General features: G+C 36.9%; 42 protein-coding genes (2 of these 42 cut by a window edge). 27 read left to right on the forward strand and 15 right to left on the reverse strand.

Annotated features, from left to right (window positions below; all coding sequences use genetic code 11):
• The 5 genes from ebgR to BTO23_RS13750 form a co-directional block, all read right to left on the reverse strand.
• On the reverse strand, nt 1–939 hold the 5' portion of the coding sequence (gene ebgR / locus BTO23_RS13730; protein WP_105063789.1) for a transcriptional regulator EbgR. It extends 57 nt beyond the left edge of the window; only the first 939 of its 996 coding nucleotides appear in the window; its start codon is at nt 937–939; its stop codon lies off the left edge, out of view.
• 153 nt (nt 940–1,092) lie between these two features.
• On the reverse strand, nt 1,093–1,866 hold the full coding sequence (locus tag BTO23_RS13735; RefSeq protein WP_105063790.1) for a 3'-5' exonuclease: 774 nt from the start codon (nt 1,864–1,866) through the stop codon (nt 1,093–1,095).
• A gap of 1 nt (nt 1,867) precedes the next feature.
• Complete coding sequence (locus BTO23_RS13740) at nt 1,868–3,724, reverse strand: DUF294 nucleotidyltransferase-like domain-containing protein (protein WP_105063791.1); 1,857 nt, start codon at nt 3,722–3,724, stop codon at nt 1,868–1,870.
• Between the two features lie 119 nt (nt 3,725–3,843).
• Nucleotides 3,844–4,857 carry a substrate-binding domain-containing protein gene (locus tag BTO23_RS13745; protein ID WP_105063792.1) on the reverse strand — a complete coding sequence of 338 codons (1,014 nt, stop codon included), beginning with the start codon at nt 4,855–4,857 and terminating at the stop codon, nt 3,844–3,846.
• 172 nt (nt 4,858–5,029) lie between these two features.
• Nucleotides 5,030–8,122, reverse strand: coding sequence for a beta-galactosidase (locus BTO23_RS13750; RefSeq protein ID WP_105063793.1), 3,093 nt, complete (start codon nt 8,120–8,122; stop codon nt 5,030–5,032).
• A 339-nt stretch (nt 8,123–8,461) separates the two neighbouring features.
• Between BTO23_RS13750 and BTO23_RS13755 the strand changes: the two genes are divergently transcribed.
• Nucleotides 8,462–10,576: an alpha-galactosidase gene (locus BTO23_RS13755; protein ID WP_105063794.1), complete on the forward strand. Its 2,115-nt coding sequence runs from the start codon at nt 8,462–8,464 to the stop codon at nt 10,574–10,576.
• Nucleotides 10,577–10,848: 272 nt separating this feature from the next.
• A complete protein-coding gene (gene melB, locus BTO23_RS13760) occupies nt 10,849–12,225 on the forward strand; it encodes a melibiose:sodium transporter MelB (protein ID WP_105063795.1) in 1,377 nt (458 codons plus the stop codon).
• 83 nt (nt 12,226–12,308) lie between these two features.
• On the opposite strand, the gene BTO23_RS13765 is transcribed toward melB, so the two are convergent.
• Genes BTO23_RS13765 through BTO23_RS13775 form a run of 3 tightly spaced genes read right to left on the reverse strand, consistent with a single transcriptional unit; the run spans nt 12,309 to nt 15,955 of the window.
• Nucleotides 12,309–13,025 carry a 3'-5' exonuclease gene (locus BTO23_RS13765; RefSeq protein ID WP_105063796.1) on the reverse strand — a complete coding sequence of 239 codons (717 nt, stop codon included), beginning with the start codon at nt 13,023–13,025 and terminating at the stop codon, nt 12,309–12,311.
• A complete protein-coding gene (locus tag BTO23_RS13770) occupies nt 13,022–14,872 on the reverse strand; it encodes a DUF294 nucleotidyltransferase-like domain-containing protein (protein ID WP_105063797.1) in 1,851 nt (616 codons plus the stop codon). The genes BTO23_RS13765 and BTO23_RS13770 overlap by 4 nt, the downstream gene beginning before the upstream one ends.
• Before the next feature lie 12 nt (nt 14,873–14,884).
• Entirely contained in the window at nt 14,885–15,955 is a 1,071-nt protein-coding gene (locus BTO23_RS13775) for a LacI family DNA-binding transcriptional regulator (protein ID WP_105063798.1), read from the reverse strand.
• A gap of 246 nt (nt 15,956–16,201) precedes the next feature.
• Here BTO23_RS13775 and BTO23_RS13780 point away from each other — a divergent pair, with 246 nt between their 5' ends.
• From BTO23_RS13780 to BTO23_RS13810, 7 genes are all read left to right on the forward strand, one after another.
• Nucleotides 16,202–18,304 (forward strand): alpha-galactosidase, encoded by a 2,103-nt coding sequence (locus BTO23_RS13780; RefSeq protein ID WP_105063799.1) that lies wholly within the window; start codon nt 16,202–16,204, stop codon nt 18,302–18,304.
• A 68-nt stretch (nt 18,305–18,372) separates the two neighbouring features.
• Nucleotides 18,373–20,073 carry a solute:sodium symporter family transporter gene (locus BTO23_RS13785; RefSeq protein WP_105063800.1) on the forward strand — a complete coding sequence of 567 codons (1,701 nt, stop codon included), beginning with the start codon at nt 18,373–18,375 and terminating at the stop codon, nt 20,071–20,073.
• 254 nt (nt 20,074–20,327) lie between these two features.
• Complete coding sequence (galE, locus tag BTO23_RS13790; RefSeq protein WP_105063801.1) at nt 20,328–21,338, forward strand: UDP-glucose 4-epimerase GalE; 1,011 nt, start codon at nt 20,328–20,330, stop codon at nt 21,336–21,338.
• Between the two features lie 92 nt (nt 21,339–21,430).
• Nucleotides 21,431–22,480 (forward strand): UDP-glucose--hexose-1-phosphate uridylyltransferase, encoded by a 1,050-nt coding sequence (locus tag BTO23_RS13795; RefSeq protein ID WP_105063802.1) that lies wholly within the window; start codon nt 21,431–21,433, stop codon nt 22,478–22,480.
• A gap of 128 nt (nt 22,481–22,608) precedes the next feature.
• The gene (gene galK, locus BTO23_RS13800) at nt 22,609–23,769 is read left to right on the forward strand and encodes a galactokinase (RefSeq protein ID WP_061003808.1); all 1,161 of its coding nucleotides are present in this window, start codon (nt 22,609–22,611) and stop codon (nt 23,767–23,769) included.
• Between the two features lie 15 nt (nt 23,770–23,784).
• Nucleotides 23,785–24,846, forward strand: a complete 1,062-nt coding sequence (gene galM / locus BTO23_RS13805; protein ID WP_105063803.1) for a galactose-1-epimerase — start codon at nt 23,785–23,787, stop codon at nt 24,844–24,846.
• A 167-nt stretch (nt 24,847–25,013) separates the two neighbouring features.
• Complete coding sequence (locus BTO23_RS13810; protein WP_105063804.1) at nt 25,014–27,596, forward strand: hybrid sensor histidine kinase/response regulator; 2,583 nt, start codon at nt 25,014–25,016, stop codon at nt 27,594–27,596.
• Between the two features lie 90 nt (nt 27,597–27,686).
• Here the strand turns inward: BTO23_RS13810 and BTO23_RS13815 are convergent, their stop codons facing one another.
• Entirely contained in the window at nt 27,687–28,688 is a 1,002-nt protein-coding gene (locus BTO23_RS13815; protein WP_060992303.1) for a substrate-binding domain-containing protein, read from the reverse strand.
• Between the two features lie 131 nt (nt 28,689–28,819).
• On the opposite strand from BTO23_RS13815, the gene BTO23_RS13820 reads away from it, so the two are divergent.
• The 4 genes from BTO23_RS13820 (at nt 28,820) to BTO23_RS21370 (ending at nt 33,492) form a co-directional block, all read left to right on the forward strand.
• Entirely contained in the window at nt 28,820–29,152 is a 333-nt protein-coding gene (locus tag BTO23_RS13820; RefSeq protein ID WP_061003812.1) for a tRNA-binding protein, read from the forward strand.
• A 375-nt stretch (nt 29,153–29,527) separates the two neighbouring features.
• Entirely contained in the window at nt 29,528–31,036 is a 1,509-nt protein-coding gene (locus BTO23_RS13825; protein ID WP_105063805.1) for an alanine/glycine:cation symporter family protein, read from the forward strand.
• 399 nt (nt 31,037–31,435) lie between these two features.
• Nucleotides 31,436–32,923, forward strand: coding sequence for a serine hydrolase domain-containing protein (locus BTO23_RS13830; protein ID WP_105063806.1), 1,488 nt, complete (start codon nt 31,436–31,438; stop codon nt 32,921–32,923).
• 242 nt (nt 32,924–33,165) lie between these two features.
• Nucleotides 33,166–33,492 (forward strand): hypothetical protein, encoded by a 327-nt coding sequence (locus tag BTO23_RS21370; protein ID WP_105063807.1) that lies wholly within the window; start codon nt 33,166–33,168, stop codon nt 33,490–33,492.
• Between the two features lie 43 nt (nt 33,493–33,535).
• On the opposite strand, the gene BTO23_RS13840 is transcribed toward BTO23_RS21370, so the two are convergent.
• On the reverse strand, nt 33,536–34,009 hold the full coding sequence (locus BTO23_RS13840) for a hypothetical protein (RefSeq protein ID WP_060992309.1): 474 nt from the start codon (nt 34,007–34,009) through the stop codon (nt 33,536–33,538).
• A gap of 12 nt (nt 34,010–34,021) precedes the next feature.
• Nucleotides 34,022–36,133: an LruC domain-containing protein gene (locus tag BTO23_RS13845; RefSeq protein WP_105063808.1), complete on the reverse strand. Its 2,112-nt coding sequence runs from the start codon at nt 36,131–36,133 to the stop codon at nt 34,022–34,024.
• Between the two features lie 485 nt (nt 36,134–36,618).
• Between BTO23_RS13845 and BTO23_RS13850 the strand changes: the two genes are divergently transcribed.
• The 7 genes from BTO23_RS13850 (at nt 36,619) to BTO23_RS13880 (ending at nt 44,209) form a co-directional block, all read left to right on the forward strand.
• On the forward strand, nt 36,619–36,924 hold the full coding sequence (locus tag BTO23_RS13850; protein ID WP_060992311.1) for a hypothetical protein: 306 nt from the start codon (nt 36,619–36,621) through the stop codon (nt 36,922–36,924).
• Between the two features lie 88 nt (nt 36,925–37,012).
• On the forward strand, nt 37,013–37,360 hold the full coding sequence (locus BTO23_RS13855) for a RidA family protein (protein WP_060992312.1): 348 nt from the start codon (nt 37,013–37,015) through the stop codon (nt 37,358–37,360).
• Nucleotides 37,361–37,783: 423 nt separating this feature from the next.
• Entirely contained in the window at nt 37,784–39,100 is a 1,317-nt protein-coding gene (gene brnQ, locus BTO23_RS13860) for a branched-chain amino acid transport system II carrier protein (protein ID WP_081091560.1), read from the forward strand.
• Between the two features lie 97 nt (nt 39,101–39,197).
• Nucleotides 39,198–40,100, forward strand: a complete 903-nt coding sequence (locus tag BTO23_RS13865) for a histone deacetylase family protein (protein WP_061029501.1) — start codon at nt 39,198–39,200, stop codon at nt 40,098–40,100.
• Nucleotides 40,101–40,203: 103 nt separating this feature from the next.
• A complete protein-coding gene (locus BTO23_RS13870; protein WP_060992314.1) occupies nt 40,204–41,889 on the forward strand; it encodes a GGDEF domain-containing protein in 1,686 nt (561 codons plus the stop codon).
• 444 nt (nt 41,890–42,333) lie between these two features.
• Entirely contained in the window at nt 42,334–42,765 is a 432-nt protein-coding gene (locus BTO23_RS13875; RefSeq protein ID WP_060992315.1) for a PTS sugar transporter subunit IIA, read from the forward strand.
• A gap of 37 nt (nt 42,766–42,802) precedes the next feature.
• Nucleotides 42,803–44,209 (forward strand): fructose-specific PTS transporter subunit EIIC, encoded by a 1,407-nt coding sequence (locus BTO23_RS13880; protein WP_105063809.1) that lies wholly within the window; start codon nt 42,803–42,805, stop codon nt 44,207–44,209.
• Between the two features lie 133 nt (nt 44,210–44,342).
• On the opposite strand, the gene BTO23_RS13885 is transcribed toward BTO23_RS13880, so the two are convergent.
• Nucleotides 44,343–44,906, reverse strand: a complete 564-nt coding sequence (locus BTO23_RS13885) for an HdeD family acid-resistance protein (RefSeq protein ID WP_060992317.1) — start codon at nt 44,904–44,906, stop codon at nt 44,343–44,345.
• A 293-nt stretch (nt 44,907–45,199) separates the two neighbouring features.
• Here BTO23_RS13885 and BTO23_RS13890 point away from each other — a divergent pair, with 293 nt between their 5' ends.
• The 3 genes from BTO23_RS13890 (at nt 45,200) to BTO23_RS13900 (ending at nt 48,525) form a co-directional block, all read left to right on the forward strand.
• Entirely contained in the window at nt 45,200–46,456 is a 1,257-nt protein-coding gene (locus tag BTO23_RS13890) for a mechanosensitive ion channel family protein (RefSeq protein ID WP_061011805.1), read from the forward strand.
• 885 nt (nt 46,457–47,341) lie between these two features.
• Nucleotides 47,342–48,100, forward strand: coding sequence for a hypothetical protein (locus BTO23_RS13895; RefSeq protein WP_105063810.1), 759 nt, complete (start codon nt 47,342–47,344; stop codon nt 48,098–48,100).
• A gap of 227 nt (nt 48,101–48,327) precedes the next feature.
• A complete protein-coding gene (locus BTO23_RS13900) occupies nt 48,328–48,525 on the forward strand; it encodes an MbcA/ParS/Xre antitoxin family protein (RefSeq protein WP_105063811.1) in 198 nt (65 codons plus the stop codon).
• Between the two features lie 447 nt (nt 48,526–48,972).
• Here the strand turns inward: BTO23_RS13900 and BTO23_RS13905 are convergent, their stop codons facing one another.
• From BTO23_RS13905 to BTO23_RS13915, 3 genes are all read right to left on the reverse strand, one after another.
• Complete coding sequence (locus BTO23_RS13905; RefSeq protein WP_105063812.1) at nt 48,973–49,917, reverse strand: hypothetical protein; 945 nt, start codon at nt 49,915–49,917, stop codon at nt 48,973–48,975.
• A gap of 109 nt (nt 49,918–50,026) precedes the next feature.
• The gene (locus BTO23_RS13910; protein WP_105063813.1) at nt 50,027–51,505 is read right to left on the reverse strand and encodes a hypothetical protein; all 1,479 of its coding nucleotides are present in this window, start codon (nt 51,503–51,505) and stop codon (nt 50,027–50,029) included.
• Between the two features lie 169 nt (nt 51,506–51,674).
• Nucleotides 51,675–52,769 carry a tyrosine-type recombinase/integrase gene (locus BTO23_RS13915; protein ID WP_105063814.1) on the reverse strand — a complete coding sequence of 365 codons (1,095 nt, stop codon included), beginning with the start codon at nt 52,767–52,769 and terminating at the stop codon, nt 51,675–51,677.
• A gap of 696 nt (nt 52,770–53,465) precedes the next feature.
• Between BTO23_RS13915 and BTO23_RS13920 the strand changes: the two genes are divergently transcribed.
• The 4 genes in view from BTO23_RS13920 to BTO23_RS13935 are tightly spaced (at most 31 nt apart) and all read left to right on the forward strand, a layout consistent with a single transcriptional unit that may run on beyond the window.
• A complete protein-coding gene (locus BTO23_RS13920; RefSeq protein ID WP_105063815.1) occupies nt 53,466–53,660 on the forward strand; it encodes a hypothetical protein in 195 nt (64 codons plus the stop codon).
• Nucleotides 53,661–53,691: 31 nt separating this feature from the next.
• The gene (locus tag BTO23_RS13925; protein ID WP_105063816.1) at nt 53,692–54,843 is read left to right on the forward strand and encodes a ThiF family adenylyltransferase; all 1,152 of its coding nucleotides are present in this window, start codon (nt 53,692–53,694) and stop codon (nt 54,841–54,843) included.
• Nucleotides 54,836–55,927 (forward strand): HesA/MoeB/ThiF family protein, encoded by a 1,092-nt coding sequence (locus BTO23_RS13930; RefSeq protein ID WP_105063817.1) that lies wholly within the window; start codon nt 54,836–54,838, stop codon nt 55,925–55,927. The genes BTO23_RS13925 and BTO23_RS13930 overlap by 8 nt, the downstream gene beginning before the upstream one ends.
• Before the next feature lie 8 nt (nt 55,928–55,935).
• A protein-coding gene (locus tag BTO23_RS13935; protein WP_105063818.1) for an ATP-binding cassette domain-containing protein crosses the window boundary here: on the forward strand, nt 55,936–57,671 show its 5' portion. 460 nt of this gene lie beyond the right edge of the window; only the first 1,736 of its 2,196 coding nucleotides appear in the window; the start codon lies at nt 55,936–55,938; its stop codon lies off the right edge, out of view.

A 57,671-nucleotide genomic window follows, 5' to 3' on the forward strand; every position in this document is an offset into this window, starting at 1 on the left:
GATGACTCGTTCATCACGACGACGCTCTAGTAATAAGTTTACCCCTTGGCTCCCCATGAGTTCTGAATGAATACGAACCGTTGAAAGAGAAGGGAAAGTAAACTTAGCTGTTGGAATATCATTTACACTGATTAACGCAATATCCTCAGGGATGCGTAAGCCTTTTTCATGAATCGCACGTAAGACACCAATAGCGATTGAATCGGAGGCAATAAACCACGCATTAGGATAATCGGTTTCTAACATTTCTTTAGCTAGTTTATAACCTGATGAGCTTGAGAAACTACCGCGATACAAATCAAATTCAGACACTACGCCTTTTAGTTGCCCATATTCAGCAAAGACTTCTTCACGGATATCAGAGCAATCAATATCATCTTGACCACCAATAAAGCCAATGCGTTTATAGCCTTGATTCATAAAGTAATTAATGACTTCTTTACTGATGCGAGCCAGATCGATATCAACCGAATCAAAGTTTTGTTCGTGATCGGTATAATCAATATAAACAATGTTTTTACTGATTTTTTGAATGGCTTTTAATTGTGCTTTACTTTGACGACCAACGAGTAAAATACCATCAACCTTCGGTTTTTTTATCTCAAGGCTGCTTTCGTAGCTGTTGGTTAATGTGATATCAAACTTATCACATTGGGTTTCAATACCGTGTCGGATAGCTAAATAATAAGGGTCATTGACCTCTGTTTCTTGCTTATAATTATACAAGGCAAGGAAGTGAAGTTGTTCTTTTGCCATTTGAGGTAACGCACTGGCCAGCTTACGCGTTGAACTGGTCTTGTATTCTAATTTTTCTGCGATTTCAAAAATACGTCGTCTAGTTTCTTCTTTTACGCTTAGCGTTGGATCTTCATTTAATACACGAGATACCGTCGCCAATGAAACTCCAGCTTCGTTGGCTATTTCCTTTAACGTTGCCATTCATCCTCCAGCCATAACGTTTTTTACTCTGTTATTTCTCATAGTACTGAAAAAATTAAAAATTTGATACTCAAAGTTAGTTTTTAGTAAAACTTTTATTTTCCATTTTTATGATAATAATCCTCGCTTTAAAGCTTGCCTTTATGCGGTGTTTTATTGTGATCTTTGGTATAAAACGCCAATAGGTGCGACTGATTGATTAAATAATCGCTTTCTTTGTGCAAGAAAAAGTTCAGCTGTAGCGATTGAGTCGACTAAAGCATGATGAGCAGGATAGTCAGGTAACTGATATTGACGTCTGAGGGAGAATAAACGGAAATCTTTCTGGTGGAGATTAGTCGACAATGTATTTTGTTCTATTCTAAGAGTATCGAGCCAAATAAGGGGGGGATTAGGAAGTCGTTGTGAAAGAAAGAACTGTTCTAAAAAACGTTTTTCTATGGTTGCGCCATGAACAATTAATACATTGCTTGGTAAGTTTGCAAAGAATAATGTTATTGCTTTTTTAATACTAATGCCCATTTTTTGTTGCTCAGGCAGAATATGGTGCAAGGAGCGTGCGGTATGATCTTGCTCTGTGTCATTGTCAATGGTTAATGCTGGTTCACTGATAATGAAATGTTGAGCAGTATTTAGCTTGATTACACCATTAATGATATGAACCCAACCGATGCTAACAATATGATCGTTATCTGGGTTAAGGCCTGAAGTTTCAAAGTCCAATACGGTAAAAAGCATGTTATTGCTGTCTTCTTTTGGATTTGGATAAGGGGCTTCAATAACACGCTCTAAATAATGAGGTAATGATGAGTTTTGCTCTATAAATTTTTTCCTTTGAGCTTCTAATCGGTTTAGGGGATGGCGATTAGAGAACAGCTCTACCATATGGTTGATTATATTTTTATGCATTAGTGGCTTATTTGGCATTTTATACACCAAACTTCATTTTCATTAGTTCCTGAAAACTGGAAATAATACGGAATGCATCTTTTATATGCTGTCGCTCAAAGCTGCCAAATAAATCAGGTTGTAATTGATTATCAGTGGGCTGATTATTCTGTATTGCTTGCAATTGGTGTTGGAATCTCAAGCGGTTTACGTAGTTATAGGTCTCACTTAGATCTTGATAGGTCGCGTCATTTAACACTTCAATCTGATGTAAAAACTCCATTCGCTCGCTGGTATTTAGTGCCTTACCTTCATGTATTAATGAATAAATGCGAATGAAGTCAACGGTACAAGAAATAGCGGATTTTTTGATGTTCAATACCTTATTATTATTGCCATCTTTCTCTAATACTAAATGTTTGAATATCCCTAGTGGTGGTCGCGTTCTAAGTGCGTTACGAAGAAGTGCTACCGTTAATTGCATATTATTAGTTACAAGCTCACAGCGGCACGCATCTACGCTTTGGAATAATGATTCATCGCCATAAATAGGGCGAATTTCTAAAAATACATTCAAATTTAGTAATAAGTCATATTCAGGGTTGGTGCTCCATTTTCGATAATATTCTTGCCAAATTTGCGATTTTTGACACCATTTAGAAGTGGCAGCCATAAAACGACCTTTGCATAATGTGTATCCTAACTCTGAAAGGGCTTTACACACGTACATTGCAAAATGATTAAAATAAAGTCTATCGGATTCAGTTGCGTTATCTGCAAGTATAATTGCGTTATCTTGATCTGAGGCTAAATGCACTTCGTTACGAGCATGGGAACCCGCAACTATCCAAGTGAATTTACAAGGTGGTTGACCAAATTGTTCGATTGCTAATTCGATTAATCGATAAGTAAACGCATCATAAATCATACTGAGAACTTGGCCCATAATGGTTGGTGAGGAATTACTCTCCATAAGCCCCTGAAAAACCGCATTACGTTGTTTAGATAAATCGATTAACGTTGGAATTGAATCCGAATGACGAATCTTATCGAGTAAGAAAATAGATTGAACGCTGTCATTTTGAATTAAGTGCTGAGGCGTAATAAACCCTGAGACTTGTTTTTGATGATTTAAGACCGGTATATTTTGAATATTATGCTTCATCATTAAATGAACTGAGCTGATGACTAATTCATCCTCATAAACCGTATGGATATCTTGCGTCATAATGGAACTGATGGGGTCATGCACATTTCTGGCTTGAGCAACAACACGCTTAGTCATGTCTTTATCAGTAATCATTCCAATTAATGTTTTGTTTTCATCAACAACGAATGCGCATGAAACCCCAATAACATTACGCATTTGATGAGCAACTTCTTGAATCGTATCATTTGGAGCAACTATCGCTATTTGTGGATCTGCTATTTCGCTATTAGGGCGAAGATAATGTTGATGCGTATGTTGGTCACTGTCTTGCTTAGCATCTTGTGCTCGTAAACGAGTATTTAAACTTAAAGCAAGAGATGAGGCAACCTGAGGGTAAGCATCAACAGAGGCCATCAGTGATGCGTAATCAAAACGATAAAGAAGTGTGTTCTCTAAAGCAAAAATAGAGTAGCCAAATTCTGAGTCATTTTGTTGTAGGTTAAAACCAAAAATATCTTCTTCCCCTAATTTGGCTCGTAGTGTTCCATTAAGGTTATTCTGCTGCACAACGCCAGTTCGAATAATATAAAGATAAGTAGAATTATCATGTTCGATGGTTTCTTCAGGACCAAGTAATAAAATATCTACGGTCTGAGCTATGTCATTGAGCGCAGTGGAGGGCAATAAGTTAAAAGGGTAAATTGTCTGTAAGAAGGAAACAATATTAGGGAGGAGTTCATTATTCATATCGATTGTGCCTTCTTATGTGTTTTTATATTGAACGTTAGCCACTTAATATACTTAAATATTGTAGTTATTCATTTTGCAGTTACTGTTATGCATTAATTTGTTGATATGAAATTATTTTATGTCGATGAAATACAACCAACAGAAGAGCGACGAACTAAAATTGGAATAAATAATTTATGTTCTTTTTGTTCTTCTTCAGCATCGCGACTGGCTAACTTGAGAGATAAGTTTACCGCTTGGTTTGCCATGATTTGGATAGGGTAACGGATAGTCGTTAATCGCGGATAAATATAACGAGCAATATGGCCATCATCAAAACCAATAACAGACATGTCTTCAGGGATCCTAATGCCGTTCTCTTGCAACAATGCCATGCATCCTGCGGCCATATAATCGTTATAAGTAGCGATAGCCGTGATTGGCGTATTCTTAGCAATTAAGTTTATAACTGCTTGCTCTCCGCCTTCTTCATCGGGTTCGCCATACTCAATGTATTCTTCTTTTACGTTAATTCCATTATCTTCTAATGCTTGCAAGTATCCGGTTTTGCGGTCATGGGCATCATCAATGTCATGACTTGAGCAGATATAACCGATGTGCTGATGCCCTTGGCGGATCAAGTGCTCCGTTGCAAGGTAAGATCCTTTGTAATTATCAAGCGCAATACAGCGAGACGCAATTTCAGGAATAAAACGATTAATAAGAACCATTCCTGGAACTTCATCCGCTAATTTAATCAAAACTTCATTACTTAACCCTTTACTGTGCACCACTAATGACTCACAACGGCTATTAATTAGCAAATCAATGGCGTTTTTTTCTTTGGTTGCGTCATGATATCCATTACCAATAAGAACTTGTTTTCCTTGTTCATTAGCAACGGTATCAATAGCTTTTACCATAGAGCCAAAGAAAGGGGCAGAAACGTCATTCACGAGAACGCCAATGGTGTTTGAGGTTTTACTGACAAGTGCACGAGCATTTGAATTTGGGCGATACCCAAGCGTTTCCATGGCTTTTTTGACAGCAACAATCGCTTTCTCACTGGTGTGTGGGGCATTGTTCATTACTCGGGATGTCGTCGCAATCGATACGCCTGCTTCTTTTGCTACGTCTTTAATGGTGGCCATAGAAATCTCTTATTCTTATTTGTGCAGTAGGGAGTATTGGTTTGTTATGAAGTAACTTGTTTAATATAAAGGATTTTATCTTTAAAGAAAGCAATGTAATTAACATAGCGATAAGAAAAACAAAAAAATCCTCAGAACGGCGATTCTGAGGATTTGATTTGAGTTAGTGAGCTTAATGTGTTTTAGGTTTAAAACTTAATTGATAACGGTAAGATTTATCAGTTAACTGATATTCCTTATGGACACTCGGGCTCCATGAATCATCACCACCAACGCCCATGTGCTTATGATCAATTCGTAAATAGACCGTATCTTCTTCATACAAGTCATTGGTGTGTTTGGCTTTTGTTAATTGCTCTAAGCTGTATCGGCTGACATTAAATTGATAGTCGCCCATGATTTCAATATCACCTGCTTGTAGCCATTTAGTATGGCAACGTAACCCACTGTCTGTTGGGAAAATATACGGAGTATGCATACTTTCTAGAGTTTGAGTGTAGTGGCCAAAACGTGCGGCGGCTAAACGGTCAGGATAGTTTTCAAATGGTCCCAATCCTTTCCAAGAAATGTTCGTATTTTCATGCTTTAGTGGCAGTTCAAGCTCTAGGCCAATACGTGGCATTGGTGGTAAGTGATCTGCTAATGTCACTGAAATATCAAGTGACATTTCACCGTCATTGTAGAACGTATAATTCCAAACAGAGAGTGCTTGAACTTCATTATTATGCTGATACGCAAACGTCGAGCTGACCACGATAGAATCAGACGTGGTATTGGTGTGACACTTTATGCACTCTTGCTTCCAGTGACCTATACCGGCTTCTTCCCAACGACATACCCACGCATTTGGGTCGACGAAATCGACTTCACTCACACCAATGTCATTATCTAATGGGGCACGGAAGAAGTTATCTTTTGGTGATGCTAAAAACTGAGGCTCACCGTTGACTTGCCAATCAGTTAGAAGGCCAGTCGTACGATTCAATTGCCATTGATGCACTTCATTATGACTGGTAATAAATACGTGGTTCTCACCTTCTGTTAATAAAGGAGCAACTAGGGTGTTGGTTGCAGGGAGCATTAATCCATTTGAATTGGTGAGTGCAAATTGCTCTGTTGTCACTACATGGCCCGCTGATGCCCAAAGAGTATCATTAAGTAAAGCCACATCAATCGATAAGTGGTACTGCGCTTGTGGTTTTGTGGTGAATGTGAGGTCTAGATTCACGGTTTCTTTATCGTTCGCCTCTGTATTTAATACGTGTTCACCGGTTAACACTGCAACGCCATTTTCTAATAAACTCCATTGCAATACTTCATTATCAGTCGTACGGAAAAGATGTTCATTATGAATACGTAAAGTACATTGATTTGATGTTTGTTTTATCAATTCAATACTGATCATTCGTTGGCTATATTTTGCTTCTTCTAGCGTTGGGTGTGGTGTTCGATCCGGGAACATCAATCCATTAATGCAGAATTGACGATCATTAATGACATCACCAAAATCACCGCCGTAAGCCCAGAAGTGTTGTCCATTTTCATCGTGTTGACTGATCCCTTGATCAACCCAATCCCAAATGAAACCACCTTGAAGGCGAGGATATTCACGGAAGGCTTGCCAGTAGTCATCAAAACTACCTAGGCTATTCCCCATGGCATGTGCGTATTCACATAAGATCAATGGACGTTGTTCGTTTGGTAATGAAACCCATTTTTTAATTGGCCACTTAGGAACGGCGTCATCTTCAATCGTGGTGTCTACACGTGCGTACATTGGACAAATAATGTCAGTTGCCGTGCTATTTGCACCACCACCTTCATATTGCACTGGACGAGAGGGGTCAAATTGTTTTGACCAAGCGTACATTGCATTATGAGTGCTGCCATGGCCTGATTCATTACCTAGCGACCATAAAATAATAGAGGCGTGGTTTTTATCACGTAACACCATTTGTGTGTAACGACTCATGTAGGCGTGTGTCCATTGAGGATCGGTTGATAAGCGGTTCATTGGGATCATGCCATGAGTTTCTATATTGGCTTCATCACACACATACAAACCGTATTCGTCGCACAACTCATACCAACGAGGGTGGTTAGGGTAGTGCGCAGTACGTACGGCATTGAAGTTGTATTGTTTCATCAGACAGATATCGCGGATCATGTCTTCTTCTGTCATTACATGCCCAAGCTCTGGGTGATGTTCATGACGGTTAACACCACGGATCAATAAAGGCTGACCATTAAGCTTTAGCTGACTATCGCTGATTTCAATTTTACGAAAACCAACGTGATAGGCTTCACTTTCAATATGTTGTCCGTTTTCGTCTAATAATGAAACAACAAGGCGGTATAGATTTGGTGTTTCAGCGGTCCATTTTTTTGGTTCGCGTACTGACAGTGTTTGAAAAATAACATTATCGTACGAGCCGCGTTCATCAATGCGTCGGTTATGTGGCGAAGCGATGATAGGATCAGTAACGGCACCGTTTTTATCAAAAATCTGAGCTTGAATTTGTGATGTTACTGGTGCATTAATTGTGGTGACAATTGATAAGCTGCCATCACGATAACAGGCATCTAAATCAGGGGTGATAAATACGTCTTCAATGCACTGTTTTGGTTTTGATAATAAAGTGACATCGCGGAATATTCCACTCAGCCACCACATGTCTTGATCTTCTAAATAGCTGCCATCACTCCAACGGATCACCATTACCGATAAGGTATTGCTACCGACATGAAGGTGTTCTGTTAGGTCAAACTCCGTAGGTAAACGGCTGTCTTGGCTATAACCAATCCACACACCGTTACACCACAAATGAAAAGCAGAATTGACGCCATCAAAAATAATGCGTTGTGTTTCTGTAAGGCTTTCTTTTGTTAATGACAGTGTTGTGCGGTAGCAGCCTGTTGGATTCTCTTTTGGAACATAAGGAGGATTGACGTCAAATGGGTATTTTACATTGGCATAAATCGGCTTGTCATAACCTTGAAGTTGCCAATTTGAAGGAACTGTGATGCCGTTCCATGCAGTATCATCAAATTCAGGTTTAATAAATTCTCCATTGACGGCTTCTGGTGCCGAAAATAAGTGGAATTTCCATTGTCCGTTTAACGAAGTGCGTTGAGAACGCTGATTCTCTTGTGCATCAACAAGAGAGCGAAAGCTGGCTAATGGACTATGTGCTTTCAAGCAATGAATATTAACAGATTGTGGGTTTTCCCAATCGCGTCGTTGCAAAATGGCTGAAAATTCCATCGTGATATTCCTACGTACTGATTTAATGAGAGTGCGAAATAGGTAAAGTAAAAAAGGGAAATCGTTACCCTTCGCATTAATATGGGCACAGTGTAAATAATTTTTGGAAACGTTTACATGATGTGGGTGGCATTTTTACGTTATCTTCCTTTTTATCCTATTAATCGTGATCTTTCTCACGTTATATTTATTGATTTACCTATTTTTAATCAGTATTTATGAGGTTTATATAAGGATTTTAAATTATTGTAAACGTTTCCATAATTTGCGGTAATTCACAGAAATATTCATTTTTTTCTTTATTATAGAGGGCAATTAAAACTGCTTACGGTTCATCTCATGACGCAAAAAGAAATCATTGTATTAACGGGTACAAATAGCCAGGTGATTATTGACGCTGGCGAATGTGCAGAGATCTTGCACTGGGGTAAGCCAGTAAGTGGGGATATTGCCTCTTTCTGTTCTTCTCTTTTGCGTCCAGTTCCTTATGGGCGTTTGGATAATGATGTTGCAATGACGCTCGCGCCAGAGTTAGGCCGAGGTGTATTTAGCAGTCCGTGTCTTGAAGGACATCGTAATGGTGCTGATTGGGCGCCTGTATTTACAATGACAGAGATTAAATCGAATTCACATAGCGTGACTCTGACGAGTGAAGATGCGCTTGCTGGATTGCGAATGATAACGGAGTTGAGTTTAGATAAACAAGATGTGATGAAAACTCGTCATTCTCTTATCAATATAAAATCAACACCTTACCAAATTAATCGATTAGCAAATACCTTACCGTTACCTGCTCGAGCTGCTGAGTTAATGACGTATTACGGTCGTTGGGTCCATGAATTTCAAACGGTTCGTCAGCCATTACAACAAGGTGGATACCAACAAGAAAACCGTCGTGGGCGTACGTCTCATGAGCATTACCCGGCATTAGTTGCAGGCACTCGTCACTTTGATGAAATGCAAGGCGATGTGTATGGGTTCCATTTTGCATGGAGTGGTAATCACCGTTTGCGTGTTGATGTAAAAGCCGATGGCCGTCGTTATATGCAGGCCGAAGTGATTTATCTTCCGGGTGAAATTACCTTGCAACAAGGTGAGGAATTAACAACACCATGGCTGTATGCAAGTTACAGTGATCAAGGATTGAATAGCATGAGTCATCAATTTCACTCCCACGTCAGAGAATCAATTCTTGATAAGCAAATAATAAATACCGCACGCCCAATTCACCTTAATACGTGGGAAGGGATCTATTTTGAGCATGATCCTGACTACATTATGGAAATGGCAACGCAATCGGCTCAAATGGGAGTAGAACGTTTTATTATTGATGATGGTTGGTTCAAAGGCCGAAACGGTGATAAAGCTGCATTGGGTGACTGGTTTTTAGATGCACATAAATACCCAAATGGCTTAACACCAATTATTGATCATGTACGCGAATTAGGAATGGAGTTTGGTCTTTGGTTTGAACCTGAAATGATCAATAAAGAGTCTGACTTATATCGTCAACATCCTGATTGGTTGTTGGCGGTTGAAGGTTATGAGCAGCCAACAGGACGTAACCAATACGTTATTGATCTACAAAATGATGACGCTTTTAACTATCTTTATGAACGATTAGATCATTTCTTAACACAATATGCGATTGATTATATTAAGTGGGACATGAACCGTGAGGTGGTGCAGCCAGCTCATAATGGTCAGGCGGCAGGGCATCAACAAGTGGTGCGTTACTATCAATTGGTCGATAAGATCCGTGCGGCACACCCAAAGGTTGATATTGAGTCGTGTGCAGCAGGTGGTGGACGTATTGATTTTGAAGTGTTGAAACGTACACATCGTTTTTGGCCATCGGATAATAATGATGCGCTAGAGCGACAAAGCATTCAACGAGGAATGAGTTACTTTTTCCCACCAGAAGTGATGGGCAGTCACATTGGTTCAAGCCATTGTCACAGTACGCGCCGTCGCCACAGCATTGAGTTTAGAGGATTAACCGCGATATTCGGGCACATGGGTATTGAGCTTGATCCAGTAAAAGAGTTACAAGAGGAAAAGCAAGGGTTTGAGCGTTACATCAAGTTGCATAAAGCCTTACGCCCATTACTGCATACCGGTCGAACTTGGCGAGTGCCATCGGATGATGAAGCACACCAAATTCATGTGGTAGTGGCGAATAATCAATCTGAAGCAGTCGTGATGTTGGCGCAATTGGCAATGCCAACCAACTCGTTAAGCGGGCACTTATGTATTCCTGGTTTAGATCGTACTGCGATATATCGGGTGAGTATTTTAGATAAACCGTCTAATTATAACGAGATTGTAAATTACCAGCCATTTTGGACAGAAGACAGTTGTGAGTTGTCTGGTGAGTGGTGTGAAGACGTAGGATTAACGATGCCGATTTTAGATGCAGAAAGTGCGATTTTAATAAAATTAGAAAAATTGTAAACGCTAACAATAAAATCGTGTTAATACAGGTAAGCTCTTGTTTATATATAATATTTTATATGTGACTAAGGGTTTTTTTTTGTTTAAAAAAGAATGAGATGGAGTGGATCTGCGTTAAGATCTCATTTTTGCAATGTAATTGGAAACGTTTCCATAAAGTGGTTTTTGGTCACGGAATAATAACTAAGGAGTGGGTAGCATAGCGTCATCAATTAAGTAGGAATGAGTCTCTAGTTAAAAAGAGAACTTCCACCATCGGAAAGGAATATAAGATGTCTGAAAAAATTACTCTACAAACTAAACTTTCTTACGGTCTTGGTGCATTGGGTAAAGATTTTGCCTGTGCGCCAATTTATATATTTTTAATGTTTTATTTTACCGACGTGGCAGGCTTGTCTGCGGCGTTTGTGGGAACGATTTTTTTAGCCGCTCGTATTATCGATGCTATTACTGATCCGATGATGGGCGTTATTGTTGATAATACTCGTTCTAAATTTGGTAAATTTCGTCCTTGGATTGTGATTGGCACGCTCTTAAATGCAATCGTACTTGTCGGCCTTTTTAGTACTCACATGTTCGAAGGCACTACGTTATACATTTATGCTGCAGCGGCTTATATTCTTTGGGGTTTAACTTACACCATTATGGATATTCCTTACTGGTCAATGATCCCTGCGTTATCTAGTTCTCGTCAAGAGCGTGAAAAATTGGTGGTATGGCCTCGCTTATTTGCCAGTCTTGCATGGTTCATTACCGGTACTTATGGTCTACATATTGTGGGTGAATTAGGTAAAGGTAATCAAGGTGATGGCTTCTTCAATGTTGCGATGCTAATTGCTGTTTTATTTGTACTAAGTGCCTTCTTAATTGCTCGTAATGTAAAAGAGCCAGTAACAGAAGCAAGCGTAAAAGCAGAGAAATTCAGTTTTAAAGATGTTCTGGTTATCATTGGTAAAAATGATCAATTAAAAGCGTTGATTGGTACGATACTATCATTTCAAATCGCTAACCTATTAGTGGGTGGCTTTGCTATTTACTACTTCACTTATGCGTTAGGTAACCCTGAGTTATTTCCAGTTTATATGATGGTTGCAGGTATTGCTGAAGTGGCTGGCGTCTTTTTGTTCCCGCGCTTAGCAACACTTTTTCCTCGTAAATATTTGTGGTTAATGGCGTGTGGTTTCCCTGTAGTTTCTTGTGTGCTTCTTATTATTATGGGTGTTGTTTCTCCTGGTAATGTTCTATTAATCGGTTGTGCAGGTGCAGCTATAAAGTTTGGTGTGGGTATTGCGAATGCATTGCAAACAGTAATGCTAGCGGATGTGGTTGATTACGGTGAATACAAAACAGGTCGTCGTAGTGAGAGTGTTATCTTCTCAGTTCAAACTATGCTTGTGAAATTTGCCGGTGCAGCAGGTGGCTTTATCGTAGGTATGGGGTTATCGATTGTAGGTTACATTCCAAATGTAGCGCAATCAGCAGAAACTATTATGGGACTTCACTTTATGATGGCTGGTGTTCCAGCTGTTCTAATGACAGTGAGTGGCTTAGTGTATCAGCGTTATTACCGTTTACATGATGGCTTTAACCCTGAATTGGTTACGGGTGATGTTGAGACATCAACCGTTCAAAAAGCCGTTGAAGTGTAAATACTGAATTTAATTTAAACGCAAATCATAGGTAAAGTCGCTCACTGTTAAAGGAGCGACTTTTTTATTATTAAATTACGGTATTAAATAGAGTATTTGTAAATATTTTCAATGGTTTGATTTTCTTTTTTTAAAATCTTCTGAGTTTGGGCTAAGAACAATTCTGCCGTAGCAAGGGAGTCTATTAGGGCATTATGTGCTGCGTATCGTGGTAGTTTGTAGCGCTCTCTTACTAGATGCAACTGTTGACTTTTTTGCTCCATCATCCCGAGCTTTCTTGCTATGTTCGTTTCAATTGATAATGTATCAATCCATGCCAGTGGGAGAGGAGGCAGGGAAAACATTGAATCCATATAATGATTTAAAAAAGATTGTTCAATTGATTTTCCATGAACAATGAGTGTTCGGTTTTTTGCCGCAACCAATAAACGACACAATACCTCTTGTAATGCTTCCCCTTCCGATAACATCGCTGGCACAATATGATTAATAACCGCTGTTTCTTTTTTTACTTCTAATGAATTATTAATATAGAAATGTTGAGCTGATTGGATATCAATATTTCCTTGGTTTATTTCGATCCAGCCGATACTGAGAATTTGGTCTTCTTTTGCGTTTCTGCCTGTTGTTTCTAAATCAAACACAAGAAAAGACAGTTCTTTAATTGCAGAGTCTCCTTGCGGTAAAGGAAAATGCAATACCTCGGCTATTTCTGTCGGAATGGTTTCTTTTGCTAAATAAGTGTGTTTTTGCTTAATCAATTGTTGCCACAAAGATCGTCGTTGAAATAAAGAGATCATGTTAATAAGCCTAAATTCAATTTAGTTACTTTTTGCCAATCATCAATTAAGCGAAAGGCATCTTTAATATGTTGGCGTTCAAAGCTTCCAAAGTAATTTGGGTTTATGTTGTGATTGGGTTGTTGTCCCTTTGAAATGGCGTCAACTTGGTATGAGAATCGGAAGTTACACAGAAAGTCGTAGGCACTTAAAATGTTCTTTAGTGAACCGTCACTAATAAATCCTTGTTGATTAGCGATAAGTAATCGTTCGCGAGTGTTCGGCTCTGAGGTTTTTGCGGCCAAGCTGTAAAGGCGAGCTAAATCGACAATAATATTAATGCCATGACGTTTAATATTAAGCGTTTTTTCATTGTTGTCGTTTTTCACTAAGATTAAATTATTAAAAATTCCCAAAGGGGCTCTGTGTTGCAGTGAGTCATTAAATAACGTTGTTAGTAAATACGCATTCGCGGTACGTTCTTTTATGTCATCTTGAATTAAGTGGAGAAAAGAAGTGTTACCAGCAATAACTCTGGTGTCTAAAAAAACACTTAAATTTAATAAGAAAGCGTATTCAGGATTAGTGATCCATTTTTTATAATAAGCTTTCCATGTAGAAAGAGGTTGGCACCATTTAGGGGTTGCTGCCATGAATTTTCCTGGGCATAAACGGTAATCACTGTTGTCCATTCCTTTGGTCACTATCATGGCAAGGTGTTGAAAATATAGTTTATCTTGAGGTGTCGCATTATCGGCTAATATCAATGCACTGTCTTGATCTGATGAGATATGAACTTCATTACGAGCGTGAGATCCTGCAACTACCCACGCATAATCACAAGGTGGAGTGCCTAAACGCTCAATGGCAATATCAATTAATCGTTGATTATATGTGTCCATAATAATCGACATGATTTTACTTATTAAGTCTGCGGGGACTTTTTCTTTCACTAATTGATTAAAAATAATATGTCGTTGCGTTGTTAATGTCGCTAATTCGGCTTCATTTTTTGCTGACTTTACTTTATCGATAAAGAAAATGGCCTGTAAGCGATTATTTTTCAGTAATAAAGGCAGAGTGACTAAACCAATAATGCGCTCACTATCCATTACTGGGAGGTGTTTAATATTTGATTGCATCATGGTTATGATGGCTTGATAAACTAAAGAAGTAGAGTTTATCGTCATCGGATTTTTCGTCATGACGCAGTGTATCGGTTGATGGATATTTAGATCATTGGCGATAACGCGTTCTGTCATGTCTGCATTCGTGACAATACCCACTAAATTGTCCTTCTCTGTCACGATAACACACGAGGTTTTATGTGTGCGAATGACCTGAGCAACATGGTAAATTGCATCGTTAATATCCACTTCAACAGTATTCGTGGTTGATACGTCTTGGATATTATTTAAAAAGTGATTGTTGTCATTATTAGACCACACCGCATTAATAGCAGAGTTAATGCGTACTTCAGTTTCTGAATCAAACAAGTGTTTATATTCAGGATGGGAAGTGTGTATTTCGTTAATTACGCTGATAGGAATAAGGTAAAGCAATGAACTTTCAATGGCTTTAATTTGGTAGTTACGATTGTTTTTTAATAAGCTAAAACCAAAGACATCTTCCTCACCTAAGCGTGATCGTAATGAACCATCTTGATGGATCTGCTCGATCGCGCCAGTTCTTACCAGATACAGATATTGTTGGTGATTGTGGACAGTCGAATCAATATATTCATTTTCTGAGAGATAAATGATTCTAACTTTTGATGATATACGCTCAACGATGCTTTTAGGCAGACGCGTAAATGGATCAATGTTAGAAATAAAATCAATGACGTTTTGAATTAATGGATCTTGCATTAGATACTCACATTATGCATCAGGAAGTTGGCGTTTAATTTCATCTAACAAGCGAATAAGACTTTCTTTTTGGTAGGGATTATCCGTCCGTGGTGCGGTACTTTTACGATGAACTAAAGTAACGTCTAGATTTTTATGAATAAGCATAGGTGTTTCTTGTTCATCTGATTGCAATCCAATAATGACGGCTTCTTTGCCAATATCAAGAAAGTGTTGCTTTACTGTGGTCAGCGGCGGGTTGAAATATGCGCTGTCGTTAATGTCATCAAATCCAATCACCGATACTTGAGAAGGCACCTCAATCCCTAGCTCATTTAACGCCCTTAATACGCCTAGCGCCATTTGGTCATTCGCAACGAGTACAGCATCAAATTTAATTTGGTTGGCGACGGCATCACGGATAGCAAGGTAGCCACTGTCTGCTTGCCAATTACCAATATGCGTAGCAACAGGGTGTTGATTGGTGTTGGCAAGTACTGACAGCCAAGTTTGGTAACGGCTGTTTGATGCACTCGATTCTTGTGGCCCAGTAATGAGTAAAAAATGTTGATGTTTAGTATCAAGCAAATGCTGTGCAGCTAATTGAGCGCCTTTTTTATGATCACAACAAACATAGTGGACTTGGCTTTCTTCTGGGACATCGATAAACACAAAATGCAGGTGAGGGTATTGTTGTACTAATTGTTCCGCAGCACTGGCTGTTAGCGGCACGTTTAGAATGATACAAGTAACTTGTTGTGAAATGAGCTCATGGATTGATGTTTGAATATTATCTAACGAAGGGGCGTTTACGACAGAAAAAACCGTTCCATAGCCCATATCATGCGCCTGTAATCGAATGCCATTAGCAATTAAAGCAGCGCCATGTAATGACATTTCAAGTGTAATAAGTCCAATAACGTTAGATTTAGAGCGGCTTAGCATTTGGGCGCTTTTGTTGGGAATATAACCAAGTTGCTTGATGGCTTTATTGACTCTATTTCGTGTGTTTTCGGAAACATTTATTGAGCCATTAGTCACTCTTGATACTGTTTGTGTGGATACCCCAGCTAATTTTGCAACATCTTTAAACGTGATTGTCATTTTCTTCTCTTATGTTTCGTTATCATTGTCGAACAATACCATGTGATGTTTTTTAAAACTCGTATCTGGTTCAAATAATTGTCGTGTAAACAAAAAATATTGTTTTCGAAAACAACAAGATCAAGTGCACAGTTGGTGCGTACTACTCCCTTTTGAGATCACATTAATGGCGTTTTAAGCTGGAATCTATCCAATAAAAGAACAAAATGAATTCAAGTTTGTTTACGAAAACATTTTGGATGTAGCATGAATAAGTTAATTCATTTAACCAGTAAAAATCACAGTATTATTGTTAAAGTTGATTCGATCCCTGAGATCATTCATTGGGGTGGAAAAATTAATGAGGTTGATAGCGATCTTTTATTCGCAATAGAAAGACCGATTTCTCAAGCTCGACTTGATATTGATGTTCCTTTGTCTCTTTGTCCTGAATTGGGGCGTGGTCACTTTAATGCACCGGGTATTGAAGGGCACCGAAACGGAACGGATTGGGCTCCTGTTTTTCAAATTATAGATCAACAAATTGAAGCTCAATCAATTTGCATTACATTGAGAGATGATATCGCTCAACTTGAATTGTTGGTTGAACTGCATTTAGACCACGATTCTGATGTTGTGAAAAAACGTATTACTGTGACCAACAAAGGTGAGTCAGAGTATTACTTAGGTAAATTATCCTCAACGTTGCCTTTACCCAATCATGCAAATGAACTAATGACGTTTCATGGCCGTTGGTGTCAAGAGTTTCAAACACAGCGTCAACGTTTTGAGCATGGTGGTTTTATGCAGCAAAACCGTCGTGGTCGTACTTCGCACGAGAATTTCCCAGGCTTGTTTGTGGGTGAAAATGGATTTAGCGAACAGCAGGGTCAAGTGTGGGGCTTTCATTTAGGTTGGAGCGGGAATCATGAGCTGCGTGCTGATGTACGCAGTGATGGTCGTCGTTTTGTTCAAGCGGGTGAGTTACTGTTTTCTGGCGAATGTATTTTAGGAGCCAACGAAACGTATCAATCTCCTTGGCTTTACGGATGTTATAGCAGCAACGGATTGAATGGCATCTCTGATCGTTTCCACCATTATGTTCGTGAGCATATTATTTCGTTTCCTACTGACAAACCTCGCCCTGTGCATTTGAATACATGGGAGGGGATCTATTTTGATCATAAACCAGAATACATTATGCAGATGGCAAGTGAAGCCGCTGACATGGGCGTAGAACGATTCATTATTGATGATGGTTGGTTCATTGGGCGTCATGATGATAAAGCCGCGTTAGGTGATTGGTATTTAGATGAAGATAAATATTCAAATGGCTTAGAGCCTGTGATTGCTCACGTTAACGAAAAAGGCATGGAATTTGGATTATGGGTAGAACCAGAAATGGTCAGTAAAGAGTCAAATCTATACCGAAACCACCCAGATTGGATGTTGGGTTTAGAGAGCTACCATCAACCATCAGGCCGTTGGCAGTATGTGTTGGATCTGCAAAATACAGAGTGTTTCCAATATCTATTTGATCGCATTAATGATCTATTAACGCGCTATAACATTACTTACCTTAAATGGGATATGAACCGTGAATTGGTTCAACCAGGCCACAATGGACGTCCTGCTGTTCATGGTCAAACAAAAGCGCTTTATGCACTGGTTGATAAACTCTTGGCTCAGCACCCAAGCGTGGAAATTGAATCATGCTCATCAGGTGGTGGCCGTATTGATTTTGAAATCTTAAAACGAACACACCGTTTTTGGGCATCTGATTGTAATGATGCGTTAGAGCGCCAAACGATCCAACGTGGTATGAGTTATTTCTTTCCACCAGAAGTGATGGGGGCGCACATTGGCCCTACTGAGTGTCATTCTACTAATCGCCAACACCACATTAATATGCGTGGTGTAACAGCATTAGGTGGGCACATGGGCGTAGAGCTTGATCCTGTTAAAGAAGCAGAGGAAGAAAAAGCGGCGTTTTCTCATTACATTGCGCTTCATAAAAAATACCGTGATTTATTGCATTCTGGCCGTAGTTTTAGAATGGATGTTGCGGATAAGAACCAATACGTTTATGGCGTTCAAGGCGAAGATGAAACGATTGTTACTGTGTGTCAATTAGCGATGCCAAGTTATGCATTGCCATCACCGTTACGAATCACGTGCGTTGATGCGGATGCAAAATACGCAGTGACATTAATTGAAATGCCTAAAGCCAGCTTCCAATTAATGAAACAAGCACCTAAATGGTTAGATCAAACATTAACGCTAACAGGTAATAACCTACAAGAAATCGGTTTGATATTACCCATCCTTGATCCTGAATCTGCGCTTATTGTTTCTTTAAAGAAAATATAGCGAATAACATACTATGAGTGGCAGTAGCATCTGCCACCTGTTAATACTATGAAATAAGGAAGCCAAAAATGTCCATCACAGTATTTTTATCATTTCTTCTTTTTACTGGCTTTGTTGGGGTTTATACCTATAACAAAGTGAAAAAGACTCAAAATAATTCGCAAGACGGCTACTTCTTAGGTGGTCGAAGTTTAACGGGTGGGTTAATTGCCAGTTCGTTAATTTTAACTAATTTAAGTGCTACCAGCTTTGTTGGCATGAGTGCCCAAGCGTATACGCATAACATGAGTGTAATGGGGTGGGAAGTTGCTTCGGGCGTGACGTTAGTTATCATCGCTTTGTTGCTTGTTCCTCGTTATTTAAAGCAAGGGATCACGACGATTCCGGATTTCTTAGAAAGTCGTTATGACATGTCTGTGAAGAAATTCGTTACTTTATTGTTCTTATGCCAATACGTGATCAATATCCTGCCAACAACCTTGTATGCTGGTGCCGTTGTTTTAGGTGAAATTTTTGATATTCAAACCTTATTAGGCGTCTCTGAGTTTGCTGCAATTGCGATAATTTCAGCGACTATTGGTTTATTAGGTTTCTTTTATGCCATTTATGGGGGCCTAAAAGCGGTCGTAATTGCTGATACTATTAACGGAATTGGTTTGATCATTGGTGGCTTAATGATCCCAGTCTTTGGCTTAATTGTACTTGGTGATGGTAGCTTTATGTCTGGTTTAGATACGCTACTCACCGCGGCTCCAGAAAAACTGCAATCAGTAGGTAAACCAACTGATCCACTGCCATTCTCGACATTGTTTACTGGTCTGCTATTGGTTAATTTATATTACTGGGGTACTGATCAGTCGATTATTCAACGTGCTTTAGGCGCTAAGAATTTAAAAGAAGGTCAAAAAGGCGTGATCATGGCGGGTGCAATTAAAGTTATTTCACCTTTATTCCTGATAATTCCAGGCATCATTGCTTATCATATGTTTGGCGCTAATGCGGGTAACCCAGACACAATGTATACGCGTTTAGTTAATGAAGTCTTACCTAAACCATTGGTTGGGTTCTTTGTTGCGGTTATGTTTGGTGCGATTCTAAGTACGTTTAACGGGGTATTAAACAGTTCAACAACCTTGTTCGCATTGAATGTGTATAAACCGTTGTTTGGCCAAGATGCTACAGATGAAGAATTAGTAGGTAAGGGGCGTATTTTCGGCGTGTTCATTGCGATAATTTCTGTGTGCATCTCACCATTTATTATGTTTGCTCCTGAAGGGTTATTCCAATACTTACAAATGGTTGCTGGCTTCTTTAGTGTTCCTATTTTTACCATTGTGTTTGTTGGTTATATTTCAAAACGTGTTCCAGCTATTGCTGCAAAAGTTTCTTTGGTTGTCTTTGTAAGTTCTTATGCGGCAATGCAGTTAATTTTTAAAACACCGATTCATTTCTTACATCAATTAGCTATTTTGTTTGTGGTGTGTACGGCCTTGATGTTCTTGATTGGTATGTTTATGCCACGAGATACTGATTATGTTATGCCTATAAATGAAAGTATGGATGTAACGCCTTGGGAATTTAGATTTGAAGCGTCAGCGATTGTGCTTTATATGGTATTAGGCGCTTATGTCATGTTCTCTAATGTGGGCTTTGTCTCAGATGATCCTTTCTTTATGCAAGTCTATGGCGTGTGTGGTTTAGTGATGTTTGTCGGTATCTTTAGACGAATCTTCAAGCAACGTAATAAGGTAACACTTCAAGCTGAATAGAAAGTAATAACACCACGGTATTCCCCCTAAAATGTACTGTGTTCCTAAGCAAAAGAAGTCGTAATTAATTGCGACTTCTTTTTTTTATTTTTTCTGCAGAATCATTTGATTAACTAGGACTTTTATAAGAGTAAATTACTCAAATAAAGATAATGACAAATTTAGTGTAAACGTTTACATTTTTTGAAAGTGATCACGATATTGATCTAAATTCGCTGATAAACTTTATGAAAATTCAGTAGGAAGAGTTAATCATGAAAGTATTAGTAACAGGCGGAATGGGCTACATAGGCAGCCACACATGTATTCAAATGATTGAAGCAGGTATTGAACCTATCATTTTGGATAACTTGGGAAACAGTAAAGTCGCAGTGCTTGATCGCATTGAAGCGCTTACTCAAGTTCGTCCTGTATTTTACCAAGGTGACATTCGTGATGAAGCTTTCCTTGATGGTATTTTTGCAGAGCATACTATTTCATCGGTTATTCACTTTGCCGGTTTAAAAGCCGTGGGTGAGTCTGTCGCAAAACCTCTAGAGTATTACGATAACAACGTAAATGGTTCATTGGTGTTGGCTCGTTCAATGCGAAAAGCGAATGTGAAAAGTATTGTATTTAGCTCATCAGCAACGGTATATGGCGATCCTGCGATTGTGCCTATTACAGAGAACTCTCCAACAGGGGCAACAACCAATCCTTACGGACGCAGTAAATATATGGTTGAAGAGTGCTTCTCAGATCTGTTTGATGCTGAGAGTGATTGGAGCATTACTTTGCTTCGTTATTTCAACCCAGTAGGCGCACATCCATCTGGCACCATGGGTGAAGACCCACAAGGCATTCCAAATAATCTAATGCCATTTATTGCTCAAGTTGCTGTTGGTCGTCGTGAATCACTGTCTGTATTTGGTAATGATTACCCAACCCCAGATGGTACAGGCGTTCGTGATTATATTCATGTGATGGATTTGGCAGACGGACACATTGCTGCATTAAAATCGGTAGGTGAAAAATCAGGCCTTCATATTTATAACTTAGGCACAGGTAAAGGCTCCAGTGTTTTAGAAATGGTTGAGGCGTTTGCACAAGCATCGGGTAAACCTGTTCCTTATACGTTGTGCCCTCGTCGTGCGGGTGATATTGCTGAATGTTGGGCAAGCACCGAAAAAGCAGAAAAAGAATTAGGCTGGAAAGCGACTCGTAATGTGATGGAAATGAGTGCTGATACATGGCGTTGGCAGTCGAATAATCCAAAGGGTTATTGAGAGAGCTAAGGTTTCAGGTTTAAGGGAGGATAACTATAAGGAAGTCTCCCCTTGAATTAGCGAATTATTTTAAAGAATTGAGTATAAAAATTATGTCAAATGTTGAGTTTAACCCAGTCGATCACCCACACCGTCGCTATAACCCATTAACGGGTCAGTGGATTTTAGTCTCGCCACATCGTGCTAAACGTCCGTGGAGTGGTCAAGATGAAAAACCATCGACAGAGCAATTACTACAATACGATAAAGGCTGTTTCTTATGCCCAACCAATGACCGTATCTCTGGTGATACAAATCCAGATTACAAAGGGACTTACGTATTCAGTAATGACTTTGCCGCACTAATGACGGATTCACCTGAAGCGCCACAATCAACTAATCCACTGTTTAAAACACAAGGTGTTCGTGGATTAAGTCGAGTGATTTGCTTCTCGCCAGATCACAGTAAAACTTTACCAGAACTACCAGTAGGTCAAATTCGTAATGTGATCGACACATGGAATGATCAAATTGAAGAGCTAGGTAAAGAATACGTGTGGGTACAAGCGTTTGAAAACAAAGGCGAGACAATGGGGTGCTCCCAACCGCATCCGCATGGTCAAATTTGGGCAAATAGCTTCTTACCAAACGAAATTGAACGTAAAGAAAAACACTTAAAAGAATATTACCAAGAACACGGCTCAAATTTGTTGGTTGATTATGTTGAATCAGAATTAAAAGATGGCGAACGTACAGTAGTAGAAACAGAGCATTGGATTGCGGTTGTTCCTTACTGGGCTGCATGGCCATTTGAAACCATGCTATTACCAAAAACACACATTCGCCGCATGAGTGAATTAACGGACGAGCAACGTGATGATTTGGCGTTAGCAATCAAAAAACTCACCAGCCGTTACGATAACTTGTTCCAATGCTCATTCCCATACTCAATGGGTTGGCATTACGCGCCTTTCTTTGAAGAAGGCACAGACGTTGATCATTGGCAATTACACGCATTGTTTTATCCGCCACTGCTTCGCTCTGCATCGGTTCGTAAATTTATGGTGGGCTATGAAATGTTAGCCGAAAACCAACGTGATTTAACCGCAGAGCAAGCCGCGCAAAAACTGCGTGATGTGAGTGATGTGCATTATAAGGATTAGGGACTAGGACGCTTCGCTAAAGGATTCAGGGGTACTTGTTGTGACTATAGTGTCTAAGCAATGTAATCCTGAAACCTGAAACCTGAAACCTAAAGATAGAATTCCCTACAAAATTTGAGAACAAGATTATGACAAACCTAATTCAAAACGTAAAAGACGCATTCAACTCCGTACTTTCTTATGCTCCAACACACATTGTTCAAGCGCCGGGTCGTGTGAACTTAATTGGTGAGCACACCGATTATAACGACGGTTTCGTACTGCCTTGTGCGATTAACTACCAAACGGTAGTGGCTGCAGCAAAGCGTGATGACAATATCGTTCGTGTCGTGTCGGTTGATTATGGCAATGAAACCGACGAGTTTGATATCACTCAAGAGATCACATTCCAAGAAAACAAAATGTGGGCAAACTACATTCGTGGCGTAGTGAAATGCTTAATCGGGCGTGGTTTTGAATTTAAAGGGGCTGATATTTCAGTTTCAGGTAATGTCCCTCAAGGTGCAGGACTTAGCTCATCAGCAGCACTTGAAGTAGTTATTGGACAAACATTTAAAGAGCTATATGACCTAAATATTAGCCAAGCAGAAATTGCCCTAAATGGTCAACAAGCAGAGAATGAGTTTGTTGGTTGTAATTGCGGCATTATGGATCAAATGGTTTCAGCAGAAGGTAACGAAAATCACGCGATGTTACTGGATTGTCGCTCATTAGAAACCACAGCAGTAGCAATGCCAGAAGACATGTCAGTAGTTATTATTAACTCAAACAAAAAACGCGGTTTAGTGGATTCAGAATACAATACACGTCGTCAGCAATGCGAGGAAGCTGCGCGTATTTTTGGCGTAAAAGCTCTGCGTGATGTGTCAATTGCAGAGTTCAACGCAAAAGCACATGAATTAGATGAAATGGTCGCAAAACGTGCGCGTCACGTGATTACAGAAAATGATCGTACCGAAGAAGCTGCAAAAGTGTTAGCGTCTGGCGATATGAAACGTATGGCTGTATTAATGGCAGAATCCCATGCCTCTATGCGTGATGATTTTGAAATCACAGTTAAAGAAGTCGATGCGCTAGTTGATATCGTTAAAAACGTGATTGGTACAGAAGGTGGCGTTCGCATGACGGGCGGTGGTTTTGGTGGCTGTATCGTTGCTTTAGTGCCACCAACATTGGTTAATGAAGTAAAAGCAGCAGTTGAAGAGTTGTACGAATCGGCAACGGGTTTAAAAGAATCTATTTATGTGTGCCAAGCAAAAAACGGCGCAGGTCTGGTTGAAAGAAACTAAAGGACAAGGCAAGACATGACAGAACAATCAACCTTGTTCGAAACTATGACAAAGGAGGCGGCCAGCGATGGTCGCCTTGCTCAGTTATTCGAACTTAAAAATGAAAATGGAATGCGTGTTGTATTTATGGACATTGGTGCAACCTGGTTAAGCTGTAAAGTGCCAGTAAAAGGTAAACTACGTGAAATATTGCTTGGCCAATCAACAATGGCTGACTTTGAAAAGCAGCAAAGCTACATGGGCGTTACGGTTGGTCGATACGCCAATCGAATTGCTAATGGTAAATTTAAAATTGATGGTACTAAATATCAAGTAGATACCAACCAAGCAGGCAATGTCTTACATGGTGGGCCTGAAGGGTTTGATAAGCGTCGTTGGGTAGTACTAGAAGAAACCACTAATAGTGTTGAATTTAGTTTAGTTTCTCCAGATGGCGATCAAGGTTTTCCTGGCGAGTTAAGGGTTAACGTAAAATATCAATTAACAGATGATAATGAAGTTGTGATTAGTTATAGCGCAAAAACAACTAAACCAACGCCAATTAATTTAACTAATCATGCGTATTTTAACTTGCTTGGTGCTGACAGTGAGTATCTCGCTCTTGATCATATATTAAGCATTAATTCAGAAGAATTTGTTCCAACTACTGATGCAGGTATACCTAAAGGGCAGTGGAAAAAAGTCAAAAATACCAATTTCGATTTTACGGATCCAAAAGTTATTTCCCAAGACTTCATGCTCGATAAAGACCAAGAAAAAGCCAAGGGCTATGATCATTCGTTTGTACTTAATAAAGGCTGCTCGAAAGGTGAGTGTGCAGCAAGCTTAACGTCACCAGACAGTTTGGTTACTTTACACCTATTAACAACTAAGCCTGCGGTGCAATTATATACAGGCAATTGGCTTGCAGGAACACCGAATAGAATAGATGGCAAATATCAAGATTACTCAGGTATCGCATTAGAAACACAATTCTTACCAGATACAATTAATCACCCAGAATGGCCTCAGCCAAGTGCTATTTTATCGCCTAGTGATACTTATCATTATGAAACCTGTTATCAATTTATTGTATAAGTAGATGTACGATCTATAAGAAATCCCTAATCATTAACTGGTTAGGGATTTTTTTATTCACAAATTAATGAGGCTTTGATCATACTTAGCCATGCTTTTTTATGAAAAAGTGCCTATGCTGATTATAGTTAATAATTATAATTGATAAATTAAGCGCTAGGTATTTTATGAGTAAAGATATGTCCTTAAAGAAAAAAAGCATATTGGCATTAGGCTGCTATGTTTGTTTTTTAATCGCTATTATCGGAAGTATCACTTATTACGTTGTTCAATCACCTATTCGTTTTAATTTAGAAAATAATCTTGATGTAAGAACTCAACTTTTATCACGAGAGATAGATGACCCACTGAGTCATTCTCTTTCAACATTGCACGCCCTAGTTGGCGTTGTTGTTAGTGGCTATTCTCCCGATGTAATTCAAAATATGCTCTCTTCTGTGCTTAAAGAAAGCGATGACATCATTATTAGTGGTGGGATATGGCCTGAGCCTAATACATACATACCTTCTAAACGTTTAGCCAGTGTGTTTTTTGCACGAGATGAACAGGGAGGGATTAAGTTGATTGACGATTATAATAAACCGAGTGCATCACCCTATCAAAATGAATCTTGGTATGTATCTGTTGCCCATGAGAACAGCGAGCAACGAATTTCATGGTCTGAGGTTTATATTGATCCTTTCACTAAACAGAAAATGATCACGGCTTCTCAACCTTATTTTAATGAAGGGAGGTTTGTTGGAGTGGCAACCATAGATATCTCTCTTAAAGGGTTAATCAGTGTTATTGAATCCCAAGCTGAGAAACACAAATTAGGTATTATCATTAAGAATGCTGATATCACTATTGCAGAATATAAATTTAACGTGCAAGAAGACATGTATATAGTGAAACATACGATGGAAGATTTTAATTGGGAAATTAATGTTATTAATTCTTATCGAACGGTTTCTGATGAAATTTATGCACAGATAATTAATATTGAATTAGGTATTGTTCCTATTTTATTACTGTGTGTGATTATGGGTTATTACATCATTAATCGCAGTTTAATTAATCCGATTATCTTAATATCAGATCAGATTAATGAAACCGACTCGAATGAAAAAATAGACATTAATTATTCTTACAAAGATGAAATTGGTAATTTGATCTCCTCGTTTAACAAGAAAACAGAATTTCTTGAGATAGAGAAAATTAAAGCAGAATCATCAACTAAAGCGAAGAGTTCTTTCTTAGCTAACATGTCCCATGAGATCCGTACTCCATTAAATGGCATTATTGGTATGTCTGATATCTTGGCTGAAACAGCGTTAAATCCAGTGCAGACTGAATATTTACATACCATAGAAACCTCATCTCAAACCTTGCTCCTATTGATTAATGACATTCTTGATTTATCTAAAATAGAATCAGGTAATCTGGTATTGGTGCCACAACAATCTCATGTTGCAGAAGTTGCCTACGACACACTAACGGTTGTATTAGGAAAAGCATCAGATAAAGGGTTAGCGTTGCAGGTTGAACTTGCGCCAAATTTACCTGATATCGTGATGTTAGATGAGCATAGGCTACGCCAAGTACTGATGAATTTATTGTCTAATGCGGTTAAGTTTACTCAAAATGGCGCCGTGATTTTATCTATTAATTATGAAGAAAAAGCTGACTCACGAGGGACGTTGTTTTTCGCAGTAAAAGATACTGGTATTGGTATTAGTAAAGATAAGTTAAAACAAGTATTTGAACCGTTCACTCAAGAAGATAGCTCTATTACACGCCAATTCGGTGGAACAGGGCTAGGGCTAGCGATTTGTCGTCAGTTAGTTGAATTGTTAGGCGGTGAAATTAAATTAGATTCAGAAAAGGGATTTGGAAGTAAGTTTTACTTCACGCTTGATGTTGACGTTGTTGAATCAAATATTCCTAAACTAAAAGAGTGTAGTAGTACTAAGTGTCTGATTATTAGTAATAATAAAACCTATGCTTCGCAGTTAAATATGGAGTGTAATCAATTAGGCTTATCTCCTGTAGTTGTGCGAAATAGTGATGATATTCAAACTCAAGCTGCAAATTATGATGTGATTATATATTGCCAAGATACATTAACCTCTACGCTTAAAAACGTAGATAAAATAAATGAATTAACTCATCGACCAGGTTTGATTATTTGTCGAAAACAAGCAGATGAGAAAGCTGATTTTAAACATACTATTGATGGATTGATAATTTATCCTCTGCTTGGAAAACGATTCAGTAAAGTGATGAAACAAGCCATCATATCTGCAAAAAATAGACATAATGAGGAAGATGCCATTCCATTGAATGGAGTCTCTCCAGATGACGTTCCTGCTGAAGCAGAAAATAATAAAGTAGAAGAGAAAGCGATACTGGTTGTGGAAGATAACTTAATCAACCAAAAAGTTGCTTCATTACTACTGAAAAAAGAAGGTTTCCGTGTTGATTTAGCGAATGATGGCCAAGAAGCTGTCGAAATGATCAAAGCACAAACGACGACTTACTCATTAATTTTAATGGATTGTATGATGCCCGTGATGGATGGGTTTGCTGCAACTGAAGCGATTCGAGCGTGGGAACAAACACAAATTCAAAAGCGTTTACCAATCATAGCACTGACAGCAAGTGTTTTTGTTGAAGATATTGATAAATGTTATCAATCAGGAATGGATGATTATGTCGCTAAGCCGTTTAAAAAAGAACTCATCTTAGAGAAGCTTGAAGCTTATACATAGCTGAATTTTAAATCTAAATAATAAAGAGAAAAGGCCAAGTATATTTATATTAATGACTTGGCCTTTTTTGGATAAGACAGAGATAACGGATTAATTAGTCTTAGCTACCGAGTCGCGTTTGATCAAAGAAGCCTTAAAAATGGTCCCTTTAATTGTTGTGTTATTTTCTTTTGCTAAGGCCAGAGAGAGCTCTGCAGCTTGTTCTGCCATCGCTTGAATTGGATAATCCATGGTACTGAGTTTTGGATGAAGATATTTAGCAATCAACCCATTATCAAACCCCATTAAAGAGATCTTATTAGGCACTGCGATGTTATGTTCTTCTAATGTCGATAATGCGCCAGCAGCCATGTAGTCGTTATAGCAAACAGCAGCGGTGAAATTTATGTCTTTATTCAATAGAGTTTGCATTGCGACTGCACCACCTTCATCTGTGGGCTCGGCAGCAGAAAATAACATATCGTTTATTGATAAATTATGCTTCTTCAATGCTGTGACATAGCCAAAGTGACGTTGGTGGCTATCATCAATATCTTGACTAGAATTAATATAAGCAATGTGTTGGTGTCCATTTTCTATTAAGTACTCTGTAGCAAGTAGTGAGCCTAGCTCATTATCAAGAGAAATACAGCGTTCAGCTATTTCAGGGATATGGCGATTAATAATTACCAGTCCTTTTACTTCATTAGCAAACTGGACTAGCTCTTCATCACTTAACCCTTTTGAGTGAATAACAAGAGACTCACATCGATTGTTAATTAACAATTCAATCGCCTCTTTTTCGGTTTGGGCATCGTGATAGCCATTACCAATTAATAAATGTTTATTGTTGGCTCTTGCAATGCCATCGACCGCTTTGATTAAGGAACCAAAAAAAGGATCAGACACATCTGCAACCACGACACCAATCGTATTAGTACTTTTACTTACTAAGGCTCTTGCATTGGCATTAGGTCTATACCCTAATTTGGTCATTGCAGCATTGACGGATTCTATTGCTGCTTTACTTGCTTTAGGTGATTTATTTACCACACGAGAAACAGTGGCAACAGATACGCCAGCTTCTTTTGCTACATCTTTAATGGTTGCCATAATTGCTGTTTAAACCTTGTAGTTTGATCGAGTTAAAATTTTAGTAAATTTTTAATGGTGTTTTCTTGCTCAATTGTATTTTGTTGATAATGTAAACGTTAACATTAAGCCAAGCCTAAGGATAAAGTAAAATGGAAACAATTGCATACGGTGATTTTGCAAAATTAGATATTCGTGTTGGAAAAATTACACAGGTAAAACGTCACGATAATGCAGATAAACTTTACATCGTACAAATTGATGTGGGTGAGCAAAGTCTACAAACAGTGACGAGTTTGGTTCCTTATTACACTGAAGAAGAATTAATGGGCAAGCAAGTTGTTGTCTTATGCAATTTAGCTAAAGCGAAAATGCGTGGTGAAACGTCAGAGTGTATGTTGCTGTGTGCTGAGACTGAAGATGAATCAGAAAGTGTGCTATTAACTCCTGAGCGTTTGATGCCAGCAGGGGTTAAAATCGTCTAATGTAATATCAAGCCCAGTCATTCTTTGGGTATTCTTACCCGTTAAGTAACTTAATTGGTTATCAATTAACTACAAAAGAATAAAAGTCTAGAAATAAGCTATTTCTAGACTTACCTCGTTCAAGCTTTTATTTTTAATAGCGATCTTCTCTTATTTAGATTAAATATTATTCAATTGCTATTGATGCAGTATGAATAATCATCAATTTCTATCTTGTCAGATTTATTTATCCGTTTATTTTATATTTTTCGCTATTTAGTGCTTTAATTCACATTTTTATCTTCATGAAGTCTTTTGTTGTTAACTTATTGTTACTTAATGAGGTATGGTTTGGTTAAATTTCAAGCTGTAATCATAAATTAAAAAGGATTTTATATGCAAGGTATCGTTGATTTCCTCAATAGCATAATCTGGAGCCCAGTATTGATTTATCTCTGCTTAGGTTCCGGTCTCTTTTACTCAATTCAAACCCGTTTTGTTCAAATTCGTCATTTTAAAGAAATGTGTCGTTTACTGGTATCAAACAAAGAATCAAGCAAGGGTATAAGTTCGTTCCAAGCATTAGCCGTATCACTGTCTGGTCGTGTTGGTACTGGTAATATTGCGGGTGTTGCTGCTGCTATTGGCTTTGGTGGCCCCGGTGCGGTTTTTTGGATGTGGGTTGTTGCTTTCTTAGGTGCTGCGACGGCGTATGCTGAATCAACGTTAGCTCAGATTTATAAAGAAGAAGATGAAGGGCAGTTCCGTGGTGGTCCAGCTTATTATATCGAAAAAGCAATGGGCCAAAAATGGTACGCGTGGATTTTTGCTATTGCGACTATCTTTGCATGTGGTGTGTTACTTCCCAGTGTGCAATCAAACAGTATTGGTAATGCAGTAGAAACTGCGTTTGGTACTGGTGGCATGATTGATACTGGTATTGGGGTATTTAGTTTTGCTAAAATCTTTACTGGTGCTGTGATTTCAGTGATCCTTGGCTTCATCATCTTTGGTGGCGTTAAACGTATCGCTCATTTCACCCAAATTGTTGTGCCTTTCATGGCATTGGCATACATCATTCTTGCTTTTGTTATTATCCTATTAAACATTTCTGAAGTACCAACAATCTTTGGGATGATCATCGGTGATGCCTTCACTCCAATGGCCGGTTTTGGTGCCGCAATTGGTTGGGGTGTTAAACGTGGGGTTTATTCTAACGAAGCGGGTCAGGGGACGGGACCTCACGCTGCGGCTGCTGCGAGTGTTGAGCATCCTGCACAGCAAGGTTTGGTTCAATCGTTTTCTATTTACATCGATACTTTGTTAGTTTGTTCCGCTACCGCATTTATGATCTTAATTACAGGTACTTATAATGTTCACGGCAGTGGTGAAGAGGTATTTTTAGTACAAAATCTAGCAGCGAATGTTGGTGCAAATGGCCCGATGTTTACTCAAATGGCGATTGAGAGCACGCTACCTGGTATTGGTAAAATCTTTATTGCTTTTGCTCTATTCTTCTTTGCTTTTACTACTATTCTTGCTTACTACTATATTGCAGAAACAAACATTGCTTACATTCGTCGTACGTTTAAAGTCGATGGCATGATGTTTATACTTAAAGTCGTAATTATGTCTGCGGTATTCTACGGAACCATTAAAACGGCAAATCTTGCATGGGCGATGGGTGATGTGGGGGTTGGTTTAATGGCATGGCTGAATATTGTGGGTATTTTAATTATCTTCTTTATGTCTAAGCCTGCACTTAAAGCGCTGAAAGATTATGAAGAACAGCAAAAAAGAGGTGTGACAACCTATACTTTTGACCCCGTGAAATTAAGTATTAAAGGTGCAACATATTGGGAAGGAAAGTTAGAGAGAAATAAGAACAAATCTAGAGAGAAGTAACTATCTAGTTTAATAAATTAATTTAATAACGCCATCAATTATGATGGCGTTTTTTGTAGGGATGGATCCGTACAACTGATATAAATTTCTGGTTTAACGAACTTGATCTACTATGGAAATGTTAAAAAATATGAATGATTAGATGTGAAAATTAAGGCTTTAAATCAACACTCACTCACAAAAATAGCTTTCACATTCAATAATCTATTTATATAAAGTTTTACTCTTATATTAAATTACTTATTATATGAATATTTTAGTTCCGCGAGTTATTAAGCATCTTAAATAAATTATTTAACTTAAGGTTGATATGCATCATGAAAAACTAGTGCATATATAAATAATCGTAAGGTTAAATGTTTACAGATATAAATACGTAATTTGATATAAGGATATATTATGAAAATTACAGGTGTTAGTTTGATATCCGTCCTCAAATGGAGATTACTATCGTTCAGATATAGTTCATTTTTATTTGGTTTTTTAAAGCTTATAATCTATTTTTTGTCTGTGATCTTATGCTCATTATCTACTGCTTCTCTTTCATCAGAGATAGATCCTTATAGTGGTATTTATAGAGGAGATTCAGCTTATATTATTATTAAAAATCATAATGGCCGCTATTTTGGTAGTGCATCTTCTGGTTCAGTTGAGTTATTTATTTATGATGACGGTAAATTTAGAGCGAAGGATATCACCATTGATATAACTGGATATTTTGAAGATAAAATAGAAGGAAGGTATCAGAAAAAAATGGTTAGTTTATTTGGTGTTCATTCTGTATATGAACGAGTAGATCTTCCACAGGACGAATTCATACCTGTTTTATATGGCTCAGATAAACAAATGACAAACTTTAGTAGTTCAGATATAGATGTCTGTGACGATAGCTATCCTGCCTCGTCATTAAATAATACGACTGATAAATATGAAAATATTGATGCGCTTATTTCTAAAGTTGAAAAAGGAAGGAATGTTTATAAAAATATTGATAGTTTATTAATTTTGAAAGATGGTCAATTAGTTGTGGAACGTTACTTTAATGGATGGAATGCTGACGAGCCACATATGATTCAATCAGTAAGTAAAAGTCTAACTTCATTATTAGTTGGTTCAGCGATTAAAGAGAATAAAATAGTGGATGTAAAGCAAACACTTCCACTGTTATTACCTGATTATAAAAAATACCTTCATGATGGGAAAGAAAAAATAACATTACAGCATCTTCTTACTATGTCGGCCGGACTTTATTGGAATGAATGGGATACTTCTTACTCTAATCCTGAAAATATTCGTCATAAAGAAATATTCAGCGAAGACTCTGTCGCATTTACTCTTAAACAACCTCTTGTTGAAAATCCCGGTGATAGGTTTAATTATAGTGGTGGTTTTGTTTCTATTGTCGGTGAAGTTATTAGTCAAGCAACAAATCAATCACCGATGAGTGAGTATACTAAGGAAGGTCCACTTTCAGCGCTTTGTTTTAAGAATGCTTACTGGCTTAAGCAAAATGATAATCGTACCAATGTAGCTGGTGGTGCTTTTTTAAGACCAAGAGATATGTTGAAAATAGGACAACTTGTGCTTAACGATGGTAATTGGAATGGTAAACAACTTGTAGATAAACATTATCTCATTGAATCAACCGAGCCTCTTATTGATACAAATTTAACAGGGAAAAAATATGGCTATTTTTGGTGGAATACAACATTTTATGTAAATGGCAAAAAATATCCTGCGATTTTAGCACAAGGTTATGGTGGGCAAGATATTGTTGTTATTAAAGAATTAAATTTAGTTGTTGTTAAAACAGCGTCTAATTTTAATTTCCCTTCTCTTATTGGAAAAATTATGAGAGTGCATGTTATTCCTGAATTTGAGAACTAAAAATAATAAATGTGTCGCACTTTAATGTTTTATTTGTTCATAATTATCATGTAGTTATTAGTTTAATGATAGAGTCTTCAGATAATCTATCTGAAATAACTATTTTGAAAAGATATCCATATAAAATAAATACAGTGTTAAGAAAGACATATTCGTCAGTTTTAATGATAATAGCTTTGCTATTGTTTAGCTTATTTTCGTCATCTGGAGATATATTGGGGATATGCATAGGTTTACTTGTATTGATTATTATTGGTGGTTTTGGGTGTACCTCTTATAAAGAATATGAAGTAGAACAAAGGATCTTGGATAAAGAACATTTTATTGAAGTTTTTGAGGATGGAATCCTCTTTCACATTGAAGATCCAACAAACCACCACTATTTTGATAATGCTAGATATTCATGGGAGCAAGTATTGGCAATAGATATAAGTAATTATCGTTCTGGAACGAACTTGGTTTTTAAACTTAAAGAAAGTATGATTTTTATTTGCTTCACTAATTTATTGAATGCTAATCAACTATTTAAAGATGTAGAAGATAGACTCGGTAATGTAGAACATAAATAAGAAAAACGGCCCAAATATTAAGGCCGTTTTTTATCTTTAGTTTTTATAGAACCGCGTTAATCGTATTATCGACAATGTCTACGGATTGAGTTATTTCATGTCCTACTGCTGAGGGATACCAAACTTCGACCCAAATCTTATCAACGTGATTGGGTAGCATGACGCTAGTTTGAAATTCTGTCTCATCATTCATTGGGGTGATAATGAATTGAGAGGTGTGATCGACAACGCCATCCTTAAATTCACTATATAGAGACATAAAGCCTCGTTCACTTTGAGAGCTTGCAACAGAGAGGGTGATACTGACTTCTCGTTCTGTTGAAAAGGTAAAGCCTTCTGGTATTGATAATTCACTTGTTTTTATGCCATTTTCACCTTCAGCTGCTGGAAGTGTTGATGCTGGAGTTGTTGATCCAGACCCTGCGCCTTCATCAGAAGAAGAACCAGATGACGAGTCACTACAGGCGGCAAGAAAAGTGAGAGCTGTAATGCTTAATAAGAAATTAATATTTTTCATGGAGCCTCCTTGTTAGTCATCTGTTGACCAAGTTTTATCGCCATTTGGATTTAAATACCATGTAGGTTTCGAAATCCCCCCTGAGGTTGCCCACTCGGCAAAGTCTGGATATGCATTACTTATATCGATGTACTCTGATGGATGATTCCAAGATGATGAAATCAAGATCCCCCAAGGCAGATTACTCGTCGTACGGTAGTATTTACTGCTTGTTGAATCAGAGTCATCGTCAGCAGTACCATAGAAATCCCCAACTAAAGTACCTCTTGTTGTTGGTGGAAAATCTGAGGTGTGAATTTCTAATTCTTTACCCGGAGAGGTTGTGAAACTATCTCCATGATATGAGCCATGACCCGGACCAAAAATAAATGGGTCCCCGCCATTAAGTGGCATTAATGAGCTAACACTAGGTTCGCTTCCTTCGTTGAATGGAAGAGAAATACTGAACGTCATTTGCTCTGACTCTAATGATGCACTGCATGATGGATTTGTTCGGTGGAATTGGCACTCTCCATTAATTGGTATGTCATTAAGTAGGTTTAACGAGGCGACTACAACTAGGTCTCCGGATGGAGAAGCGATATCTTTATCTTCACCTGTAAATGGTGAAATATTTGGACGTGTTCCCCCATTTTTTTCTAATCGAGCTAATTGAAGATTAATATCTGATTCTGCAAAACCGTTAAGTTTCCAACCTAAACCATTACCATAAGATGCGCCATACGCCGTAATAGTACCGGTAAGATCAAAGCGTAGTACCTCGTCATCCTTGCTTATAATTGTGGTTCGGTAATAGGTAACGACATCATTAAGGTCGAAGTCCCCAGTTTCTGGCCAGTTATCCTCAAAAGCGGCGGTATAGTAGTTCGAATGTTGAATTGTTGTTCCTGGATCTGTAACACTGAATACATAATCTTCGACCTCACCATCACCAGCGTATCCATCACTTGGTATGTTCGGACTACTAGATAAACGAAAACGAGTTTGAACGGAGCCAATCACAGCATCACTGTCTACTCGTATTGGAATAATTTGTTGTCCGTTAATAACCGCATGATTTTTGATAATTTGCTCACCTTCATCAAAAGTCCCACTCATGTCCCAATCGGCCCACGCTTGTAGATAACCACTACCGAAAGCGTTTACTCTGATTAAAGAATCTAAGCCTTTTTCTAAGCTTGTTAATACAGTAATACCATCGTCATCGTTACCACCAACATCAAGATCGTCGCCATTAGAAGCGATACCCGGTTGGCCATCAGTATCGGCATCAATGCTGCTTCCTAAATATAAACTAGAAGAGAGTGCATGTTCGGCCCCATTACTTGCTTGTAATGTACCGTAGCTGTCAGGGGCATCACCAAAATCAGATTGGTCTGAACTCGTTACTGGTGGTATGAATTGGTCTAAGTCCCAATTACCATCAAAAGCGGAGAAGATAGGGTTTGGAAAAGGGCTTCCGCTTGTGGTGACCGTTTCAAATTGGAGTGTGACGATAGAAGTATTTTTGAAGGTAAATTTAACCGCACCTGATGTATCCGTCTCACTGTAGTTTGTCCCAGGTCCCGTGAATAATACGGATTGTCCGTCAACACTTTCTTCGGCAGTTAAACTTGCGCCCGCTGAGCCTGTTTGATAACTATAAAACCCTTCATTTTTAAACACTCTAACTTGTTCTGATTGGACAGGTTCACCATCAATGTCGTAACCAATCATGTCAAATTCAGGTACGGTATAAGGCACAGAAAATGTACCAGATAAACCATCAGTACCATCATAAAACTCAAAGGTATAAATTAGACCTGCTGAGCCTGGGGAGTTAACTTGATAGAGAAAGCCTATATCTCCTTCTGGTTGGCCTCCACCATCTTTATAGTTTGGAGTGTGGAATAGAAAAGTGGCGTCACCAAATATTTCACTGCTTACTTTGGCATCAATGGTTTTTCCATTATGAGTACCAACATTAAGGAAATGCATTACAGGACCGTTATAAGAAGGCCCAAAGCTATTGCTTAAGTTTGTTGATTCTATATGGTTTGAGAAATCTAAATCTACAGAGGTTGCATAGACGGGCGCACTCGCTAAAGTAAACGCTATAAGGGAAAAAAGCTGTTTATATTTCATAATAAGCCTCTACTTTTACTTGAATGAGGAAATGCCCTCAACACAATTAATAGATACATAAACTTGAAATTATGCGGTAAATAAAAACAACGAGAATTTTCCAATGAGTGAACTCAGCATAAGTTGTGGTAACTACTTCTTGCGAGCAGTAATTTGTTAATTCCTTTAACGTACCGTTTTCTTCAAGTAATTAGGATGAAGCAAAATACATACCATCAATATTATTATCTGGATAAATTTAGTTTTTAATAATTAAAACGATTAAATATCAATTGGTTATTTGTTTTAATTGCGATGGCATTAAGAAGGTTAATTCAGCGGGAAATAACACTTTTTTCATAATAAGAATCAAATTGCTAGATGAGAACCAATATAAAAAACTCAATATTGAACTTATTTTCTTTATTGCATTGAATCAATGAAACGCATTTAGATTATGGTTGTCATATTTGTTATTATTTTCATGAATGCATTAGGGGTTGTATATGAAACATTTGAGTGTGTTATTCTGCTGTTGGAGTGGTTTAGCTATTGCTGGATCAGAATTGGATTTATATCCTATGGATAAGTTAGATAGCTATGAAAAGCAAAATGATGATGAGGGTTGCACAAGCATTGTTTGTAATAATGTAATTAAACCTGAAAGCGTGAATATGGCAGGGGATTTTCCTAAACGATCTAAGAATGAAACACTCTCTGCGTTAGGAAGTGTTGCTTTTTTTGCTGGTGAAATTGGTTTAGCTGAGAACCTACAAGAAGAGGAGCCTGAATTAACTACGTTACCTGAGTAGGTTGATATTATCGCAATTAAATCGGTGCTCTATTTTTTTCTTCTGGTAAAATAAATGTCTATTTAATTTTGATAGTGTAAGTGAAAAAATGGGTATTCAACGTATTAATCCAAGTGAAAAATGGTCAGATGTTACCGTCTTTAATAAGATGGCTCATTTTGTTGAAGTTGCTTGTGACGAAAGTGCGGATATGCGAGGTCAAACTGAGCAAGTTTTTGCACAAGCTGAAGAAATGTTAGCAAGCGTAAACAGTGATAAATCCCGTTTAGTCTCGGTTACTATTTATGTGACTGATTTTGCTAATTTGGCTATATTTAATGAAGCGTGGATAAAGTGGCTACCAGAAGGGTGTGCACCTAGCCGAGCATGTTTAAAAGTTGAGTTAGCCGATCCTGATTATTTAGTTGAAATCGCATTTGTAGCAGCAGTTAAGTAATTAAAGATAATTAAATTAAAGTACTCGGTATTCTCTTACAGAGTACTTAATTGGATTAACTGGCTTTATATATCAATTATATATGATAAAAAGATTAATAGTATTCCGACTATTAATCTTTCCGAAATTAGAACAATAAACAACCAATTAATATTTAGGCTTTACAATCTATTGCCTTTCCTTTAGTTTAAGGACAATTATTTTTATAGAGTGTGTAAGTTATGTCTACAGACATTAAGCAACATCAAGCAGGTTTACTCACTGCAGCTAAGCATAATGCTTATGCACTCGTCTCTGTCGTCGTTGTCATTTACTGATACTGACGATTTTTTTATTCGTCAGTTAGGCTGGCGGATAAGAACCTTTCTTTAAAATCTTCTAGCCAAATTGACACTATGTTTCATTTTTATAAAGGTATGTCGTTTGAACAGAAGAGATCTTGCCGCTATCGGCTTCATGACATTTGCACTATTTCTAGGTGCAGGTAATTTAATCTATCCACCATTGATGGCTCAACAAGCTGGTGATCATTGGCTTATTGCGATTGGTGGCTTTCTACTTACTGCTGTCGGGCTACCTGCTATCACTTTGGTCGTATTAGGCCGTTTATCTTCTGCTGATAAACTGACATCATCATTACCTAAGTGGATGGATCGCTCATTTTGGTTCTTGGTTCTTACCACGTTAGGTCCTGCATTTGTATTGCCACGAGCAGTAACGGTTGCTTATGAAATGGGCATTAAACCTTTCTATTCTGGTAATGGTTTGATGGTGTTCTCTGCTTTATTCTGTGCATTAACTTTATGGTTGGCATTAAAACCGGGTAAATTAGTTGACTACATCGGTAAGGTGATGACTCCTGCACTGATTGGTATGTTAGCCGTATTAGTTGCTGCGGCACTGTTAAATCCGTTAGGCTCTCCAAGCCAAGCTATTGAGATTTATGAGCAAGCGCCAGCGGTTAATGGATTAATTCAAGGCTATATGACACTAGATGCAATTGCGGCAGTGGCGTTTGGTTGGGTAATTATTCAAACGATTCGCAGTAAAGGTATTGAGAGTAAAAAAGCCATTTCTTACTATACATTACGTATTGCTATTATTTATGCCGTGTTAATGTCGCTTTGCTATTTAGCTATGGGGTATTTAGGTTCCACCTCTTCTGAAATTGCACCGGGTGCAACCAATGGCGGTGAGATTCTAACGAGTTATGCTGAAGGTGAGTTTGGGGTGTTAGGTCAAATTCTGTTGGCTTCTATTACGTTAATGGCGTGTTTAACCACAACGATTGGGCTGACTAATGCAAATTCAGAGTATTATAAAAATACTTACGGTGTAACATTTAAAGTAAGCGCAACGATAATTATGGTACTAACAGCTATCATTTCAAATGTGGGCCTAGAAACGATTATTGAAGTGAGTTTACCTGCGATTCTTATTTTATGTCCGATTGCGATTGCATTGATCATTGCGATGATTTTAATGCCTGAAAAATCAGAAAAAGATACTCCTATGATCTCTACGAGCCACACTACGATCGTATGCATTGCTGCATTATTCGGAACAATTGATGCGTTACATATTTTAGGAAAATTACCTGAAGCAATGACTGCATTCTGTGATCAATGGTTACCGTTGTTTTCTTCTCATATGTCTTGGTTAATACCTGTATTTATCACGATTTTAGTGAATAAAGTACTTCGAAAGACCCAACTAAAGAATGTAGCGACAAGTAATTAGTTATCTGTAATTTGAAATAAGACTTATTCTTGTATATTCATAAAGAGCAGCCATAATAGCTGCTCTTTTTTGTTTTTAGGATAAGGGTTATCTGATCATGTTGCCGTTAATTTATCATTCAATTTACTCGCAATTAGATCTTCCTGATGGTCACCGTTACCCTATTCAAAAATATCAACAGCTATACCAAGCTATTCAGTCTCATTATTCTAGTGAAGCTCTTTGCTATTTCGAACCGACAGCATTAACTGTCGATGATATTAAGCAAGTACATGATGAGAGTTATATTGATGCTTTAGTATTAGGTACCTTGCCTGCAGCTAAGATGAGACGTATTGGATTTCCTTGGAGTGAATCGTTAATTCAAAGAACACTAACCTCTACCGCAGGAACCTGTTTAACCGTAGACAAAGCACTAGAATTTGGGGCTGCGGTGCATTTAAGTGGTGGTTATCATCATGCGCATTACGATTTTGGCAGTGGTTTTTGTTTAGTTAATGATTTAGTTATAGCGGCGCATCACGCATTAAAACAAGACAATATTGATAAGGTGTTAATTATTGATAGTGATGTGCATCATGGTGATGGAACTGCGACTCTTTGTGCTGATAGAGACGATATCATTACGGTCTCTTTCCATTGTGATAAAAATTTTCCTGCACGCAAGCCTACGTCTGATTATGATGTTCCATTATTGATAGGCACCCAAGATACCGAGTTCTTAGAGGCGTTTCAGCAAGTGGTTGAAATGGCGATTAATCATCATCAGCCTGACTTGATTATTTATGATGCAGGTGTGGATATTCATGTTAATGACGAGTTAGGTTATTTAGACGTATCAACAAAAGGCTTATACCAAAGAGATTACTGGATGAGCACATTAGCAAAGCAAAAGCGTACTCCTATTGCCTGTGTGGTGGGGGGAGGATATCGAAGTAATCACCAAGATTTGGTGGAGCTTCATATGCAGCTAATAAGAGCCTTTTTACATAGCCAATAATTAAAGTCTAACCGTTATATTTAGCGGCTAGTGTTTATAGCCATTCATTTATTGTGGATAAAAAATAAAGGCGTATACTCCTTTTCTTTTTTGATGTGCGAAAATGAAAAAATTAATTTTATTTGTAATTGGGATCATTATTCTCTCTAGTGCAATGTTTTTTACGTTGAATGAAACCACTCATAATCACAAAGATCTTGTTAAATCCTCTAATTATAAACAATGTTTAAATAAGTATGAAGACGTTTGTGAAGGATTGGAGTGCGGTATTATTCAGGGCTTTAGAGATATTAATAAAGAAGATTACGGTCGTAATCTTATCGATATAGCAGAAAGCATTCGTCCTATTCTTGGTTATAAAAATGGTGCAAAAATAGGTATTACTATTTTAAGTATCGCCTTCCATGAAGGAAAGTTAACTGATGAACAGAAAATGCTCGCATTAGATAAAATATCGACACTCAAATACAGAGATCATGATCTGTATGGAATGATAGACCCAACATTAAAGTACATTAGAATCGCACATGAGAGCGGAGATAAACTAAAGAGCACAAGAGGTGATTTAAATCTAGCTCTGATTATTTCTTATTTTCAAGGTTATGAGTTTGCAAGCGCAATGATTAAGTCTTTGGCTTGTGAAGTTCAAGGTGATACTCCTGAGTGGTATAAATTAAAAACGCAAGCGATGGTGAGTTTAGCTGAGAACCAATTAGCAATAAAACAACCACAAAAAGCATTGAATTTATTAAGTAATATAGAATCAAATAGTTGGGCTTACAGTGAAGAAGACTGGCGAGATTATTACATTTATAGCACAGCATTGAAGGCAGAGGCCTACCTTTATCTTAATCAATTAGATAGATCAGAAGAAAACTTAAAGTTAGCTTCATTAGCGTTAATTCAGGATAAATCTCGTTTATTGCTTGATAAACGTATTCTTATTGCTGTTGTTGAATTTAAACTCGCTTTTAAACTTCATCAATTTGATTTTATTGAGAAAAATAAAGATTACTTACTATCGATAGCGAATTCAACAAATCAAATTCGATACACAAAAATGGTGTATAAAACGATGTTTGATTACTACCTTGCTACGAATAATATCAACGCATTTTATGAGCTAAATCTTGCTTATAATATACTTACCGATGATTTCCAAAGTGCGAGTTACCAATTACTTATCTCTAATAAACTAAAGCAAAGTGAAAATAATCATTTAAATAATGATAACGAGCAATCGATGTTTTTACTTAAAATAGGCTTTGTGACGTTATTAGTAATTTCTTCATTGTTATTTTTAACAATCTTAAAGATCAAATACTTGAATATTGAGAACTATACGGACTCATTAACAGGATGTTTAAATCGTAGAAAGTTTATGATTGATTTTGAGGCTAGAACAACGAAAGAGCACGCCTTTTTGATCCTAGACATAGATAACTTTAAGCAGATAAACGATACCTACGGCCATACTCTTGGTGATGAAGTGCTAGAGAACGTGGCGAGTGTGATTATTTCAGTGATTGGTCGTGAATACCACTGTTACCGTATTGGTGGAGAAGAGTTTGTTGTTCTTTTTTATGGTTCAACTAAAGAACGAGCAATTATGTTGGCAGAAAAGATCCGCCATAATGTTGAAGACTTGAATTTGTGTCATGATATTAAAGTAACTATCAGTGGTGGGTTAAGTTATTCTTTAACTGATAAAGATACTTATAAAGCAGCAGACAGTTTACTTTATATTGCTAAGCGTACGACTAAAAATATAGTTATAAATGATTTCTAATGGTTAAAAAATGAATGGCTTGTTGAGTTGTTAAATAATACATTCAAATTTATTTTTGTGGTGAGTTTAACGCTACAAAATTCACCTTCCTATATTGCTACTTCAAAAATATCGCCACATTAAGGAATTTTATTTAATGTGGTTTACCTCTCGTTTTTATCTTTCTACTATTCTAATGTACTTTAAAACTTAAATACCTTTGATTTTATTTTTAATTTAACTATTTGAAAGTTAATGGTTTATTTTAATTATTTATTGTTGTTTTCGTGTTTATCTAAGACAAGTAGTGTATTTGTTATCGTCATCACAGTTTGATTTCTCGGGTACAAAAATCCAGTAAATGCTTTAAATGTCAACTTACTAAAAGTGTATTTAATTCATATTATTCCCTTATCAACTTAATGCAGTTTGAATTAAGTAAAAATTCTTATTAAGGGAAATACCATGATTACAACACTAGTAAACACAAAACTAATTAAATTGAATTTAGAAGCAACGACTAAAGAGGGTGTATTTTCTGAATTAGCTGAAATGCTGTTGCAAAATAATCGAATTGATAATAAAGAAAATTTTTTAGCGGGTATTTATGAGCGTGAAGCTCAGTGTGTAACTTCTGATATGGGCATTGCTTATCCTCACACTAAAAATGCAGCAGTTATCGAACCTGCTATTGCCATTGGTGTTACAAAAACAGCCATTGAATATGATGCAGATGATGAGCAACCAACGGTATTTTTTATGATAGCTTCACCGGAAAGCGGTGATCACCATATTTATGCACTACAAGCGTTATTTGAAAAATTTGGCGATGATTTAATTGCCGACATGCACAAGGCAACAACGGAACAAGAAATTCTAGACCTACTGACTAATTAATTAACTTTTAGATTTACTCACTTTTAGGATTACTTTTATGTCAACGATGACTGCAACAACTCAACCATCTGGTGATTGGAAACAAACACTGTCTAAATTAAAAGGACACTTGTTGTTCGGTACTTCTCACATGCTTCCTTTCGTGGTTGCTGGTGGGGTTTTATTAGCATTAGCGGTAATGGCAACAGGTAAAGGCGCAGTTCCAGATACTGGTATCTTAGCGGATATTTCGACTATTGCTATCAAAGGCCTTGTTCTTTTCCCTATCATTCTTGGTGGCTTCATTGGTTATTCAATTGCAGATAAACCAGCATTAGCTCCTGCATTTATTGCATCAGGTATTATGGCTGATTTGGGCGGTGGTTTCCTTGGTTGTATCGTAGCCGGTTTTATTGCTGGTGGCGTTGTTCTTCAGCTTAAGAGACTTCCTATTCCTGCTCATTTAAGTGCGTTAGGTGTTTACTTTATTTATCCTCTTGTTGGTACATTAGTATCTGCGGGTATCGTAATGTGGGGCTTAGGCGCAGCTATCTCTTCTTTCATGATTGCGATGAACGAATTCCTAGCATCAATGGCGGGTTCTTCTAAAGCGGTGCTTGGTGCGATTCTTGGTGGTATGACTGCATTTGATATGGGTGGTCCAATCAACAAAGTAGCGACATTATTTGCTCAAACACAAGTAAATACACAACCATGGTTGATGGGTGGTGTTGGTATCGCGATTTGTACTCCACCTCTAGGTATGGCTCTTGCTACTTTCATGTTCAAGAAAAAATTCTCTAAAGAAGAGCAAGAAGCGGGTAAAGCTGCTGCAATCATGGGCTCAATTGGTATCTCTGAAGGTGCAATCCCATTCGCAGCAAATGACCCAATGCGCGTTCTTCCGTCTATCGTTGCTGGTGGTATGGTTGGTTGTGTGTTTGGTTTCATGACTGATGTTTTACTTCATGCACCTTGGGGTGGGTTAATTACAGCGCCGGTATCTAGCAACATTCCAATGTATGTGGTTGGTATTGCTCTAGGTTCATTAACAACGGCATTAATTGTTGGTTTCTGGAAGCCTGTTTATGTTGAAGAAAATGATGTCGCTGTAGAAGCCCCAGTACAAGCACAAACAGTTGCCCCTGTTGCTGGTGAAGGTGAGTACGATGTTCTAGCGGTAACTTGTTGTCCTTCAGGTGTTGCACACACATTTATGGCAGCAAAAGCTTTAGAGAAAGCTGGTGTCGCAGCAGGGATTAAAATTAAAGTTGAAACTCAAGGCTCTAACGGTTTAATGAATAAATTGACTGCAAAAGATGTTGCTAATGCTAAGTTCATTATCCTTGCTCATGATATTCCAGTCAAAGAAGGTGAGCGTTTTACGAATATTCGCCAAGTTGAATGTTCAACTAAAGGCGCAATGAAGACGGCATTATCACTGATTCAAGACAACTTAAAATAACACGTTTTTCCTAATCTAATATCAAGCCTCTTAATCCCCCAAGAGGCTTTTATTATGTAAAAAAGCCCGCGACACTTATTTTTAGAAGAAGTGTCGCGGGCTTTGCTATTACAAAAATGAATATTAAATAAGGTTATTTATTATTCACTAATTTTTTCATCCGTAGTCCAAGAAAAATAAAGCTGATGCCTTCTATCAGTAATGAAACACCAACAAATGTTCCTAATAGCGATAATGAAAACTCAGGGTTATCGAGTAGAAAGAAAAAATATCCCCCGATAATGACAGAGAGTAACCCACTCAAAATAACCATACCGCTACCAGGAAGACCTTTATTCGTAATCCCAAAAATCATACGGGTTAGGCCATTAAAGATCATAACAACGATCATAATTGTTGTTATAGTCATAAGTCCTTCTAGTGGGTTAAAAAGAATGAATAAACCACCAACAATATAAAGTAGGGCACTTAGTACATACCATAGCTTTTCTTTCCAAGAATGAATGCGAAAAGTATGATAAACCTGAACTAACCCTGTGATTAATAGCAATGTACCGATGATAGTTGAAATCGTCACACCTGCCATAACAGGTAAGCTAGAAGCGCCTAATCCTGCTATTGCTGCTATCACGCCAACAGTAATAAAGTATTTCCAACTTTTTGAAATTAATGCCTGACTTGGCGTTTGATTTTCCATTTTAACCTCTGAGTTAAATGTAAGAGACCTGAATATTGTAGTCTAAAACATAAAGTTGATACTGAAGGCAAACTTAGTTTTCAAATTTTGTGATTTTGCGCACATTTTAATCCTTTCGTATAAGAAAAAAGCAGTTCTGGCGCTTTAATTCACTTCTCCTTGTTTTGCCGTATCTATACTGAAAATTAATACTTGTAGAAACGGCTTAAGAGCTTAAAATTATTATCATTTTAACGTGGTATATTCATACTGCATTTTACTTTTTGTGCATCATAAGAATATAAGGGCATACATTGTTAGAACATCATATACGTAACTTTATTGCAGAAAAATTAAGTTCCTTTGGTATAAATAGTGATCCTTATGGTTTGGAGCTTACCGCTGTATTTGTATTGGTTGTAATTGGTGTTGCTATTGTTGGTCACCTAATTACTCGTCATATTATTGTTCGAACTATTAGGAATATCCTTCATCGAGCGGATGAGCCTTTAGCGGAAGGTTTTTCAAGCTATAAAGTATTTGAAAAGCTTACACTTCTAATTCCAATTATCATTTTGGATTTATTGCTTCCTCTTGCACTTGGTCATTACACCTTACTTTCAACGATTGCTGACAAACTGTTGAGTATCTCGATCTTAGTGGTCTTCCTCTCCATGCTGTTTGCGCTGCTTGATGCACTTAATGATATGGCTATTGCTAAAGGCATTACACGTCGAATGCCAATAAAGAGCTTTGTTCAGTTGACTAAGCTATTTGCTTTCTTTGTTGGTATCGTTGTTTCCATGTCGGTACTTGCTAATGAATCTGTGGTTATTTTTCTTAGTGGCTTAGGAGTTGCAACAGGGTTTGTTATGTTGGTATTTAAAGATACCATCTTGGGATTTGTTGCAGGTATACAGCTTTCAGCAAATCGAATGATTAGCTTAAATGACTGGATTGAAATGGATTCATATAAAGCCAATGGCACTGTTGAAGAAATTTCACTTACAACAGTCAAAGTGCGAAACTTTGATAATACAGTCAGTATGCTACCTGCTTATGCTCTTGTTCAAAATGCTTTTATTAATTGGCAGGGTATGTCAGATTCTGGCGGTAGACGGATTAAACGAGCCGTTAATATTGATGTTAACTCAATTCGATTTATGACAGATGAAGAAATTGAAGGACTTAAAGATATTCGAATTCTTAGAGAATATTTATTCGAAAAATCAAAAGAGATTAAAACATTTAATGATGAATTAGACGATATTCCGCATTTGGGTAATATTAGACAAATGACGAATATGGGTATTTTTCGAGCTTATTTAGCCGCCTATTTACGAACCCATAAAGATATTCATCCGTATATGCTATTCATGGTGCGTCAATTGGAACCAACGCCTGAAGGTTTGCCATTACAAATCTATGCATTTACTAACAATACAGATTGGGTATTTTACGAAGGGGTACAAGCAGACATTTTTGATCATATATATTCTATTATGCCTCTGTTTGATTTACGCCCTTATCAAGCACTTAGTGGCCATGATGCATTAAGTATTGGAAAGTAAATCTTAGGGCATAAATAAAGGCTGTGGAAACCACGGCCTTTATTATATCTATACAATAAAAACAACAGATACAAAAAAGCCCCAGCATTTCTGCTAGGGCTTAGAATGTGGTGGAGGGATAGGGATTTGAAAACTATCCCTAACTCTTCTATCTGCATTAAGCTGATAAATTTCAATGGGTTCAATCTATATTACTTTTAAATATTTGTCCAGTTAAAAGTGACGATTGGTTAAGGTGAAATTTACGCTAGTGCTCATACTTCATTCCACTTCTGGTGTTGCTAAAGGTGGAATGGGCACCATTTTCCTCCGTATATTTGTGCAGTGACTGTTATTTTTAGGAGTTATGGTTTATTTAATATCTATCTAGTGCGGAATGATAATCGATGTCCACATAATTTTCCCATTCAGTGTCCCGTACTCAGAAAAGATGATGATTACTAGCCTGCCGTCTAAATAGAAAGACTCTCGATAATTGCACTATTCACTTGTTCTTATTTTGATAATTCAGAGGTAGGTCACAAAATTTTAAAAAAAATAGAGAGTGCGTATTATACAAATAATAGCTGTTCGGACAAGGTGGATTGTTAGTAATTGAAATTAAATTTTTAAAATAAATATTTTATTTTTACTCGAATTTAGATTGAAAAAATGAATATTTAATATTCAGTATAAATAAGTGGTTATATTAATTAATAAAACAGCACTTGTTGCAAGTTATTGTTTTTTTAATGCCTTTCATTTTGTCAATTGTTAATTTTCCTTGAAATTAATAATTTGATTCTTTCTGCTACTTGATGAAATACTTCTCTGGAAAGGTAAAGTTATATTTGTCTTTAATTTTAACTTTTAACTATTTTTCCATATTCATAATGAGGTATTCAAATGGAACAATTTATTGATTTTTTGTCTAAAGATATAGCAAGAAAATTCTCTAAGTCAAAACTTGAAGGTGGGTTTAGGTATCAGAATGAGCATATTGAATTGCTAATTGTTATACCTGAGACATACCCGCCAGCATTACTTTCAAAATTAGAGAAATTTGTATCTAATTCAAGTTCTAATGTTAAAGGTGAACTTGAACAGCATAATCTTTATCGCTGTTGTCCAGCTATTGAGCGAATAGAAATAGCTAACAGTCTTCAAAATAAAGGGCTTTTTTCGGCTATTGTATCTGAACTCTTAAAAGTGGACTTTGTTCAATACGTGTGTATTCAGCGTGTTGGTAATCCCCATTTATTAAATCATTTAACTCATAGTAAAAAGTGGAACTGGATACTGTCACGAAGTAGTACGATAGGGATCGATTCAATTTATCCATACTGTAAATCTTCTCCTGAAATGTATCGTTCGTTGTTAGTTACAATAAATGAATATTTAGAATTATGTACAACGACAAATTTTTTAGAGCAATTCAAATTAGATTTAGCTAACAGTTGTGAAAATATAAGAAAGATAAGTGTTGAAAAAAATAAAATAACAGGAATACCTGGGTTAGAAGGAATTCCAGAATTAGCAGGCATGGCAAAAGTGCGATTATCTGAAAGAAGTATTAAATATAATATGTCTGAAGAAGAGTTCTTATTTAAATTAGCTCTAAATACTTTTTATACGACAGAGGAATCATTTTTATCTTCTGAGTGATCGACTCGAAAAATAATAAATAGCTATAAACCATTACCAATGGGCTATTAGGGATAGCTACTAGGGTTATATGATTTTAGGTGGAATAATGAAGGTCATAAGCTGGATTGAGAGCCTATCCAATATTCTAAAGTAAGTCTCTATAAATAAGTTATTGGGAATTTAATTACTAATATATTGTTATATCAATAACTTAATTATTTTAAATACTAGCGAATGAAGAAAAAATGAAAGATGAATTAGATAACGAAATAAAGTCTCGGCTAATGGTTCTTTTCAATGATGAAGCATTATGTGAAGAGTGGCTAAAGAGTAGCAAAATCCAACTGGGTGGCTTAAGCCCCTTGGACGTACTTAAAACCTTTGGTGGTAAAGAATATATTCTAGATATGATCGCTAGGATCGAAACTGGGGACTTTTCATAGCTTCGTTTGCTATATACTATATAGAGGTGTAGAAAAAACATACGAAGTTACTAAAATTAAGCTAACGTTTATTAGCCTAACAAACGTTAGCTTAACTATATTCAATGAATCCATGTTGTTTTACAGCAAACTTCAAAAGAGAGTTACGCCGTTTTTGTGTATACACATTTCGGGCGTAGTACAGATTTCAAAAGAGAGTTACGCCGTTTTTGTGTATACACATTTCGGGCGCAATACAGATTTCAAAAGAGAGTTACGCCGTTTTTGTATATATACATTTCGGGCATAATACAGATTTCAAAAGAAAGTTATGCAGTTTTTGCTAATTACCAAGTTAGTATTGTAATTATGTACAATGATAAAAATAAGTTGTCTATACAGTAATTTTACAATTTCCATAAATGAATATTTAGCTAAAATTCAACCTGAACGATTAAGCCACGACAGTTAATCTTGAGTAATAGGCTGCTTTGGTATGATGCGTTGATGCTTCTTTAACTGTCTTATCTTTTCTGACAGAACTGCTTCTAATTTTTTCGACTCAGCTACTTCTACTATAGCGCTTTCAAGCTTGGCTTGTACTTTGGCTTCTGCTTGAATGATTCCATCATATTTAGTTGATAAAATAGTGAGCTGCTGGTTAACATGATCTAAATCTACCTGTAACTGAAACTCAGTTTTAATTTGTTTTTCTACTTGAGTTCGGCAATTATCCAATTGAGTTTCTAATACTATATTTTGCTTAGTAAGTGTTGACGCCTGTTCATTTAATCGGTCGGTATTTATCCTGCAACTATCAAGGTCACTAAGTAGATATTTATTCTCATTCAACACTGATTTCATAGTTTCAAGTTGTTTAATACTGTGCAGCTCTGCTGTAGATAGCTGTTCTTCTAATGCGATATTATCCTGTTCTAACTGTTCATTTAATTCTACTTGAACCTTAACGCGATCTTCCGTTATGAGAAGATTATCCTCTATTTTTATTAGTTTAGTAACCGCCTCATCAGCAATTGCTTTTGACTCAAGAAGTCGAGCGCGTGTTAGGTGTTCGTAGTGAGTATCAGTTGATGCATTGAGTTCAGTGACGAGAGCAAAAAGTAATGATGATAATTGACCTTCAATTAGTTTAAGTGACTCCTGAACCTCGATGGGGAGTGGCAATACTTTTGGATCCTCCTGCACTGTTGGTTGTACTTCAATACTAGTCTTGTCTGGTAGATTTATATACCCTTGTTCAATCAATTGTTTTAGATCTTTATATAACGTATCACATCGTCCATGTCCTATGATTTCTCTGAGTTGCCATCCCGAAATTTCAGTTCCTTTTTCAATTAATTGATTCGCTGCGTTGATAATATCATTTTGCGTATATGATTTTGGCCTAGCCATTTTTTCACCATGATTATTTTTATAGTTGTTGGAGTTTGTTTGTTAGTAATGTTTGTTAGTAACAAACATTACTAACAAACAAATAGGGGGCTTAATGCGACATAGGTAGCTATCGCTCTTTTCTGAAATTATCTTCTTTTCTCGAAGGTGATAATTTACTGATTAATTTTTGAGCCTTGACTTTCACAGGAGCAGGTAATTCCAAGAGAGTGTTCATAGCTTCGTCAAGAAAGCGCATTGCTTTATGCTGATAACCAAGATCTTTTGTATGTAACGCCATAAAAAGCTTGGTACAGAAGATCGTTAGTTTGTTCATTAATTCATCATTAAATGTGCGTAACGTTATTAGAAGCGTTTGTTTCTCAGCACGTAATTCCTGTACTTGCTTTAATAAAATGGAGTTTTTCTGCTGAGTTTCACTTTGCTCTTCTTTTAGCATCAGCAATTCTCCAACCATGATGTTGAGCTGAGTGTTTTTTTCATCAAGTCGACTCTCTGTATTAGTTACTTGATAATTTAGTTCTAATAATTGTTCTTTTTTCTTTTTAATCATTAGATTATGGAAATTGAACTCCCTCTCTGATTTCGGTAGTTTGGCTTCCTGATTCATTTTTTGACGCTGTTTAGATCTACGTTCTGATTCTGGAGCAAGTTCTGCGATTAATCCTTTTTTGCTAAAAAGGTGCTCGTTAGCATACTCAAACACCATTTTCTGAAACATCTCTCCAAAGAATTTGCGTTGCTCTACAGACAGGTCTGCGTCAACAGGAAGAGCCTTATCTTTCAAACCAACCTTTTCTATGTATTGATTAACTACGATCTTCTGGCTTCTCAATAGGTCAGATTCACCAGTAATCTTATTCTTAGCTGATAAGAAGTAATGGGTATGCGCTCCAGTGTTCTCCTGGGCATGACGCTCGTCATCATGTCCGATCACCATTTTGATCGGATAGTCAGGAAAGTGATGAGTTAAAAACGTAACGGTAAAGTCCACATACTCATGCAATGGTATAAGATCATTGCCCACTTTCCATTGGTGAGGGATCTTAAAAATGCCTTCTTGGATAAATGTGCAATTAAGGTTGGGGCGACTTTGCATTTGGTTATGTGCATCAAGATAAGTCTCCAGCATTTTGATACGCTGGTTTTTCCGCGACATTTCCATCGTTTTGAATAGGTCGATTTTGCTATAGGAGATATGCCCTAATGAGTCGAGGACCTCTTCTAGAAACTTCGCTGCTGTACCGTTACCATTTTTATATTCAGCCGTGATCGCCGTTTTTATTTTCTTACGGTACTGGCGCTGACGGGTTTGTAACTTTGTATGGTCTCGGATTAATGGAGCGGGTGCAGTAGTAAAAAGTAGCCTCTTTTTATGTTCATCGCTAAGTGAGTTTAATTGTAAAGTTTCACCATTTAGCCATACTAAGTTTGAGTCTGATAAATCTTCATTCCACTCAAATTGCTTTGTCGGTTTTGCATCTGTTGAGATGCGAAGAGAATGCATCAGAGACCGCTCACAACGCGAGCGATCTTTCTGATTGGAAGTGAAATTGTATCGGCGATGAAAGAAGCGGATCGATTTCATGCTAGCTCCCGTGAGGAGCTAGTTAGGGAGTTAAGAGGTACACCTCTTGCCCGCAGCTTGCGTGCATCTTTTGCGTAGCAAAAGTGTGACGCAAGCGCAGCGGGTTGCGTTGTCGTCACATTTATCAAATGCGCGACTTTTGAATTGTTTTCAAGCGAAAAGACACCCATCACGCATCCTCCATCATTGCTTGGATTAACTGCATTAAATGCGGCTTTTTTGTAAGTTGACTTACTAGCAATGCAGAAGATGGATCAGGTGCTGCAGGGAACGATACAGTGCGCTTGACCACAGGCATTCCAAATGCGTCTTGTAGATGCTGAGAAGCAAGTAAGGCACAATCTGGAGCATCTTCACGCAGCCATTTCCCGTAATGCATATCAACCATGTTAGTGCCAGTATGTCCCATTTGCTGGCTAATCCATTCCTTGCTAATACCAGCGGTTAAACACTGCGAAGCGAATGTGTGTCGAAGCTGACCTGAACCTCGATGTGCAATACCAGCAGTTTCTAAAAATGGATTGAAAAAAGTTTTACCAAACTGTTTAGCATTGAGAAAAGGCTGACGTGTTTTATTGTTGATAAAAATAAACGCGATAGATTCTTTCTGATATGTTTTATTGTCTCGCTGTAAAACATCAACAGTTTTTCGACGACGTTTCCCAGTAAGTAATAACTGCTTTTTCAGAATATCGACAGCGAGAGGATTAAGCTCAACAGCACGTACAGAGCCTGATGTTTTAGGTACTTTATAACTGTTCAATACACGAGCACGTCGTACATAAAGAATATTGCGTTGCCAATCTACATCATCCCATGACGTTGCAATTAACTCGCCAATCCGTAAACCCGTAAGTAAGTTGAATAAGGTGGCATTCTTACCTTGTTCGCACACGTTACTGCACTCATACATGAGTGCTATTTCTGCCTTAGTGAATGGATTTGGTTCATTGTGTGAATTCTTTAGGTTTTCGATGCCAGTCATTGGGTTACGAGCAATAATTCCGTCGAGCATCGCTCGCAAAAAAATAGCGCGAAGAATCGTTAAATGACCATTAATCGTCTTGTTGGAAAAGCGCTTGTGCCATTTCATTATTAATTGGCGAAGGTCACTATGAAGCACAGAATCGATCATTCGATGACCGAGAGATTTTCTTACGTTGCTTGTTTTGCTTGCTTCTGATCTTAGCGTTGATGGAGATACGCTAAAACGCCTTTCAGCGAGGTAATCATCTAAGTAATTATTAATTGTTTTTATAGTCATAATTTATCCATATGGCAGCTTAAATGCTGCTTCTCGATGGCAAACTACGATGTATTTAGACTTTCGTCAACGAGCTTGGTTTTCCTAAAAGTTATCTAAAATTAATGACTTATTGTGCATTTTTTGTATAATTATCACAAGTGAAAATCAAATTCTCGCATATTTATCAATTGAGTTGGATATCTAGTTATTTTGGGTGAGCCTCCGTTTTAGGGAAGAAAATAGATTTTTTATTTTGTGATGTAAGTCTCATTGGGGTGTAAGGAAGTGGCTGTTAAATTGAACGGCGTTGTTGCCTAAATTGAGTTAGTCCTTTTTCCACCGCTGCGTTCAGATCTCTTATGAGAGATCGAACGAGTATAGAAATAGGAAAGTCAAAAGCTAAAATCAAGAACTGGATCCAATATAGCTAGGATCTCTGAAAGCGTGGGCGAGGATTTCAGTACACTGATACCGCGGATTGAAACCGCCCTTATGATAAAGGGCATCTTTCCCCTAGGGTAAGAGCTACTCTTGGACTGATTTGATCAACAATGTAATTCTAAATTCTTAAACTGATGTAGTAGAACTTATGTGATTTTTATCACGATAATTAAATGAATTTTGTTATATAAAGATCGCTCAAATTAAGAGTCGTATTAGTGACGGTATCCGTGGCATACTCTTGATTACTAAGTTTATCCTGAAGGAATGGAAATGAAAAAAGTCAATTTAAAATTTAAAGAAATTAATAATGTAGAAGCTAACGCAAGTTATTCGGATGGTTGTTCTGGTGGTCGAAGCGATTGTTGTACACGAGTTTGTACTCGTAATAATGTTAAGTCAACAGATGACAGTGTAAATGCTTGGGATGAGTACTTAGAAGTAAATGCTGGTGTTCTTCAATATTAATCTACTGAACTAAGTAGGAGACGGCTAGCAAATGCTAGCCTTTTTTATGCTAAATAATAAATATAAAATTAAAGATAGTGTTGATATCTACACATTTTCAACTGATAGGGTTGATTGTACTAGAGTTCAATTCTATAAAATAAATACAAGGGAAAAATTAACTATCGAGATCGATTCTAGTTTTCTTGATGTTTTTTCCTCAATGGATGGTTCGCTTTCGCTAAAAGATATTTTATTAGAAAATAAAATTCTAGTAGATACGAAAGAAATAGAACATGTAATAGAATATTTGTTGGATAAAAATGTAATAAAAGAGATAAACTCTTCAACTTTTATTAGTGAAACAGATAAACAAAGATATTCTAGGCAGATTAACTATTTTGATGACCTTATCCCAGATAAAGAAGGGGAATTATCACAATATAACTTAATGGGAAAAAATATAGTCATTATTGGTTGTGGATCTGTTGGCGGTATGATTGCTTCTCAATTAGTTAGAGCTGGAGTGATAAATATAACTTTAATTGATCATGAAACTATTGATAGGAGTAGTCTTGTGAGACATGTCTATGCTAATGAGTATAATATAGGTTCAGACAAAGTTGTTGCATTAAGTGAACATTTGAAAAAAATAAACTCTAAAGCCAATATAACTGAAATTAAAACTAAAATAATACCAAATATTAACTTGGAAGATATAGTACCTAATTTTACAGATCTTGTTATCAATACAGCCGATGAGCCTTATATTGGACATATTAGTGTAAAATTAGGTAGGTATTTATGGCATAAGAATATTGGTTTATATGTGGCAGGAGGTTTTGATGCTCATTTGATGAGTTCTGGAGAGCTAATTTATAAAGGAAGAACCCCATGCATTGATTGTTGTTCGAACACTTTTCGTCATGCATTAAAAGATTGGAAACCTAAATATAATCATAACTCTGGTATGAAGGATACACCATCAACAACTAGAGTTGATATATTGATAGGAGGTTCTGGCGGTACGTTTGCACAGTCTTTATACAGTAGTAGCATAGCTTGTATGAATATTATTGATTTTTTATTACGTAATTTTGATGGAAATAATAAGATAAACAAAAGAGGTGAATTTCTGATTGAACGTTGTGAGCAAACATGGTTTGAGATGAAAAAGCAAAAAGGATGTAGTAACTGTGGTTGATGATATTTATAGGTTAAAGGCTTCTATAGCACTAGTTTACAACGATAATGTGTTAGATATTTTTCTATCTAATAAGCGAGAGCAATTTAAAATCACAATAGATTATGAACAAATTGTAGAACTATTATTTTCATTTGATGGTGATAAAACTGTTGGTGATATATTAGGGATTTATAAAAATATAGATAGTGATGATTTGTTCGATTTAATTTTATTTTTCTTAAAAAAGAATGTATTAATCAAAGTTGATTGTAAATATCCTGAAACATTTGTGTCAGAACAGTATAGATTAATCAATTTCTTCGAAGACTACTGTTCCTCTACAAGTGATGTAATTTCGTCGCTAAAATTGATTAGTACTAGTAAAATAATGATTGTTGGAATCGGTGCTGTGGGAACTTGGGTTTCAGAGTCACTGATAAGAACTGGATTGAAAAATATTACACTAGTAGATGATGATACGGTCGAAATTTCAAATCTACATAGGCAAGGTATGTTTTTTATCGATGATGTAGGTAAATTTAAAGTAGATGTGTTGTCAGAAAATCTATGTAATATTTCGTCTGGTGTCAAAGTAATTAAAATCAAAGATAAATTAACTCCTGATTTTTTCTCTAAATACGATGATAAATATGATTTAATTATCAACTGTGCTGATAAGCCAAGTGTAGACGAAACTACAAGAATTATAGCCAGATTTTGCATGGAGCATAAAATTCCACATATTGTAGGCGGTGGATATAATCTACATTTAACACTAATAGGACAAACGATTATTCCTAACAGGACAGCTTGTGTGATGTGTTTTGAAAAGCATTTACAGAAGATTAATAATGCTGATTTAGACGGGGTAAAGAAGTTAACTAGAAAAAATCGTAAGATAGGAAGCTTTTCTCCTTTAAGTACAATTGCAGCATCACTAGCTGCAATAGATGCGATAAAAATAGTTTCAGGTAAATACGATTATATATCGAACTCTAATTCGAGAATAGAATTTGACGTAAGAGAAAGAGATATCAATAAGCATTTCGTAGAAAAAAATGAAAATTGTGATTGGTGTGGTAATAATGGTCTTTATAATTAGGTGAGTTTATGAGTGGCAATATTGAACTGTTTGGTATTAAAACTAATAATTTAAAGAATATTAGTTTTAAATTAGCTAAAGGTGAAATAACATCTTTGATTGGTATCAGTGGTGGAGGGAAGTCATCACTAGCGTATAATACATTATATGAATTATGTAAAAATGAGTTTAAATCTATAGAAAGTGGTTATTATGAATCGCCATCTTTTGTTTTAGATTCATATAAAAATATAGTACCTTCTGTCGCTCTTAAACAAAAAAATACAAATGTAAATCCAAGATCATCTTTATATACATATTTAAATATCCCTTCGTTATTAATGCCCTTAATTGCTGACGAAAATTTTGACCATAATTATTCTCTTTTGAAAATAAACAAACCAGAAAATCAGTGTTCACTGTGTAGTGGTAGGAAATTAACGTATTATATAGATACTAGCCTAGTAATTGATGAAAATAAGACGGTTAATGAAAACCCCTTTGAACCTTGGTTAAAAAGTGGGAACAACAAAAAGTATAACCTATTGATTGCCTATTGTGATATTAATGGTATATCTACATCAATACCGTTTAAAGAACTACTAAGTTCCCATAAAGAAAAATTGTTATATGGTGTATCAGAGCAACAGCTTCCTATAACTTTTACCCATCAAGGGAAAAGACGATCTAGGAAGTTATCATATGTCGGAATTTTAAATGAGTTAAATCAGCTTTTGAAGAGCAATAAAAAATCTGAACATGATTTAGCAACTAAGTTCTCAAAACAACAAAATTGTGAATATTGTTTCGGTTCTGGTATAAACATTGAAAAATATAAAAACCTTAGAGTTCATGGACTGCCGTTTATTGATATCCTAACAAAAGATATTGGGAAAATACTGGAGTTAATAAAATCTAAAGAAACAACGAATATACCTCTAATTACTCTTTTAGAACAATTATGCCGATCAGACTTATCATATTTATCCCTTAATCGTACAATTCCTTCATTATCAGGAGGTGAGCTTCAGAAAGTTAACTTCTCAAAACTCTGTAGCTCTGAGATTACGGGAATTTTGATTGTCATTGATGAACTTTCCTCACAAGTTCATATAAGTGATCATAAAATGTTGTTTGATAGGATTAAAATAATTCAGGAAAAGGGCAACACAGTTTTGTTGGTTGAACATAATGATTATTTTATTTCAAGGTCTGATAATGTCATGACTATCGGTCCATGTGCAGGTAGAACTGGTGGTTACATAGTTGAAAATGAAAATGAAAATGAAGATGAAGATGAATGCTATATTGATTTAGGTCGTGTAGAAAAATCAATGGAGTTTTTAAAAATTGAAGGAATAAGTATTAATAATATAAAAAATATGACGTTGAAATTACCAATCAATTGTATGTCTACTATTGTTGGTAAATCTGGTTCTGGAAAATCAAGTTTAGCAAAATATATTAACGAAAATTATAATAACGTATCATATATTTCTCAGGACTTGATAAAAGGAAATGTTAGATCTACAGTTGCTTCTTTAACTGGTTTGAATAAAAAAATAACATCTAAATTTAGTCAAAAGTATAATCTAGATAGTACTTATTTCAGCTTAAGTGATTCAAGCCCTATAGCATGTGATCAGTGTGCAGGTAAGGGCGTAATAAAGATTAACAGAAGCTTTGATAGCGATATAGAAATAATTTGTCCAGAGTGTGATGGCTCACTTTTTTCCCCAGAAGCGGAAAACTACGATTTTAATGG

Source organism: Aliivibrio sifiae (assembly GCF_002954715.1).
Classification (GTDB): Bacteria; Pseudomonadota; Gammaproteobacteria; order Enterobacterales; family Vibrionaceae; genus Aliivibrio; species Aliivibrio sifiae.

What these genes read in the sequence shown, in the direction of transcription:
- BTO23_RS13735 (WP_105063790.1), bottom strand. Translation starts at nt 1,866, where the DNA reads ATGCCAAATAAGCCACTAATGCATAAAAATATAATCAACCATATGGTA.
- BTO23_RS13740 (WP_105063791.1), bottom strand. Translation starts at nt 3,724, where the DNA reads ATGAATAATGAACTCCTCCCTAATATTGTTTCCTTCTTACAGACAATT.
- BTO23_RS13745 (WP_105063792.1), bottom strand. Translation starts at nt 4,857, where the DNA reads ATGGCCACCATTAAAGACGTAGCAAAAGAAGCAGGCGTATCGATTGCG.
- BTO23_RS13750 (WP_105063793.1), bottom strand. Translation starts at nt 8,122, where the DNA reads ATGGAATTTTCAGCCATTTTGCAACGACGCGATTGGGAAAACCCACAA.
- BTO23_RS13755 (WP_105063794.1), top strand. Translation starts at nt 8,462, where the DNA reads ATGACGCAAAAAGAAATCATTGTATTAACGGGTACAAATAGCCAGGTG.
- melB (WP_105063795.1), top strand. Translation starts at nt 10,849, where the DNA reads ATGTCTGAAAAAATTACTCTACAAACTAAACTTTCTTACGGTCTTGGT.
- BTO23_RS13765 (WP_105063796.1), bottom strand. Translation starts at nt 13,025, where the DNA reads ATGATCTCTTTATTTCAACGACGATCTTTGTGGCAACAATTGATTAAG.
- BTO23_RS13770 (WP_105063797.1), bottom strand. Translation starts at nt 14,872, where the DNA reads ATGCAAGATCCATTAATTCAAAACGTCATTGATTTTATTTCTAACATT.
- BTO23_RS13775 (WP_105063798.1), bottom strand. Translation starts at nt 15,955, where the DNA reads ATGACAATCACGTTTAAAGATGTTGCAAAATTAGCTGGGGTATCCACA.
- BTO23_RS13780 (WP_105063799.1), top strand. Translation starts at nt 16,202, where the DNA reads ATGAATAAGTTAATTCATTTAACCAGTAAAAATCACAGTATTATTGTT.
- BTO23_RS13785 (WP_105063800.1), top strand. Translation starts at nt 18,373, where the DNA reads ATGTCCATCACAGTATTTTTATCATTTCTTCTTTTTACTGGCTTTGTT.
- galE (WP_105063801.1), top strand. Translation starts at nt 20,328, where the DNA reads ATGAAAGTATTAGTAACAGGCGGAATGGGCTACATAGGCAGCCACACA.
- BTO23_RS13795 (WP_105063802.1), top strand. Translation starts at nt 21,431, where the DNA reads ATGTCAAATGTTGAGTTTAACCCAGTCGATCACCCACACCGTCGCTAT.
- galK (WP_061003808.1), top strand. Translation starts at nt 22,609, where the DNA reads ATGACAAACCTAATTCAAAACGTAAAAGACGCATTCAACTCCGTACTT.
- galM (WP_105063803.1), top strand. Translation starts at nt 23,785, where the DNA reads ATGACAGAACAATCAACCTTGTTCGAAACTATGACAAAGGAGGCGGCC.
- BTO23_RS13810 (WP_105063804.1), top strand. Translation starts at nt 25,014, where the DNA reads ATGAGTAAAGATATGTCCTTAAAGAAAAAAAGCATATTGGCATTAGGC.
- BTO23_RS13815 (WP_060992303.1), bottom strand. Translation starts at nt 28,688, where the DNA reads ATGGCAACCATTAAAGATGTAGCAAAAGAAGCTGGCGTATCTGTTGCC.
- BTO23_RS13820 (WP_061003812.1), top strand. Translation starts at nt 28,820, where the DNA reads ATGGAAACAATTGCATACGGTGATTTTGCAAAATTAGATATTCGTGTT.
- BTO23_RS13825 (WP_105063805.1), top strand. Translation starts at nt 29,528, where the DNA reads ATGCAAGGTATCGTTGATTTCCTCAATAGCATAATCTGGAGCCCAGTA.
- BTO23_RS13830 (WP_105063806.1), top strand. Translation starts at nt 31,436, where the DNA reads ATGAAAATTACAGGTGTTAGTTTGATATCCGTCCTCAAATGGAGATTA.
- BTO23_RS13840 (WP_060992309.1), bottom strand. Translation starts at nt 34,009, where the DNA reads ATGAAAAATATTAATTTCTTATTAAGCATTACAGCTCTCACTTTTCTT.
- BTO23_RS13845 (WP_105063808.1), bottom strand. Translation starts at nt 36,133, where the DNA reads ATGAAATATAAACAGCTTTTTTCCCTTATAGCGTTTACTTTAGCGAGT.
- BTO23_RS13850 (WP_060992311.1), top strand. Translation starts at nt 36,619, where the DNA reads ATGAAACATTTGAGTGTGTTATTCTGCTGTTGGAGTGGTTTAGCTATT.
- BTO23_RS13855 (WP_060992312.1), top strand. Translation starts at nt 37,013, where the DNA reads ATGGGTATTCAACGTATTAATCCAAGTGAAAAATGGTCAGATGTTACC.
- BTO23_RS13865 (WP_061029501.1), top strand. Translation starts at nt 39,198, where the DNA reads ATGTTGCCGTTAATTTATCATTCAATTTACTCGCAATTAGATCTTCCT.
- BTO23_RS13870 (WP_060992314.1), top strand. Translation starts at nt 40,204, where the DNA reads ATGAAAAAATTAATTTTATTTGTAATTGGGATCATTATTCTCTCTAGT.
- BTO23_RS13875 (WP_060992315.1), top strand. Translation starts at nt 42,334, where the DNA reads ATGATTACAACACTAGTAAACACAAAACTAATTAAATTGAATTTAGAA.
- BTO23_RS13880 (WP_105063809.1), top strand. Translation starts at nt 42,803, where the DNA reads ATGTCAACGATGACTGCAACAACTCAACCATCTGGTGATTGGAAACAA.
- BTO23_RS13885 (WP_060992317.1), bottom strand. Translation starts at nt 44,906, where the DNA reads ATGGAAAATCAAACGCCAAGTCAGGCATTAATTTCAAAAAGTTGGAAA.
- BTO23_RS13895 (WP_105063810.1), top strand. Translation starts at nt 47,342, where the DNA reads ATGGAACAATTTATTGATTTTTTGTCTAAAGATATAGCAAGAAAATTC.
- BTO23_RS13900 (WP_105063811.1), top strand. Translation starts at nt 48,328, where the DNA reads ATGAAAGATGAATTAGATAACGAAATAAAGTCTCGGCTAATGGTTCTT.
- BTO23_RS13905 (WP_105063812.1), bottom strand. Translation starts at nt 49,917, where the DNA reads ATGGCTAGGCCAAAATCATATACGCAAAATGATATTATCAACGCAGCG.
- BTO23_RS13910 (WP_105063813.1), bottom strand. Translation starts at nt 51,505, where the DNA reads ATGAAATCGATCCGCTTCTTTCATCGCCGATACAATTTCACTTCCAAT.
- BTO23_RS13915 (WP_105063814.1), bottom strand. Translation starts at nt 52,769, where the DNA reads ATGACTATAAAAACAATTAATAATTACTTAGATGATTACCTCGCTGAA.
- BTO23_RS13920 (WP_105063815.1), top strand. Translation starts at nt 53,466, where the DNA reads ATGAAAAAAGTCAATTTAAAATTTAAAGAAATTAATAATGTAGAAGCT.
- BTO23_RS13925 (WP_105063816.1), top strand. Translation starts at nt 53,692, where the DNA reads ATGCTAGCCTTTTTTATGCTAAATAATAAATATAAAATTAAAGATAGT.